At 64.9% G+C, this 43,254-nt stretch carries 35 protein-coding genes; 18 read left to right on the forward strand and 17 right to left on the reverse strand.

What is annotated here, in order from left to right:
- On the reverse strand, positions 1-793 hold a 793-nt coding region (locus H9634_RS10895), incomplete at its 3' end, for a hypothetical protein (RefSeq protein WP_191726680.1).
- A 370-nt stretch (positions 794-1,163) separates the two neighbouring features.
- Between H9634_RS10895 and H9634_RS10900 the strand changes: the two genes are divergently transcribed.
- Both H9634_RS10900 and H9634_RS10905 read left to right on the forward strand, forming a co-directional pair.
- Complete coding sequence (locus H9634_RS10900; protein WP_191726736.1) at positions 1,164-2,489, forward strand: short-chain fatty acid transporter; 1,326 nt, start codon at positions 1,164-1,166, stop codon at positions 2,487-2,489.
- Positions 2,490-2,533: 44 nt separating this feature from the next.
- A complete protein-coding gene (locus tag H9634_RS10905) occupies positions 2,534-2,998 on the forward strand; it encodes an NUDIX hydrolase (RefSeq protein ID WP_191726681.1) in 465 nt (154 codons plus the stop codon).
- Between the two features lie 72 nt (positions 2,999-3,070).
- Here the strand turns inward: H9634_RS10905 and H9634_RS10910 are convergent, their stop codons facing one another.
- The 4 genes from H9634_RS10910 to H9634_RS10925 all read right to left on the reverse strand — a co-directional run bounded on the left by H9634_RS10910 (position 3,071) and on the right by H9634_RS10925 (position 6,989).
- Positions 3,071-4,042, reverse strand: coding sequence for a hypothetical protein (locus H9634_RS10910; RefSeq protein ID WP_191726682.1), 972 nt, complete (start codon positions 4,040-4,042; stop codon positions 3,071-3,073).
- Between the two features lie 33 nt (positions 4,043-4,075).
- Positions 4,076-4,312 carry a hypothetical protein gene (locus H9634_RS10915; RefSeq protein WP_191726683.1) on the reverse strand — a complete coding sequence of 79 codons (237 nt, stop codon included), beginning with the start codon at positions 4,310-4,312 and terminating at the stop codon, positions 4,076-4,078.
- Positions 4,313-4,451: 139 nt separating this feature from the next.
- A complete protein-coding gene (locus H9634_RS10920) occupies positions 4,452-5,882 on the reverse strand; it encodes a hypothetical protein (protein WP_191726684.1) in 1,431 nt (476 codons plus the stop codon).
- 102 nt (positions 5,883-5,984) lie between these two features.
- A complete protein-coding gene (locus tag H9634_RS10925; protein ID WP_191726685.1) occupies positions 5,985-6,989 on the reverse strand; it encodes an aldo/keto reductase family protein in 1,005 nt (334 codons plus the stop codon).
- Between the two features lie 138 nt (positions 6,990-7,127).
- On the opposite strand from H9634_RS10925, the gene H9634_RS10930 reads away from it, so the two are divergent.
- From H9634_RS10930 to H9634_RS10975, 10 genes are all read left to right on the forward strand, one after another.
- Positions 7,128-8,111, forward strand: coding sequence for a hypothetical protein (locus H9634_RS10930; RefSeq protein ID WP_191726686.1), 984 nt, complete (start codon positions 7,128-7,130; stop codon positions 8,109-8,111).
- Between the two features lie 54 nt (positions 8,112-8,165).
- The gene (locus tag H9634_RS10935; RefSeq protein WP_191726687.1) at positions 8,166-9,428 is read left to right on the forward strand and encodes a CDP-glycerol glycerophosphotransferase family protein; all 1,263 of its coding nucleotides are present in this window, start codon (positions 8,166-8,168) and stop codon (positions 9,426-9,428) included.
- A gap of 145 nt (positions 9,429-9,573) precedes the next feature.
- Positions 9,574-9,963 (forward strand): glycerol-3-phosphate cytidylyltransferase, encoded by a 390-nt coding sequence (tagD, locus tag H9634_RS10940; RefSeq protein ID WP_191726688.1) that lies wholly within the window; start codon positions 9,574-9,576, stop codon positions 9,961-9,963.
- 5 nt (positions 9,964-9,968) lie between these two features.
- The gene (locus tag H9634_RS10945) at positions 9,969-12,740 is read left to right on the forward strand and encodes a glycosyltransferase (protein WP_191726689.1); all 2,772 of its coding nucleotides are present in this window, start codon (positions 9,969-9,971) and stop codon (positions 12,738-12,740) included.
- 31 nt (positions 12,741-12,771) lie between these two features.
- Complete coding sequence (galE, locus tag H9634_RS10950) at positions 12,772-13,752, forward strand: UDP-glucose 4-epimerase GalE (RefSeq protein ID WP_191726690.1); 981 nt, start codon at positions 12,772-12,774, stop codon at positions 13,750-13,752.
- A gap of 86 nt (positions 13,753-13,838) precedes the next feature.
- On the forward strand, positions 13,839-14,672 hold the full coding sequence (locus tag H9634_RS10955; protein WP_318245086.1) for a CDP-alcohol phosphatidyltransferase family protein: 834 nt from the start codon (positions 13,839-13,841) through the stop codon (positions 14,670-14,672).
- Positions 14,669-15,748 (forward strand): glycosyltransferase family 2 protein, encoded by a 1,080-nt coding sequence (locus H9634_RS10960; protein WP_191726691.1) that lies wholly within the window; start codon positions 14,669-14,671, stop codon positions 15,746-15,748. The genes H9634_RS10955 and H9634_RS10960 overlap by 4 nt, the downstream gene beginning before the upstream one ends.
- A gap of 116 nt (positions 15,749-15,864) precedes the next feature.
- A complete protein-coding gene (locus tag H9634_RS10965) occupies positions 15,865-19,569 on the forward strand; it encodes a bifunctional glycosyltransferase/CDP-glycerol:glycerophosphate glycerophosphotransferase (RefSeq protein WP_191726692.1) in 3,705 nt (1,234 codons plus the stop codon).
- Positions 19,569-20,744 carry a hypothetical protein gene (locus H9634_RS10970; protein WP_191726693.1) on the forward strand — a complete coding sequence of 392 codons (1,176 nt, stop codon included), beginning with the start codon at positions 19,569-19,571 and terminating at the stop codon, positions 20,742-20,744. Before H9634_RS10965 ends, H9634_RS10970 begins: the two co-directional genes overlap by 1 nt.
- Before the next feature lie 29 nt (positions 20,745-20,773).
- A complete protein-coding gene (locus H9634_RS10975; protein WP_191726694.1) occupies positions 20,774-22,480 on the forward strand; it encodes a formate--tetrahydrofolate ligase in 1,707 nt (568 codons plus the stop codon).
- 124 nt (positions 22,481-22,604) lie between these two features.
- On the opposite strand, the gene H9634_RS10980 is transcribed toward H9634_RS10975, so the two are convergent.
- From H9634_RS10980 to H9634_RS10990, 3 genes are all read right to left on the reverse strand, one after another.
- Positions 22,605-23,447 carry a MetQ/NlpA family ABC transporter substrate-binding protein gene (locus H9634_RS10980; RefSeq protein WP_191726695.1) on the reverse strand — a complete coding sequence of 281 codons (843 nt, stop codon included), beginning with the start codon at positions 23,445-23,447 and terminating at the stop codon, positions 22,605-22,607.
- Between the two features lie 88 nt (positions 23,448-23,535).
- Entirely contained in the window at positions 23,536-24,207 is a 672-nt protein-coding gene (locus H9634_RS10985; protein ID WP_191726696.1) for a methionine ABC transporter permease, read from the reverse strand.
- The gene (locus H9634_RS10990) at positions 24,207-25,163 is read right to left on the reverse strand and encodes a methionine ABC transporter ATP-binding protein (RefSeq protein WP_191726697.1); all 957 of its coding nucleotides are present in this window, start codon (positions 25,161-25,163) and stop codon (positions 24,207-24,209) included. The genes H9634_RS10985 and H9634_RS10990 overlap by 1 nt, the downstream gene beginning before the upstream one ends.
- Before the next feature lie 259 nt (positions 25,164-25,422).
- Here H9634_RS10990 and H9634_RS10995 point away from each other — a divergent pair, with 259 nt between their 5' ends.
- Both H9634_RS10995 and H9634_RS11000 read left to right on the forward strand, forming a co-directional pair.
- Complete coding sequence (locus tag H9634_RS10995) at positions 25,423-26,901, forward strand: hypothetical protein (RefSeq protein WP_191726698.1); 1,479 nt, start codon at positions 25,423-25,425, stop codon at positions 26,899-26,901.
- 69 nt (positions 26,902-26,970) lie between these two features.
- On the forward strand, positions 26,971-27,501 hold the full coding sequence (locus tag H9634_RS11000) for a GtrA family protein (protein ID WP_225210853.1): 531 nt from the start codon (positions 26,971-26,973) through the stop codon (positions 27,499-27,501).
- Here H9634_RS11000 and H9634_RS11005 read toward each other — a convergent pair.
- The gene (locus H9634_RS11005; protein WP_259798650.1) at positions 27,487-28,503 is read right to left on the reverse strand and encodes a glycosyltransferase; all 1,017 of its coding nucleotides are present in this window, start codon (positions 28,501-28,503) and stop codon (positions 27,487-27,489) included. The two genes, H9634_RS11000 and H9634_RS11005, sit on opposite strands and share 15 nt — an antisense overlap.
- 838 nt (positions 28,504-29,341) lie before the next feature.
- On the opposite strand from H9634_RS11005, the gene H9634_RS11010 reads away from it, so the two are divergent.
- On the forward strand, positions 29,342-30,259 hold the full coding sequence (locus H9634_RS11010; RefSeq protein WP_191726699.1) for a hypothetical protein: 918 nt from the start codon (positions 29,342-29,344) through the stop codon (positions 30,257-30,259).
- Here the strand turns inward: H9634_RS11010 and H9634_RS14555 are convergent.
- From H9634_RS14555 to H9634_RS11040, 8 genes are all read right to left on the reverse strand, one after another.
- On the reverse strand, positions 30,244-32,475 hold the full coding sequence (locus H9634_RS14555) for a DUF6716 putative glycosyltransferase (RefSeq protein WP_225210854.1): 2,232 nt from the start codon (positions 32,473-32,475) through the stop codon (positions 30,244-30,246). The genes H9634_RS11010 and H9634_RS14555 overlap by 16 nt on opposite strands.
- A complete protein-coding gene (locus H9634_RS11020) occupies positions 32,472-34,004 on the reverse strand; it encodes a polysialyltransferase family glycosyltransferase (protein WP_191726700.1) in 1,533 nt (510 codons plus the stop codon). Before H9634_RS11020 ends, H9634_RS14555 begins: the two co-directional genes overlap by 4 nt.
- Positions 34,001-35,017, reverse strand: a complete 1,017-nt coding sequence (locus tag H9634_RS11025; protein ID WP_318245087.1) for a glycosyltransferase family 2 protein — start codon at positions 35,015-35,017, stop codon at positions 34,001-34,003. Before H9634_RS11025 ends, H9634_RS11020 begins: the two co-directional genes overlap by 4 nt.
- The gene (locus tag H9634_RS14560) at positions 35,014-36,384 is read right to left on the reverse strand and encodes an alpha-2,8-polysialyltransferase family protein (protein ID WP_225210855.1); all 1,371 of its coding nucleotides are present in this window, start codon (positions 36,382-36,384) and stop codon (positions 35,014-35,016) included. The genes H9634_RS11025 and H9634_RS14560 overlap by 4 nt, the downstream gene beginning before the upstream one ends.
- On the reverse strand, positions 36,381-37,370 hold the full coding sequence (locus H9634_RS11030; protein ID WP_191726702.1) for a glycosyltransferase family 2 protein: 990 nt from the start codon (positions 37,368-37,370) through the stop codon (positions 36,381-36,383). Before H9634_RS11030 ends, H9634_RS14560 begins: the two co-directional genes overlap by 4 nt.
- 124 nt (positions 37,371-37,494) lie before the next feature.
- Entirely contained in the window at positions 37,495-38,412 is a 918-nt protein-coding gene (locus tag H9634_RS14565) for an N-acetylneuraminate synthase family protein (protein ID WP_225210856.1), read from the reverse strand.
- Positions 38,413-38,469: 57 nt separating this feature from the next.
- On the reverse strand, positions 38,470-39,639 hold the full coding sequence (locus H9634_RS14570; protein WP_225210857.1) for an acylneuraminate cytidylyltransferase: 1,170 nt from the start codon (positions 39,637-39,639) through the stop codon (positions 38,470-38,472).
- Between the two features lie 154 nt (positions 39,640-39,793).
- Positions 39,794-41,431: a dolichyl-phosphate-mannose--protein mannosyltransferase gene (locus tag H9634_RS11040; RefSeq protein WP_318245088.1), complete on the reverse strand. Its 1,638-nt coding sequence runs from the start codon at positions 41,429-41,431 to the stop codon at positions 39,794-39,796.
- A gap of 181 nt (positions 41,432-41,612) precedes the next feature.
- Here H9634_RS11040 and H9634_RS11045 point away from each other — a divergent pair, with 181 nt between their 5' ends.
- From H9634_RS11045 to H9634_RS11055, 3 genes are all read left to right on the forward strand, one after another.
- On the forward strand, positions 41,613-41,918 hold the full coding sequence (locus H9634_RS11045) for a hypothetical protein (protein WP_191726703.1): 306 nt from the start codon (positions 41,613-41,615) through the stop codon (positions 41,916-41,918).
- A gap of 146 nt (positions 41,919-42,064) precedes the next feature.
- Positions 42,065-42,412: a DUF4190 domain-containing protein gene (locus H9634_RS11050; protein ID WP_191726704.1), complete on the forward strand. Its 348-nt coding sequence runs from the start codon at positions 42,065-42,067 to the stop codon at positions 42,410-42,412.
- A gap of 273 nt (positions 42,413-42,685) precedes the next feature.
- The gene (locus H9634_RS11055; protein WP_191726705.1) at positions 42,686-43,189 is read left to right on the forward strand and encodes a DUF4190 domain-containing protein; all 504 of its coding nucleotides are present in this window, start codon (positions 42,686-42,688) and stop codon (positions 43,187-43,189) included.
- The last annotated feature ends 65 nt before the right edge of the window (positions 43,190-43,254 follow it).

Consider the following 43,254-nt stretch of genomic DNA (forward strand, 5'->3'; position numbering starts at 1 on the left):
CGTCACCGGCCTGGAGATTCGAGGCCGTGATGGTGATGCCCTTGTCCGGGTTGGTGAGGTCTGCAGCGGTGATCTCACCCGGTGCCGAGCTCACCTGCGGGTCGAAGGCCGGGGCTTCGTCGTCGCCGTCCTCAGCGATGATCGTGACGGTGAAGTCGAAGGTCTTCGACTCTTCACCCTCGCGGCTGACGGTGACGGTGAAGTCGACCTTTTCGCCGACCTCGAAGTCGCTCGGATCGCCTTCGTAGTAGACCCCGGTCGTCAGCTCTTCACCCTCAGCCGTCGTCGACTCGTTGGTGAGGCTATTGGTGACTTCGTCACCGGCCTGGAGATTCGAGGCCGTGATGGTGATGCCCTTGTCCGGGTTGGTGAGGTCTGCAGCGGTGATCTCATCCGGAGCCGAGCTCACCTGCGGGTCGAAGGCCGGGGCATCGTCGCCGTCGCCGTCCTCAGCCGGGTCAGAATCTTCTTGCGTCGACGTGGGTCCGGAATCCGTCGGCTGTGGGGCTCCGGTGCCTGCTGACTCCTCGGTATTCGAGGCGGCAGACTCCTCATCCTTCGTCTCGTCAGCCTGCTTCGTGGTCGAGTCTTTCGGCTTCGTCTCGTCGGCCTGCTCTGAGTCCTCAGACGTCTTACCGGTGTCAGCCGACTGAGCTGCCGACTCGGTGACGGTCTCGGTCTCTTCCGGCGTCGGCTGCGCGAATGCGGCCGAGGAACCGAAGAATGCACCCGCGCTGACGAGTGCGGCGGCCGATGCGCCGGCAGCCAGGCGGCGGAGAGATGTGCGCTTCATGGGGCTGTCCCTTCGAAGGTCAGAGAAATATCAATTCTCTCTGAGAGTAACCTGGGGAACATCGGGTGACAACCAGGTTTCCTGAATATTCGGTGAATTGGCCGGTATCTGCGGCATTTCGTCCGATACTCGGCCGATCTGGCGTGCCAGCGCAGGTCTCCGCTCCGACGCCAGCACGCCGAACCCCGCCTCAGAGGCAGTGCGTCATCGCCCGTAGCATGGTGCGAACACACCTGACCGCGATCAGCGTGCAGCGCAACCGAAACTCAACGACGAGAAAGGCCCACACCCCATGGCTAGTCACACTCCGCCCCCGACCACCCCGGAAACCCAGGAAGCGCAGTCGAACGCGCAGGCTTCACGCGGGCTCATGCGGCCGCTGAACCACTTCCTCGAGCGCTGGGTGCCGTCATCGCTGGTCTTCGCGATCCTGCTCACCCTCATCGTCGCGATCCTCGCGTTCATCCTCACCGACGCCGGCCCCGTCGATGTGCTCACCGGTTGGGGAGAGGGTCTGGCCGGGCTGCTGGAGTTCATGACCCAGATGGCGCTCATCCTGCTGCTCGGCCACATCCTGGCCAACACCGGCCCGGTCCGCAGGGGTCTCTCCGCGCTGGCCGCCGTGCCGCAGAGCCCGCTGATGGCCTACGTCTTCGTCTTCATCGTCGCCAGCTTCGCCTCCCTCATCACCTGGGGACTCGGCCTGGTCGTCGGCGCACTGCTCGCCCGTGAGATCGCCATCCAGGCCCGCGGCAGGCAGATGAAGGTCCACTTCCCGCTGCTGGTGGCCGCCGGCTACTCCGGCATGGTTGTGTGGCACATGGGCTACTCCGCCTCCGGCCCGCTGACCGCAGCCACCCCGGACTCCTTCCTCGCCGAATCCCTCGGCGGGCAGCTCATCCCGGTCTCCCAGACGATCTTCGCCGGCTGGAACATCGCCGCAGCCGCCGCCGTCATCGTCGTCTGCGCCGCCCTGTTCGCCCTCGCCGCCCCACGGAAGAACGACCCCGTCGTCGAACTGCCCGCCCATGTCGAATCCGAGGCCTACGACCCCGCCCGCGAGGACGTCGTGACACCGGCTGACCGGATCGATGCCTCCCGCATCCTCACCCTCATCACCGGACTCGCCCTCGTGGCCTACCTCGCCGTCCACTTCGCACAGGGCGGCTCGCTGACCCTCGACATCGTCAACTGGTCGTTCCTGGCGCTCATCTTCCTGCTCGTGCGCAGCCCCTTCGAACTCATCCACCTGACGAAGGAGGCCGCCGCCAACGTCGGCGAGATCCTGCTGCAGTTCCCGCTCTATGCCGGCATCCTCGGGATGATGAAGGCCACCGGCCTCATCGTCGTCTTCTCCACCGCGCTCGTCTCGATCGCCAACCCGACGACCTTCGGCCTGCTCGCCTTCCTCGCCGCCGGCCTGGTCAACTTCTTCGTCCCGTCCGGCGGCGGCCAATTCGCCGTCCAGGGCCCGATCATGCTCGATGCGGCCGACCAGCTCGGCGTCGACCCGACCGTGGCGATCATGGCGGTGTCCTACGGAGACCAGTGGACGAACATGATCCAGCCGTTCTGGGCGCTGCCGGTGCTCGCGATCGCCGGGCTGAAGATGCGCGACATCATCGGCTACACCACCCTGACCCTGCTCGGTGCCGGCGTCGTGCTCGCTGCGACCCTGCTCATCGTCAGCATGTGACCGCGCCCGAGGCGGTGGCCGGCTCGCGTTGTTAGAGTGCCCTCATGCCTGAGATCCGTGTCGCCGCCCTCGTCGTCCGCCACCCTGAGCGCCGAGCGCTGCTCATGGTCCGCAAGTCAGGCACCCAGGCGTTCATGCTGCCTGGCGGCAAGCCCGAACCCGGTGAGTCCGCCAGGCACGCGATCATCCGCGAAGTCGCCGAGGAGCTGCACCTTGAGCTTGCCGATGACCGGCTCGTCGAGCTCGGCACGTGGACGGCTGCGGCCGCCAATGAGGCCGGGCACTCGGTCACCGGCACGGTCTTCGCCTACCGCGGGCTGCCCGGTGGCCTGAATGTCACCGCACCTGCGGTGTACGAGGAGATCGCCGAGGCCGGCTGGTTCTCCTTCGATGACCTGCCAGCCGATACCGCCGAGCGCCGGTTCGCCTCGCTGACCCGCGAGTGCGTCATCCCCAACCTGCCCGACTGGCTGACCGAGGACACGAGCACACCGGCACAGCAGCGCTGACGTGACCGCGCTGACATGACAGTGCCGCGCAGCCGACCGAAACCGACCCGGCTGCGCGGCACTGCCTGCGGCTCACTTCTTGTTCGACTTCTTAGCAGCCGACTTCTTGGCAGTCGATTTCTTCGCTGTCGTCTTCTTGGCTGCCGTCTTCTTGGCGGTTGACTTCTTCGCCGTTGAGTTCTTGCCGGTGGCCGTCTTGGCAGCGGCCTTCTTCGGCGCAGCCTTCGTGGTGGTGCTCTTCTGCGCTGTCGTCTTCTTCGCCGTGGAGGTAGCGGACTTCGTGCCGGGCGAGGAGTCAGCTGAGGAGGACTTCTGTCCGCTCGTCTTCGCAGCCGTCGTCTTCTGTGCACCCGACCGGGACGATGTGCTCGACTTCGCTGCTGTCGTCGTGTCGGTCTTCGCCTCAGCAGACGTGGTCTGGCCGGGCTCAGTCTTGGCAGGCTGAGTCTCGGCAGGCTTCGTCGTGGCTGAGTCGGTGCCGTCTGCGGTCGCCGCAGTGTCCTCGGCGGCGAGCTCGCCGAGTTCGGCATAGGCGTAGAGGGCGCGGTAGACCTCGTGCAGGCTGACGTTCGCTTCGCTGGCGAGCATCCGCACGACACCCAGGTAGTCCTCATATGGCACGCGGGCGGTGTTCTTCGTCTCCAGCAGTCCGGCATCGAAGAGCACACCGACCGAGCGGGCGTCCATGAGTGCGAAGTCTTTGGGGTAGACCGCGGAGAGGATCGCACTGGCGAAGGGCTTGCCGACTCCGTCGATGATCGACAGGATCGGAATCCGCCAGCGATCTGGTGTGTCCTCCTCCAGCGCCAGGAAGGTCAGGTACTCGATGTCCTTCTGCGTGGTCTTGTCGGAGTAGCTGTTGAGCATCGGCAGCACGGCGACGGCCTTCCACTCCGCAAAGCGCAGCAGCGACTTGTACTTCAGCCGTTCCTTCTTGCGTGCCTTCTTCGCGTCCTTGGTCAGCAGGCGATCTTCGAGCTCGGTGATCTCATAGTGCGGGGCATAGCGGGCGATGAATTCCGAGGTGATGCGCAGAGCCGTCATGACGGCATTATATCTGTCACAGTCGTGACCAGGTCAGACGCCACCGGACAGCACAGCTGCCGCAAGGCTCGAAAGCAGGGCGACTGCGATGACGACACTTATGACGATGACCACCGGGCCTGCACCTCGCGAGCGGCGCAGCCCGGCCGCAGGCGAAAAGCTCATGTTCGACCGGTCAGGAGCTGGGCTCGGGGTGCGGGTGTCCGGGGGAGTGGCCGGCAGGCCGTAGAGGTCTCGGGGGATGTCCCGATGAGGTGGGCGTGAGTACACAGCAGACTCCTGGAATCAGCTCGGCGGTGAAGGACTCACCACCGAGTCAACCCCGGGCCGGTGCATCATGCGTGCTCCAGATGTCGCAGGTCGGTTACATCACCGCAAGCGCATCAGCACAGCAGCCGAGGCGGACCGGTCAGCTGCGCCGGCCGAAGCGCAGCAGGATTCCCCGCCAGTTGCGAGCCAGCAGCACGAGGACGGTGAGAGTGACAGCCAGCGCAGGCCAGTAGCTGTACCGATAATCCTGTGCGGGGACGACGGGAATGTAGCTCATGAGATAGATCCAGGCCGAGGCCACGAGGCTGAGTTCGGCGATGTGCCGGCGCCAGCGCCTGATGAGCGCCAGCCCGAGCAGAGTCGATCCGGCCAACCAGAACCACGCATGGTACAGCCACGGCAGCTGGGTGACGCCGAAGTCCACGACGTAGTAGTGCATCGCCTGATGCAGGCGCGGGGAGTCCCATTCGACCCCGTGTTCTCGACCCTCATCGGAGATCCCAGGGAACTGGAGTTTGCTGGTGAACAGGAAGCGGGCGAAGGTCTCGGCTCGGTAGTCGACGTAGCGCGGCAGATAGTGCGGCAGCGTCTCCTTCCACAAGACGATGACCTCTTCCTTGTCAGCGATCTCGGTGAAATGGCCGTTGGCCCCGGCACCCCAGCACGCCCAGTACACGTCCCACACGGCGCCCTTGTCCGTGCAGATCTGGCGGGCATCGCGGATCTTGTCCTTCAGATGCTGCGGGGCCGAACTGCTATCGATCGCCGACTGCGGAACTGCGAAGACGAGGTCATCGAGCATGACCTGAGTGAACTGGGAGTTGTGGGCAGGTTTCGTCGCGGCATCGACCGCCGCGCCTCCGCCGAGCAGCAGACCGGCGAACAGCCCGAAGACCGCGAGCGTGCAGGAGGCAGCGCGCAGGATGCGACGGCGGATCCAGCCGCGCACGCGGGCATCCTGGAACAGGATGATCGACAGCCAGATGAGCAGCGGGACAAGGGCGACGACGGCGTTCTTGCGCACGAGTGTGCCATAGACGAAGAACGGGATCGCGGCCAGCCCCCACACCCAGGCGGAGCGGCTGTGCCGACTGGCGATGAGCAGCAGCACTGCACCGGCATAGTACGTCAGCCCCATCTGCGTGTCCTTCCAGATCACGCCGATGAGGTTGGCGGTGTGCGGCGCGGCGAGGACAGTCAGCCCCAGCAGCCCGATCCGGAAGCTCGTCGACCGGTCGTAGAGATACCAGCAGGTCAGCCACGCGCAGACGGTCGCAAAGCCGATCTGCGCGGTGACAAGGGTGCCATAGTCTCCGGTGGCCTGGATGAGCAGCCGCCAGCCTGCGCTCATGATGACCGGATGCCAGTCGTCGTAGCCGATGCGCCCCTCAGCCTGGGCGAGCTGATGGAAGGAATCGTGCGTCAACGCACCGGGCGACATCGCCCGGTTGACGACATAACCGAGCAGGGCAGCGATGACTGCATAGGCGATGAGTGCCGTGCGCCGGCTGCCGAGAATCTGCTGGGCCCGGTCCCGGACATGCGGGGAGAAGAGGTGGGAGGACGTCACAGGGTCGATTTAACCACGCCTACCCTGCTTTCCCGGACACAGGTGGGCCCGGACGGGAAGCCCACGTCCGGGCCCACCTGCGGTGGGGGAGAGTCAGCCGCCTCAGCAGGGGCGGGTCTCCGGGGAGACGGTGAGCGTCGGGTCGTTCTTGACGACACCTGCGAGGGCATCGTCGATCTTCGCGAGCACATCTGCCTCGAGCTTGGCCCCGGCGGCCTCAGCGTTCGAGGTGATCTGCTCCGGGCGTGAGGCGCCGACGAGTGCGGCAGCGACGTTGTCGTTGGCGAGCACCCAGGCGATCGCCAGCTGCGCCATCGTCAGGTTCAGCTCCTGGGCGATCGGCTCGAGCTTGGCAACGGCTTCAAGGGTCTCGTCCTCGAGCAGTCCGGCCACGGCCTTCGCGCCACCGGACTCATCGGTGGCACGCGAACCCTCGGGCAGCGGCTGGCCGGGCTTGTACTTGCCGGTCAGCACACCCTGGGCGATCGGCGACCACACGATCTGGGAGATGCCCAGCTCCTGGCAGGTCGGCACCACCTCGGGTTCGATGACCCGCCAGAGCATGTTGTACTGCGGCTGTGAGGAGATGAGCTGGATCCCGAGATCCTTGGCCATCCCGTGGGCGGTGCGGATCTGCTCGGCGGTCCATTCGCTCACGCCGATGTAGAGGGCCTTGCCGGCGCGGACGACGTCGGCAAAGGCCTGCATCGTCTCTTCCAGCGGGGTCTCGTAGTCGTAGCGGTGCGCCTGGTACAGGTCGACGTAGTCGGTCTGCAGGCGGGAGAGCGAACCGTTGATCGATTCCATGATGTGCTTGCGCGACAGGCCGCAGTCGTTGTGCCCGCGCGGGCCAGTGGGCCAGTAGACCTTGGTGAAGATCTCCAGCGATTCGCGGCGCTGGCCCTTGAGGGCCTCGCCGAGGACCGATTCGGCCTTGGTGTTGGCGTAGACGTCTGCGGTGTCGAAGCTAGTGATACCGGCGTCGAGTGCGGCGTGCACGCACTTGGTGGCGATCTCGTTCTCCACCTGGGAGCCGTGGGTGAGCCAGTTGCCGTAGGTGATCTCGGAGATCTTGAGTCCGGAGTTGCCGAGGTAACGGAATTCCATCAGGTAGTCCTCTCTTGCAGATCAACGGCCGGCGCCTGCCTGGCGCAGCCTCACCTCCTCACACTACCGTCGGCTCAGGCTCTTGCGGGTTGTCGTAGCCACTGTGTTCCCTGAACCGGTCATGGTTGAATGGTGTTTATGAGTGCCGAGTGGTCTGAGGTGCGGGGTGCCGTGTCGAACGCGCAGTGGGATGAGGCCATCGCACATCTGACCGGCATGCGGCGGATCCCGCAGGACATCGCCTACGTGCTCGCCCGGGAGTCCCACGACCACCCGGAGTTCCGCCAGATCCTGCTGACCCTTGATTCCGTGCAGGACTGCGTCATCAACGCCGTCGATCCTGAGCGCACCGGGCGCTGGAACTCGATGTCGATCATCCGCCACTTCGATTCGCCGTTCGCTGACTGGATCGACAAGCCCGCCTACGCGCTGCGCTCCCTGATCGCCACCCGTCGGCAGAAGCGCGCCTGCGGGATCCGCGAGTCGATCGTCCTGGACAAAGAGAAGGCCGGCGAGCCGACGCCCACCGACACCGTCGGCGAGGTGTGGGAGAGGATCCTGCGCGAAGAGGGGTTCCTCAATGTGCCGCGCAGCCAGTTCCACGAATGGCACTACGGCGATGTCATCCGACGTTTCCCGGAGAAGTCGAGCCACGGTGCCGACGATCCGGCCAAACCCGGGCTGGCGAAGGAGGCCGCACGCGTCATCTGCGGGTGGGGTCCTGACGAACTGCGTACCCAGCTGGCCGCCAGCCCAGACCTCCCGCCTGACGTGCTGCTGACCCTCATCGACGACCCGGTCGGGGCGGTCGCCCGGGCGTGTGCGAACAACCCACAGTGCACCGGCGACCTGGCCAACCGCCTCGAAGCCCGGTTCCCCGATATGGGTGCCATCCTCGACCAGCACCCGAACGCCGACATCGACCGCCAGCTGCGCGTGCCCGCCGCCGATCTGAATGAAGACATCCTCCGCTCCTTCCTCAAAGCCACCATGGCCACCCCCGAGGAGGCCGAGCAACTGCGCTCGCAGTTCAACGCCGGGTCCACCGCAGATGCGACGTTGGGTTCAGTGTGGCTTGACATTGCGTGGCGGGCAGCCGACGACCGCATAGCACTGAGCTGAACTGGCCCGCCGACATCCGGCTGGCGCGCAGGCAGAGAAGCTAGGGTTGAATGCATGGATTTCCCGACGCGAGCCGCGCAGCTGCGCCGCACAGGAGTGCAGACCTTGAGCCGGGGCCGCTCCCTGGCGCGCAAGGGTCTCCACGTGGTCAAAGACCGGCTGACCGAGCGCAACGTCGCTCAGCGATTCACGCCCGCCGCCCATGACTCCTTCACCGCAGCGCTGTACTTCGCCGGAGACGGCGCCAGCGTTTACCAGTTGAGCGAATGGCTGTGGTCGTGTGAGCAGCTTGCTGCGCGCTTGACTGCCGAAAACTTCGGTGAAGCGCCGGTCGCTGTCTTCTGCCGGCATGCTGGACACGCCGAGCAGATCAGTCGCCTGACGACGCTGCCGGTGCGGTTCGGGCGTTTGGCACGCGACTTGGACGCTTTCATGACCCAGCCGAGCCTGCGCATCGTCTTCTACGTCAACCAGTCGCCGCTGAACTTCCAGGCGCTGCGCTATCCGCAGCCGGCCCATGTCCACCTCAGCCACGGTGAGAGCGAGAAGATCTCGATGATCTCGAATCAGCTCAAAGCCTATGACTACGTCTTCACTGCAGGTGCGGCAGCGCGTGAGCGCATCCTGGCAGCGCTGCCGGACTACGCCGCGCACGGCGGAGAGCAGCGCATGCGCGACGTCGGCCGCCCGCAGCTCGACGCACCCCGGCAGATGCCGCAGGCATGGCAGGAGATGCAGACCGATGACCGTCTCACCGTCTACTACGCGCCTACTTGGGAGGGCGATTCCCCGTCCATGGCTTACGGCACCATCCACCTCAACGGTCCGGCAACCGTGCAGAGGCTCCTCGACGAGGGCTGCCGCGTCATCGTCCGGCCGCATCCGCGCACCGGCTACCTCGACCTCGCTGCAGCGCAGGCGCTGGCAGAGCTGCGCCGCATCACCGAAGATCACCCGCGCGGCTATTTCGACGATGACCCGCGCATCGGCTGGCAGCTCGACGCAGCTGACGTGTGTCTGACAGAGATGTCGGCGCTGGCCTTCGACTGGCTCTCCACCGGCAAACCTCTCGTGCTCATCAAACCTGGCACCGTCGGGGCCGAGGTGATGCCAGGAGGGCTGTTCGACCGGGTGCCGCACACCTGCCCGCGCGATCCGGCCGCGATCAGCGCCGCCGTCATCACCGCAGCTCACGCCTCAGCGGATCCGCGCCTGGCCGACGCTCAACTGCATTACCTGGGCGACACCAGCCCCGGAGCCCAGCAGCGGCGCTTCGAAGACGCTGTCCTGCAGGTCATCGCCAGCCGCGCGAGCTGACCGCGAATCCTTTCGCCCCACCAGGCGTCGCAGACTGGGCGCGGAACTTTGCCGCAGTGTTACGAAACCGCTAACATGAGGCAGACTCTCGGTTTCCCGAAGGCGCTCACAGTCTTTGCAACAGTCCCCGACGATCGGTGAATTCATGCGTCGTGTCATCACCTACGGCACCTTCGACCTGCTCCACTACGGCCACATCCGGCTGCTGCAGCGCTGCAAGGAGCAGGGCGACTATCTCGTCGTCGCGCTGTCGACCGATGAGTTCAACGCAGGCAAGGGGAAGAAGTCCTACTTCAGCTATGACGATCGCAAGCGGATGCTTGAAGCGATCCGCTATGTCGATCTCGTCATCCCGGAGGAGAACTGGGAGCAGAAAGCCGACGATGTCGACAGGTACCACATTGACGTGTTCGTCATGGGCGATGACTGGGAGGGCAAGTTCGACGAACTGAGCGAGCACTGCGAAGTCGTCTACCTGCCGCGCACTCCGGAGATCTCGACCACGCAGATCAAGACCGACCTGTCGACGAAGTAGGAGACATGGCACTCGGGAAGATTAAGCGGGCAGTCATGCGCCGGCTGCCGACCACTGCAGCGGCCAGCCTGCGCGCCGCCCGGCCCCGCCTGCGCGAACAGGCCGGCAGCGCCAAGGCCACGATCTCAGAGATGCGCCGCTGGGTCGGCCGCGAACGCCGGGCCCGAGCATTTCGCACAGCCCTCGCCCAACCGGTCGATCCGCAGCTCGTGCTGTGGGAGTCGTTCGGCGGCAACGGCGCCCTGTGCAATCCCGAAGCGCTCTTTCGCCACGTGATCGCCGCAGCAGACCTCTCCCATCTCACACACGTGTGGGCGCTGCGGCCGCAGGCGCGTGCCGACGCCGAGGTGGTGGCTGAGTTTGCTGATCATCCGCGTGTGCGCATCGTCGACTACCGCAGCCCGGAGTACTTCGCGCTGCTCGAACGCGCCGGCTACCTCGTCAACAACGCCACCTTCCCCCGGGAGTTCATCAAACGCCCCGAACAGGTCTACCTCAACACCTGGCACGGCACACCGATGAAGACGATGGGCTACGACGAGCCGGACGGCCCGCTCGCATCAGTCAACGTGCTGCGCAACCTGCTTGCAGCTGACGTGCTTCTCTCATCCGGGCCGTACATGACGGAGACGATGTACTGCGGTGCCTACCGGCTCGCTCCGATCTTCAGCGGCACGATCGTTGAGGACGGTTTCCCCCGCATCGATGCGCAGCTGCAGGCAAGCAGCGCGGCGACAGCGCAGCCGCACCGCCAGAAGACGGTGCTCTACGCCCCGACCTGGCGCGGGGAGTCCTTCCAGTCACCGCGCGTCGAGACACAGCAGCTGGCAGCAGTGCTTGATGCCCTCGACGCCGTTCCAGCGCTCGCCGGCTGGAGCATCAAGCTCAAAGTCCACCAGGCAGTCTACGCACAGGCACAGCGCGACCCCCGGCTGGCCGGCCGGCTCGTCGCCAACAGCACCCCGACCAACACGCTGCTGGCACAGACCGATCTGCTCATCACCGACTTCTCCAGCATCTGGATGGATGCGCTGGCCTCGGAGATCCCGATCGTCTACTTCGCCGGCGACTACCAGGAATATCTCGCCGAGCGCGGCAGCTACCTCGCACCCGAAGAGCTGCCCGGCCCCATCGCACAGACGCTGCCGGACCTGACGGCAGCAGTGACCGACTGCGTGAGCGGTGCCCCCGACCCGTTATTGGCTGAACGCTACGCTGCATGCCGCCGCCGCTTCGTCCCCCACGATGACGGTCGTGCCGCCGCACGCCTGGCCGATGTCGTCTTCCTGCACCGGCCGGAGGCGGCAGCAGCAACCCGCCGCCTGAGCACGGAAGCCGCCCGCAGCGCAGGCGAGCCACCACAGGCCAGCGGCGTCATGCCGAGTTCCACCGAGCAGGCGCCGGCTGATCCGGCGAAGACCCGCATCGTCATGTATCCCGGCGGGCTCAAACCCAACGGCATCTCCAGCTCCGCACTCAACCTGCTCGCCACCCTCGACCGCAGCCGCTTCGACCTCACCGTCGTCGTCACGGAGATGTACGCCCCCGAACGCACTGCCGTGCGCGCGTGCATCCCGCATGACGTCCGGATCATCACGCTGCCGAAGGGCCTCATCGATGCGCCGCTGGCCGGCAGCTATACGCAGATGCTCGAAGGCGAGATGCCCCCGGCCGGCAGCGATGCCCGTGGTGAAGATGACGCACTCTGGGCACACGAATGGCGCCGTTTCGTCGGAGACGCCGTCTTCGACGTCGCCATCGACTTTTCCGGCTACAGCGGCAAGTGGACGCGACTCATCGCGGTCTCCGGGGCCCCCCGCAGGCTGGTCTGGCAGCACAACGACCTCGCTGCCGATGCCCGCCGTGAGATCGACGGAGTCCGGCCCTACCAGCGCACGCTGTCCTCGGTGTTCGCGCTGTACCCCGACTTCGACGCCCTCGTCTCCGTCTCACCGGCCCTGCAGCAGATCAACGAAGCCAACCTTGCCCGCTTTGCAGCTCCTGCCGACGGCACTGCGCCGCCGGCGTTCCTCTCGGTGCGCAACACCATCGATGCCGCCGCGATCCTCACCGCCGCCCGCGGCGATGTCATCGAACCCAGCGCTGCGCCTGCGGCCCCTGACGGTTGCGGTCTCTCAGTGGAACTCACCCAGCTGCGCGAACGCTACGGCGGCCCTGCTGTGGCTGCGGAGCTCGAGCGCATCGACATTCGCGAACGCCTCGGCCTCAGCGGCCGCGCCCGAGGCGGTGGCGCGGTCACGACGTTCGTCACGATGGGCCGGATGTCACCGGAGAAGAACCACCGCCGGCTCATCGAGGCTTTCAATCAGACTCTCGCATCCGGCTGCGACGCCCGTCTCATCCTGCTCGGCTCCGGCCCGCTCGAAGCACAGCTGCGCGAGCAGGCGGCCACCACCGTCGATCCCAGCCGCATCGTCTTCGCCGGTCACCACAGCAACCCCCACCCGGTCCTCGATGCCGCTGACTGCTTCGTGCTCTCGTCGGACTACGAGGGGCAGCCGATGGTCATCCTCGAAGCGCTGACACTCGGCAAGCCGGTCATCACCACAGCCTTCGGGTCGGTCGACTCTGCCTTCCCCGATGAGCACACGGACCGCTGGGGCGCGATCGTCGACTGCGATGCAGACGATCTCGCTGCCGCGATGACGGCCTTCGCCCGCGACCACGCGGCGCTGCCGCAGCCCGACTTCGACCCCGTCGCCTACAACGCAGCAGCCCTTGACGAATTCGCGGCAGCCGTGACAGGTGACCGATAATCAGGGTGAACCCTGCAGACAGAGGAGAGACATGACCGTACTCGTCACCGGCGGTGCCGGATACATCGGATCCCACGTCGTCCGGATGCTCCAGCAGCGAGGCGACGAGGTCGTTGTCGTCGACGACCTCTCTACCGGCTTCGCCTCCCGCGTCGGTGACTCACCGCTGGAGCGGATCGACATCGCCGCACCGGACGCCGAAGAGCGTCTCGGCCGGATCATGGCAGACTACGATGTCGACTCCGTCATCCACTTCGCCGCCAAGAAGCAGGTGGGCGAGTCCGTGGAGAAGCCCGTCTGGTACTACCGGCAGAACGTCGGGGGACTGGCGAACCTGCTCGCGGCGATGGAGGCGAACCGCGTGGGCACGATGGTGTTCTCCTCCTCAGCCGCAACCTACGGCATGCCCGATGTGCCGACCGTTCGTGAGGACATCGACTGCAAGCCCATCAACCCGTATGGTCAGACGAAGCTCATCGGCGAATGGATGATCGACAACGCGATGACCGCCACCGGCCTGAAGGCCGCAAAGCTGCGCTACTTCAATGTCGCCGGCACTGCCTGGGACGATCTGGCCGACACTGCGGTCATGAACCTTGTGCCGATCGTGCTCGACCGGCTCGACAAGGGCCAGGCGCCGGTCATCTTCGGTGACGACTACGACACTCCCGACGGCACCTGCATCCGTGACTACGTGCATGTCGCTGATCTGGCCGAAGCGCACATCTACGCTCTCGACTATCTCGCTGCAGCCGACGGTCCGGCAGCCGAGTCCGTGTTCAACGTCGGCACCGGTTCCGGGGCGTCCGTCTCCGAGGTCATCGACACGATCGCCCGGGTGCTCCAGCGCCCGATCACCCCGGAGATGGGGTCGCGCCGCGCCGGGGATCCGCCACAGCTCATCGCCGACGTCGAACGGATCGGACGCGAATTCGCGTGGAAGGCGCAGTACGACCTCACCGACATCATCACCTCCGCTGTCGAGGCGAAGGGCAGCCGGGCACAGGGCTGAACGGCACCTGCATGTCCTTGAAGTGAATTGACGGTAAACTGAACGGTCAGACCGATCTGGACAGCCGCAATCAGCTTGGAGGGAATGTGCTCAGTCCTGCCCGGCCGCAGCGGCCGACGCTCGAAGAGCTGCGCGCAGTGGCACAGCCGCCGGAAGTGCGCAGCCGTAAGAACGCTGAGCACTGGACCGCGCAGCTGTACCTGCGGCACATCTCCATCTACACCACGGTGCTGCTCGTCCGCACACCGATCACCGCCAATGGCGTCACCGGACTCATGATCCTCTCCGGCTGGCTCATCGCCGCATCCCTGCTCATCCCGGGACTGCTCGGAGCGCTGCTGGCCCTGTTCTTCTCCCAGCTGCAGATGTACCTCGACTGCTGCGACGGTGAGGTCGCCCGGTGGCGCGGCACCAAAGGAGCGAAGGGCGTCTTCCTCGACAAGGTCGGCCACTATACGACCGAAGGGCTCGTTGCGATCGCCCTCGGCGTCCGGGCTGTCGGTGAGTACTCCAACCTCAGCGACGACCCGGCAGGCATGTACCCGTACCTGCTCGCCGGGGTGATCCTCGGCTTCCTCGTGGTGCTGAACAAGGCGCTCAACGACATGGTGCATGTGGCGCGCGCCTTCAACGGCCTCGACAAGCTTCCCGACACGGCACAAGCCACCGCGATCCCCTCCGGTCTGCTCGCCACACTCAAGCGGATCGCCCGGTTTGTGCCCTTCCACCGCCTGTACCACTCCGTTGAGATGTCGATCCTCGCCGTCGCCGCAGCGATCGTCACGCTCATCGCTGCGGCGCTCGGTGGCCCAGAGCTCATCGGCGAGCGCTGGCTCATCACCATCCTGGTGCCGCTGTGCGCCCTATCTGTGATCGGCCATTTCCTGTCGATCATGGCCTCAAGGAGGTTGTCAGCATGACTCCGGAGAACATCCACACTCACCGCGATGCGACGCAGCCGATCCCAGCTGACGCCTTCGACGAACCGCAGTACACGGCGCTGCGCGAGACTGCTCGCGAACGACGCAAACTCGAGCGTGCGGTGCGTGCCAAACACGGCAACCTGCCCGGCACCTCGGCAGCGTCGACACCGGTGCAGCCGGCATCCCGAGGATCCCAGAAGTACTCCTTCGGCGTCGTCGTGCTCACCCAGGGCAAGCGGGTGGACGACCTGCGCCGCGGCATCGACTCGCTGCTGAGCCAGCGCGGCGTCGACCTCGACGTCATCTGCGTGGGCAACGGCTGGGAGCCCACCGGCCTGCCTGAGCAGGTCAAGACGCTGGCGCTGCCGACGAACATCGGCATTCCCGCCGGGCGCAACGAGGGGGTCCCGCACGTCAGCGGCGAGTTCCTCTTCTTCCTCGACGACGATGCCTGGCTGCCCGACGACTCGACGCTCATGCGGATGGCCCAGCTCATGCGCACGAAGCCGAGCATCGGGCTCATCCAACCGCGCGTCAAGGATCCTTCCGGCACGCCGGCACCCAAGCGCTGGATCCCCCGGCTGAAGAAGGGCGACGCCGAGCACTCATCGAATGTCTTCTCCGTGTGGGAGGGCGCAGTGTGCCTGCAGCGCAAGGCCTTCGACGCCTGCGGCGGCTGGCCGGCACCGTTCTGGTACGCGCACGAGGGCATCGAGCTCGCCTGGCGGATCTGGGATGCCGGTTACCAGGTCTGGTACATGGGGGACGTGTCCGTCGCACACCCGGTCATCGACCAGCGCCGCCACGAAGAGTACTTCTACATGAACGCCCGCAACCGGGTGTGGCTGGCCCGGCGCAACCTGCCGCTGCCGTTCAGCCTCGCCTATGTGGGCTCCTGGACGCTCATGCAGACCGCCAAATGGGCGACGAAGCCCGAGCAGCTGCGCCCCTGGTTCCAAGGCTGGCGCGACGGCTGGCGCGACGACCCCTGGGGGCCAGGCGAGGAGCACGGCAAGCTCTCAGCCCGCGGGGTGCTCCGAATGGCCCGATACGGCCGGCCGCCGGTGGTGTGAGACCTGCCGGAAACGCAGGTGACAGCTGTCAGAAGAGCTGTCAGTGCCAGTCGCCGTGAAGGGCGTCGGTCAATCATGACAGGAACCGAGAGCGCCTAACAGGCGTAAGGAGGAACATGCTGCAGCGGCAGAAACTCATCGACCAGGCACGCAGAGCAGTGACTACTACGTTCACCAAAGTGCTGACCGCAACGGGGGGTCACGTCGACGAGAACTTCGGGTCAGCTGTGCTTCGGCCGATCCGGAATCGCCGGATCGATACGTCCTCTCCACTCGTGAGTATCATCGTGCCTGTCTACGACGTTGAGGAGTACCTCTCTGGCACGCTTGCCTCGCTGGTTGATCAGACCTATGGCAACCTCGAGATCCTGCTCATCGACGACGGGTCCCCAGACAAGTCGGCAGCGATTGGTCGGCAGTGGGCCCTGTTCGATCGCCGCATCCGAGTCATTTCTCAGGAGAATCAGGGGCTTGGTGCTGCCCGAAACACCGGAGTGCGGAATGCGCGGGGGAAGTACATCACGTTCGCTGACTCCGACGATGCACTTTACCCCGATGCGATCGCAACGATGGTTGCGTCGTTGGAGAGCTCGGGATCAGATCTTGCAATCGGCGCAATTGTGCGACGTAAGAACGGTCGCATCTGGATGCCGCAATGGGTGAGCCGCGTTCATGCCGCCGACCGAGTCGGAGTCACACTTGCGGACGCTCCGGACATTCTGCCGGACGTCTTTGCCTGCAACAAACTCTGGCGTCGCGACTTCTTCAGAGCGGTTGTGGGGGCGTTCCCGGTTGGGATCCTGTATGAAGATCAGGAACCGTCTCTTGCGGCGTACCTGGGTGCAAAGACATTCGACATCCTCTCTGCACCGGTGTACATCTGGGAAATCCGGTCCGATGGGACTTCCCTTTCGCAGCAGAAGACGCGCATGCGCGACCTCACCGACCGCCTTGCTGTCATCCGGAGGATGACGCAGATGCTTCCTCCGGATACACCCGAGCATGTGCGGGATGCGTTTTACCGCAAGATCTTCCAACTCGACCTGTGGCAGTACATCGAGCAGGTTCCACGGGTTGGTGACGAGTATTTTTCGGTGCTGTGCGACGCGGTCGATGAATTCGTTGCGCTCAGCGGAGGCGGATTCTGGACGCAGATTCCCATCTATCACCGAATGCTCACGCGTGCCGCCGCTGAGCACGACTACGACACGATCATGACGGTGCTCAGCAGCCGAATAGAGGATGGTGCCGGCGGCCATCTTGTACAGCACGACGCGACCACTCTGCTGGAGATTCCGGTCTACTACGACGCACTTGAAACCCCGCCTGAAGCGGAGTTCTTCACCGTTGATCCCGACATGCTCGAAGTAACAGGCAGCATCATCGGGGTGCGGTGGCTCGACTCAAGCCGTGTGCTCATCAGCTGTCAAGCCGCCGTAGCGAGCGGATTCTCCGAATCTCACCAGACTGCCGCCTTCACACTCAAAGACACGCAGAGCGGGCGTACGATTCCGCTGAAGGCACGGCAGATCTCGGACCCCTATTTTGCTGAAACAGTGCGATCTTCAGTTGTCGACGCTACCGAGACTGGGTACACGATCGAGGTGGACACGGCAGAGATTCCGTTCTCCGGAAACGAAGACTGGCAGCTGACTGCCCACGTTGGTCTAGGTGAGTACACCGTGTCTGGTCCACTCATGGGAATCCAATCCGACCGTGCTGCGGCCAACCTCGGGTTCTCTGCCTGGGATGGAGACCGAAAGGTCGTACTCGCACACAGCCGCTACTTCGGGCTCGTCTTCCGACCTGCGTCGCCGCAGTGTCTGCTGCGGCAAGTGGCTTTGAACGAGCGGCAGCTCCGGCTAGTGGTGCGGGCGCTCAACGGAAAGCGCATCACCAGCCTCGAGGTCTTCACCGGCGCCGGACAGAGAACATCTGCGCGTCCAACTGGGTTCAATCGAAACGGCGAGGCGGAGTTTTGCGTTGAGGTGCCAGTTCCGCACTACGATGACGATCGTCATCCGTCGGCCTTGCACTGGAATGTCAAAGTGCGGTTCGCGGACCGTCGCACCGCTCAATTGCTCCTGGCGGAAGGGCGCCGGGACTTCGACAGCCGCGACAGTGAGCTGCGGCCCCTTCTGCTCGACTGTAACGCCTTCGGCTACCTGCGGCTGCAAGAAGCGGCGCACCGGATCGTCTGCACCTCTGTCACCGCAGATACCGAGAACGGAACCTTGGTTCTGCGCGGTGAGGCCAATGTGTCTCGCCCAGCGGCACCGACAGACTTAGTCTTCCGCGGTCGCGCTGGAGACATCGTCGCGGCTGAAACTAACTGGAGCGACACCGGAGACACGTTCGAAGCGGCCTTCGATCTGACAGCTCTTGATTGGCACGGACGTGTCGTCAGCGTTCCGCACGGCGGATACGGTCTGCACTGTCGTATTCCCGATCCCGGTGGCACAGACCTTGTGACGCTTGTACCAGTGAGAATCCGAGACAGTTCCGTGCACGATCTTCCGTGGCGAGCTCTGACCCGGCTGGCACGAGTAACGATCACGCGCACACGGAAACAGAAGGTTCTGTGGCTCACCGTTGCGAATCCGCTGTCGCCGGAAGAACTGGGCACGTTCAATCGCTATCGAATGCGCGAGGAAGCGATCATGCAGGCTCGTGCGGACGGGCTGACTGACACCGTCATCTTCGAGTCCTATCACGGCAAGAGCGTCTCGGACAGCCCACGCGAACTCTTCGAACTTCTGCGGCGTGAACATCCAGAGCTTACCCTGGGATGGTCAATCGCTTCGACTGCAGTATCCGCACCGGAAGGGGCCGTCCCGCTGCTGCGATGGTCAGCCGAGTGGTATGCGGCCGTCCATCGCGCTCGCTTCCTCATCAACAACAGCAACTTCCCGGTGGAGTTCCGAAAGCAGCCTGGTCAGAGGTACCTGCAGACCTGGCACGGAACTCCTATGAAGCGAATTGCTGAAGATATGCCGCCGGGGAATCTGTCCCTCGGATACCGATTGACGATGCGCCGGGAAGCGAAAATGTGGGATCTGCTGCTGGCACAGAACGATTTCGCGGCCGAGGTGTTGCCGCGCGCTTTCTGGTATCAGGGCGAGACACTGAATCTCGGCTATCCCCGTAATGACCTCCTTGTCTCCGAGGACCCGGGCCGAGTATCACGTATCCGCGAACAGTTGGGGATCGCGTCAGCCGAAAGAGTCGTACTCTACGCGCCGACCTTTCGTGACAGTAGAAAGTCTGCTGGCGGTTACGACCTCGACATCGAACTCGACTTCACTGAGTTACTTGACCGTCTCCCCAAGGAGACGAGAATTCTTGTCCGGGGACACAGCAATACGACTGGTGCCCAGCCAGGAACGCTGCCGCCGAACGTCGTAGATGTGACAACCTACGGTGAGATCAGCGAACTGTTCCTTGTCGCGGATGTTCTCGTCACAGACTATTCTTCGATGCTGTTTGACTTCGCGGTGACGCAAAAGCCGATGCTGTTCTTTGTGCCAGATCTTGAAGAATACGAGTCATCGACCCGCGGCTTCTATCTGAAGTTTCGTGAAATCTGCCCCGGAGAACTCTTCCGAACTACTCACGAGCTTGCTGACGCTCTTACTCGAGCTTTCAATAATCCGAGAGAATTCGTCACCGAGTCTACCGAGGCATTCGCTTCTCGCTTCGCTCCGCGAGACGACGGAAGAGCCGGTAACCGACTCCTGCAGGCACTTGAAGAACGCGGCTGGTTCGCTCAGTTAGAACTACAAGAGTCGGCATTGAACCCCGAACGAGAGGACGCACACTGATGATCACAGTCGCCGAGGTGAGCTCAGCGGTACTGAGCAAAGATTCACCCGTCGTGCGTGCGATGCCGCGCCCTGTCGAACATCGCATGCCAGGTTATGAGGAAGCATTTGATGATCGCACGCTCATCTGCGATGCTTTCGCCCACGGCCGCGACATCGTCCTGTCCGGGCCGCCGCTGCTCAATCTGCTCGACGCAGTCCGGTTGAGCAAGTTCCGCCTCAACGGCGTACTGCCGCTGAGGGCATCGCTGTCCGATCTGTGGAAGACTCAGCGATCCAGACTGACACTGCCAGGTAAAAGTGCACCCTCGTTGGCCGCACGCAAGGCTCTGCTGAGGGTTGTGAAACCGAAAGTCACGTTCCGGTTTGCGGGCCGGCGTTATTCGCTTCCCATCCAGCCGAATGAACACGAGCGCTTCGCAGGCAAGCGTATTCTCTACACCCTTCAGAAGGACAACCGCCTCGAGTGGATTCAGGACTGGATCCGCTATTACGTCGCTGTACACGGAATCGACGGCGTCATCATCTACGACAATAACTCAAGCGGATACTCGATCGAAGAGCTCCGTGCTGCTGTTGCCGCTGTCGACGGCATCGACGAAGGTGTAGTTCTATCTTGGCCGTTCCCTTATGGTCCCGGGGCTGCACGCGATGATATGTGGGATTCGGACTTCTGCCAATACACAGCGCTCGAGCACATGCGCTGGCGCTTTGCGGCGGACGCCGCCGCTGTTATCAATGCTGATGTCGATGAGCTCATCGTGTGCGATGACAGGCGGAGTGTGTTCGACCATCTGTCTGAGCGGACCGACGGGGCGCTGTTCTATCGGAGCTTCTGGATCGAATCCGTCTCCTCACGGGACATCGAAGACGACCGCCGTTTCGATGATTTCATCTATCGCTCTCGCAACCGCCAAGTCGGGACACCGAAGTGGACCGTCGTTCCGGGCCGTTTGCCCAAGGAATCGCAACTCTGTGTGCACAGCATCAAGAACGGGCCGAAGCGTGTCTTCGCTGAAGGAGTTCAACACCGGCATTTCTTCCCGATGAATACCGATTGGAAGCGCAAGCGCGCTGAGGTTACCGCTATCGACCCAGACGTCCATTTCATTGACGAACCGCTTGTTGTAGCAATGCGAGATGCATTCGGCGGTGTTCGAGAACCGCACCCCTGAACAGGCCGAACCTCTGCCATACTGAACGCATGTCCATCGATCTTGAAATCGCATCCCAGGCGCAGCTCAAAGCGATCGGAGACATCGCCGCCTCCGTCGGACTGCGCACTGACGACATCATCCCCTTCGGCCATGACAAGGCAAAGATCCCCCTCAGCGTGCTTGACGCAGCTGATGCCGACCGTGGTCGGCTCATCCTTGTCACCGCTATGAGCCCCACTCCAGCCGGGGAGGGCAAGACCACAACGAGCATCGGTCTGGCCGATGCGATCAACGAAGTCGCCCGTCTCGACTCCTGGCCGGAGGTCGGGGGCAAGCGCCCTGCGGTTCTCGCCCTGCGTGAACCGAGTCTTGGCCCGGTCTTCGGCATGAAGGGCGGCGCGGCTGGCGGCGGTCACGCGCAGGTGCTGCCGATGGAGGACATCAACCTCCACTTCACCGGTGACTTCGCCGCCATCGCCCTGGCCAACAACCTCGCCGCTGCGATGCTCGACAATCACATGCATCACGGCAACGAACTCGACATCGACCCGCGGCGCATCACCATTCGTCGCGTCGTCGACCTCAATGACCGGGCGCTGCGTGCCGCAGCCATCGGGCTCGGCGGCTACAACGGCGGCGTCCCCCGTGAAGACGCTTTCGACATCGTCGTCGCCAGCGAGGTCATGGCCGTCTTCTGCCTGGCGACGAGCCTCGATGACCTCAAGGAGCGCCTTGGCCGGATCGTGCTCGCCCGCACCCGGGCCAAGGAACCCGTCACGGTCGCCGACATCGGCGCCGCAGGTGCGATGGCCGCGCTGCTGCGCAATGCGCTGGCACCGAACCTTGTGCAGACCATCGAGCACACCCCGGCCTTCGTCCACGGCGGTCCGTTCGCCAACATCGCCCACGGCTGCAACTCCGTCCTCGCCACCACCGCGGCTATGACCTACGGCCAGTGGGCAGTCACCGAAGCTGGATTCGGAGCCGATCTGGGCGCTGAGAAGTTCCTTGACATCAAGGCCCGCGCCGCCGGCATCTGGCCGTCTGCGACCGTCATCGTCGCCACCGTCCGCGCCCTGAAGTATCACGGGGGAGTGGCGAAGGACGAGCTGCAGGAGGAGAACGTCGAGGCGCTGCGCGCCGGTCTGCCGAACCTGCGGCGGCACCTGGAGAACCTCCAGCAGGTCTTCGGAATTCCTGCGGTTGTCAGCATCAACCGCTTCCCCTCCGACACCGATGCCGAAGTCGCCGCACTCATCGACGCTCTCGCCGCAGACGGCGTCACCGCCGTCGAGGCTCGGCATTGGGCAGAGGGTGGCGCCGGTGCCGTCGACCTCGCCCGTGCAGTTCTCGCCGCAGCTGAGGAGGCCGCTGATCCGGCGCCGCAGTACACCTACCCGCTCGAAGCGAGCCTGGCAGAGAAGATCGAAGCCGTCGCCACGCGCATCTACCGCGCCGGCGGCGTCGAGTTCAGCCCGGCTGTGCAGCGCAAGCTGGCGCAGTTCACCGACGAAGGCTACGGCGAGCTGCCGGTGTGCATCGCCAAGACGCAGTACTCGTTCAGCACCGACGGGACGCTGCGCGGAGCACCGGAGGGCCACACACTGGCGGTCCGCGACGTGCGGCTCTCCGCCGGTGCAGGCTTCGTCGTCGCGATCTGCGGAGACATCATGACGATGCCCGGTCTGCCGAAGAAGCCGGCAGCACTGACGATCGACGTCGACGACGACGGTCGCATCACCGGCCTGTTCTGACGCCGCGGCGGTGCCGCCGAACGGCCGGCACTGCACCCGCTTCGGCGGACTCGCCGCTGAATGGACGCCATAGGGCCGGACCCGAGTTCGACCTCGGGTCCGGCCCTATCGCTGGGACTCCACCTCAGCTGGCGGGGATGACCTCGCCCTTCGGCCAGGTCTTCTCGATGAAGTCCTTGACCTCTTGCGACTGCGTCAGCTCGTGCAGCTTCTGGATCTCCGGATCGTCCTGGGTGCCCTCACGGACGACGAGGATGTTGGCATAGGGGTTGTCCTCGGGGCTTTCGACGAGCACGCCGTCCTCCTTCGACGACAGCCCGGCGTTCAGTGCATTGTTGCCGTTGATGACCGAGGCGTCGGTGTCGTCGAGGGTGCGTGCCAGAGACGCGGCTTCAGCTTCGATGAATTCGAGGTTCTTCGGGTTCTCAGCGACGTCGTGGATCGTCGCGGTGATCGGGTCGGCGTCGCCGAGGCTGATGATGCCGTTGTCGGCCAGCAGCTTGAGCGCCCGCCCCTGGTTGGCCGGATCGTTGTTGATGCCGATCGTTGCGCCGTCGGGCAGATCGGCGATGTCGTCGATCTTCTTCGAGTACAGCGCGAACGGCTCAAGGTGCACGCCCGGAGTGAAGTGGTGGAGCTTGTATCCCTGGCCCTTGATCTCCGACTCAAGGTACGGCAGGTGCTGGAAGTAGTTCGCATCGAGCTCGCCGTCGCTCAGCGCCCGGTTGGGCAGTGAATAGTCGGTGAACTCCTTGACCTCGATCTTCAGTCCCGCGTCAGCGGCGAGATTCTCGTCGATGAACCGGAACAGATCGCCGTGCGGGGTGACCGAGGTGCCGACGGTCAGGGTCGTGACGTCGCCGTCCTTCTGGCCGACCTCTCCGCTGTCCTGGGCCAGGCCGCAGCCGGACAGAGTGAGGCTGAGGGCGGCTGCGGCCGCGAGTGCGAGGATGGATATGCGCTTCATGGTTCTCCTTGGGTGAGCAGATATGCGAGTGGGCAGATGTGGTGATCGGACGTGGACAGGGTGACGGAGCACATGGGGCAAGGGTGGCTCAGCGATGGTCGACGAGCCGGGCGAGCCGGTCGCCAATGAGCTGGATGAGCCCGACGACGAGCACGAGCAGCACGATGCAGACGATCATGACGTCGCCCTGGTAGCGGTGGTAGCCGTAGGTGATCGCGAGATCGCCGAGCCCGCCGGCCCCCACTGCGCCGGCCATCGCGGTGTAGTTCACCAGCGCAACCGCAGTGACGGTCGCTGCGCCGATGAGCCCGGGCAGTGCCTCGGGGATGAGCACCTGGCGGATGATCTGAGAGCGAGTCGCCCCCATCATCTGCGCTGCCTCGACCTTGCCGGCAGAGACCTCGTGCAGCGCGTTCTCCACCAGCCGGGCATAGAACGGGATCGCGCTGAGCGTCAGGGCGACGACGGCGGCCTTCCAACCGAGTGCCGTGCCGACGAGCAGCCGGGTGAACGGGATGATCGCGACGATGAGGACGATGAATGGAATCGACCGGCCGATGTCGACGATCGTCGACACGACCTGGTGGATGCCGCGGTTCGGCGCCAGGGAGTGCGGGGTGGTGGTGAACAGCCACACCCCCAGGGGCAGACCGAGGGCGATCGAGATCGCAGTCGCCCACCCGGTCATTGCGAGCGTCTCACCGAGTGCGGGCAGAAGTTCGGAGCTGATGGCGGGATTGTCGAGCCAGGTGCGGTCCATCACGCCACCTCCGCATGGATGTCGCGGGCGGCCAGGGAGGTGATGAGGGTCTGGGCTCCGGCTGCATCGGCAACCGTGAACTGCAGCCGGCCGACGACCGTGCCGGCGATGGTCTCAACCGTGCCGGCGTCGAGATGGGCGTCCGCGCCCGAGGAGCGGACCGCCTCGAGTGCGGTGTCGAGGCTGATGCCGGTGGTGAGGGTCTCGACGACGGTGCCGGATGGACGGCCGCTGGGCGGCAGCGGCAGCAGTGCGCGGCTCAGCGGTGAGTCGGCCTGGCTGAGGGCGTCGATGATCGAACCGGTGTTCTCGATCTGCCCGTCGGCGAGCAGGGTGACGGAGTCGCAGACCTCGCGCACGACCGACATCTCATGGGTGATGATGAGCACCGTGATGCCGAGCCGGTCGCGCAGTGAGCGGATGAGGTCGAGGATCTGCCGGGTGGTGCGCGAGTCGAGGGCGGAAGTCGGCTCATCGCACAGCAGGATCTGGGGCTCGGCGGCGAGTGCGCGGGCGATTCCGACGCGCTGCTGCTGGCCGCCGGAAAGTTGCGCTGGATAGCTGCCGCCGCGGTCGGCGAGTCCGACGAGTTCGAGCAGCTCCGCAGCCCGGGCACGCCGCTTGCTGCGTGGGACGCCCGCGATCTCGAGCGGATGTTCGACGTTGCGCAGCGCGGTGCGCGAATCGAGCAGGTTCGCGTGCTGGAACACCATGCCGATGGTCCGGCGGGCCGTGCGCAGGGCGGCGCCGCGAGCGCTGGTGATCTCGACCTCGCCGATGCGCACCGTGCCCGAGGTGGGCCGTTCGAGGCCGGTGAGACAGCGGATGAGGGTCGATTTGCCGGCGCCTGAGCGGCCGACGATGCCGTGGATCTCACCGGCCGGGACGGACAGGGTGATGCCGTCGAGGGCGGTGACACCGGCGAACTCCTTGCGCAGATCACGCAGTTCGATCACAGTGGTTCCTTTGCTTGCAGGGATTCAGCTGCGCCAGCGTAGGCACAGGGCCGCCGCGCAGACCGGTAGGCCTGTCATCTACCGACACACAGGTGAAGTGCGTCACGAGTGGTTCTGCCGTATGCCAGTTGAACCACGTCTGTGGCCAGCCCGCTGCTGAGCCTGGTTCAGGTAAAGTTCAACTGCGAGGTTTCCGTTCGATGAACGGCAGAAGTCCTGGTGATGGACTGATGATTGAGTGCGACAGAAGGAACAAGTGATGTCACGAGCCGCGTCGGCGGATTCCGCGCGTCCTGACTACCGCGTGCGTGGGACATGGCTGCATCTTGGGCTGCTGGCGGTCGCGGCTATCGTTCTCTCGATCGGCACGTCGATCGCATTCGCCCCCGGCGGGATGAATCCCGACACGCGCTGGCAGTTGCACCAGGTTCTTGGCAATGAGCCGCTGTCAGATTGGCATCCGGCAATTATGACGATCACATGGATGTGGCTGCACGAGCTCACCGGTCATGCATCTGCCGTTCTCTACGCACAGGTTCTCGTGATGTTCGGCGCCGGATTCGGTTTCGCCGTCTACCTTTTCGATGTGACGCGTTCACGCGCATGGTCATACGCTGGCCTCTTCATGTTGCTGGCGCCCCACCTCTTCACCTTCATCGGCGTCCTGTGGAAGGACACGCAGATGGCCGAGGCATTCTTTCTCGCCGTCGTCTGCGCGCTTCTGGCCAGCCGCTTCACGACGATGCGCTGGCTGTTTCTCGCGGTGGGACTTCTTGCTCTGACGTACGGCACCGCAGTGCGGAAGAACGCATTCTTCGCCGTTCTGCCGCTCGTCTATCTGATGGCGGCGCTCGTCTACTCGGGTTCGATGCGGCGCGCCGGTCAGTCTCTGCTCCGTCGTCTGACAGATGTGCGGTTCCTTGGTCTCACGGCAGCTCTCCTTGCACTCGTCATCGGGTCTGGTGCGGTGCTCAACGCGATCTATCAACCCCTGAAGACTCACCAGGTATCGCAGGTAATGCTCGACGACGTGATCTTCAGTGTGCCGAGAGAGGAACTGAAGCAGGCAGATATCGATGCGGCTCTGAAGGAGAAGCTGTTGGAGGCGCAGCGAATCTGTGCCCAACAGGGTGATTATGAAGATGCCTATTGGCGCTGTTACGGACGCGGTGCAGACGGGATCTACACCGCTATCGAGCACGTCGACGAGTTGAAGGAAGCCTGGGTCCGGACAGTACTCACCCGCCCAGATCGTTATCTTCTCTACCGCACCCAGACGTTCGCGCATCTGCTGTTCGACAATTACACGGACTGGGACGGGCAGACGGAGGAGAACTCCGTGGGCTGGGAGACGAAGTACAAGCAGGCGAACGACGCTGCCCAGACCTACGTCGAGAAGTTCGGCGTACGCGATATGCCGTGGTTGTTCACCGGCTGGTTCTGGCTGGCCAGCCCGATCATTCTGCTCTGCGCCCACCGCCATGTGCGGCGGCTCGGCAGAGCCTCCGGGTGGCCAGAACTGTCGACGGCAGTGTCGTCGTTGAGTATCTCGGCGGCTGTGTACATCGTCGGCTACTTCCCGATCGTGCCGGCTAACCACTTCCGCTATGTCTACTGGCCCGCGTTGGCGGGGACGATGTGCTTCGTGATGCTTGGTGCAGCAGGGGCCCGGGCGTGGCGGAGTCGGCGCTGTGAGCGTCGAGAGCCTGAAGCGGCCGTGGCCTCCACTTCGCAATGAAGTGAATCCCGGAACAAGCTCTGCTGTATGGCGTCCTGATGAGTTGGCATGGTGCGGAAGAGTCGTAAGATGGTGCGCATGCCGGTTAACGCCACTTCTGTGCCTGTCTCCCGTTGGCGTACCCTCATCGTCGAGGTGTTCCGGTTTCTGTCGGTTGGCGGAGTGGCCTACATCGTCGACGTCGGGGTCTCGAATCTGCTCGTCTACGGCTTCTTCGGCATTCCAGCTCTCATGCCGGGAAGCCCGCTCAAAGCGAAGATCATCTCTACAGTTCTCTCGATCATCGTTGCATGGCTCGGCAACAAGCTCTGGACCTATGGTGACAGGGATTCCGGTTCGAACGTCCGTGGCTTTGTCATGTTCGTCGTCGTCAATGCCATTGGTATGGTCATCGCTGTCGCCCCGCTGGGCTTCACCTGGTATGTGCTCGGATTGCGCGACCCCGTCAGCTATAACCTGTCGACCAATGTCATCGGTATCGGTCTGGCGATGGTCTTCCGGTTCTATGCCTACCGCACGTGGGTGTTCAAGGAGATCTCCGAAACCGAGGTCGTCGTGCCGATGGAAGATGATGACGTAGCGGCGTCACGCAAGCGGTAACTGCTGCTCCGCGTCGCTCGGTCCACGAACCGTCCGATTCTGTCCGATCGCCTCTGGGCGAACCGGAACGACTGCTTCCAAAGCGAGGTAATGCAGGCGAGCGGTCTCGCGGCGACCGCGGCGGATTCCGTCGATGACGAGTCCGATGCTGCCGAGCAGGAACGCAATGACCATGAGGATGGCAGCGAGGAACGCTGTCGGGAAGCGGGGGACGAGACCTGTGCTGAGGAACTCGACGATCACGGGGATGCCGAGGACGAGCGAGAGCAGACCGAAGACCAGCGTGAGAGTGCCGTAGTACAGACGCGGGCGCTCATGCTGCACAAGCTGCGCGATCAGGCCCAGGATGCGGAACCCATCCCCGAAGGTCGAGAGCTTCGACTCGCTGCCGTCCGGCCGATCACGGAATCCGACGGGGTGCTCAGCGCAGGGCAGGCGCAGCGCCATCATGTGCACCGTGAGCTCCGTCTCGATTTCAAAGCGCTTGCTGATGGCCGGGAACGACTTGACGAAGCGACGTGAGAACACACGGTAGCCCGAGAGCATGTCGGTGACATGTGACTTGAACAGCCGGCTCGTCAGCCGATTGAACATCTTGTTGCCCGATTCGTGCCCAGGGCGGTACGACGAAGTCTCCTGCGTGTCCTGTCGGACGCCGAGCACGTGGTCATAGGGACCGTCGAGCAGCAGCTCGATCATGGCCGGCAGGTCGGCCGCCTCATACGTGTCATCGCCGTCGATCGTGACGTAGATGTCAGCTTCGATATCGGAGAACGCACGGCGGATGACATTGCCCTTGCCTTTGAAGTACTCATGCCGGACGACTGCGCCAGCGCTCAGCGCCTCCTCGACCGTGCGATCCGTGCTGTTGTTGTCGTAGACGTAGACGGTCATCCCCGGCACCGCCGCCTGGAGGTCTCGCACCACTGTGGCGATGGTGATCTCCTCGTTGTGGCACGGCACGATCGCAGCAATGCGGAGATGATCGGGGATGGCGGGCACGCAGTTCTCCAGTCGTCACAATTCTCACACGTCGGTTTCTTCCACCCGCCAGTGTACTGCCGTTCAGCAGCGCATTCGGCGCATGACCGGGCCGGAAGCTCCGCAACTCTGCGCCATGTGAACAGTTGCGGAATGACCGATCACAATTGCGTGAACGCAATGGTGTGAGTGTGACGGCCGCCCATCGCAGGCATACAGTCGATACGTTCCCTCTACAGTCAATGTCGTCGCAACTGGAGGCTGCGCGTGCGCCGTTCGTGGCTCATCTCGGGTGTGTGTTTGATGGCATCGGCGGCATTCACAGCATTCCTGCTCATCTGTTTCTATCCGGGAGACGCGAACATCGACATCGTGTTCCAGGCCCGGCAGGCAATCGGTGAGGTTCCCTATCAGAACTGGCATCCGCCGGTTGTCACATTCTTCTGGGAGATGCTCTACCGGCTCACCGGCACTCTCGGTGCGCTGTTCGTCTTCCAAGCCGTTCTCTACGGTCTCAGCGCCTGGCTGCTGTGCCTGCTCATCCAGCATGCCACGGGTTCGGCGTGGCTCGGACTCCTCGGTCTGCTGGTGCCTGCGGCACCGTGGACACTGAGCCAGTCCACCATCCTGTGGAAGGACACCCAGTCGGCACTGGCACTGCTGTGCAGCGTGCTCATCGTCTTCTTCATCCGGCCGCACCAGCCGCAGTCGTGGTGGCTGATGGCTCCTGCCGGGCTGCTCCTCATCTACGGGATCACGGCACGCAAGAACGCGATCTCCGCGCTGCTGGATCGCGATCTACCTTGCCTGGCTGTTCATCCGCACGCTGCAGAAGCGACACGCCACCGCGATCTCTGCCGTGGCGCCAGACACCGCAGCCAGAGCGAAGAGGTCCGGGACCGAGGCGGTCGGCTCGGGTCTCACCGGCGTTCGCGGACTGCTGCGTCTGGCACGGGTGACGCTGGTGTTCATCCTCGTGCTCGGCGGCAGCGTCGTCGTCACCGAGCGGTTCGTCGATTCCGTACGCGATGTCGAAGACGTCGGGCAGGTCTCGCAGATCATGCTCGACGACGTCATGTTCGTGCTGCCGGACGACGAATTGCGCGCCTCCGGAGCTCCGACCCAGCTCATCGAGCGGATCTCCGCCGCACGGCCGGCGTGCCTTGCACGCGAGGAGCCCTTCGACGCGTACTGGAACTGCTACGGCAGAGGGGAGACAGGCGAGGCTTTCTCACCGATCGCGCACCGCGAGGAGCTCCGGGACCTGTGGCTGAGAACGCTCACCGCGCATCCGGTCGAGTATCTGCAGTACCGGGCAGAGCTGTTCGGCCGCTACCTGACATTCTCCAGGCTGCTGTACTGGCCGGCAGAATGGCGGACTGAAGCCGAAAGCGTTGGTCTCGGTGTCCCGCAGGGGAGCGCCGAGTCGCTGCTGGGCCTGTATGTGCGCGGCACGAACGACGTCGTGCCTATCGTCTACCTGCCGGTGTTCTGGGCTGCTGTCGGTGCGCTCGTGTGTGTCTGGGCCGGCGTCGCCCGGCGCATCACCGGACGCTGGCTATCCCGCGGTGACGGTCGGAGCGGCGTCCGTGTTCCCCTGCGCGCAGAAGCGGCGACGCTGGCGTCCTCAGCGCTGCTGTACATGCTCGCCTACTTTCCGACGATTCCGGAGTTCCATTTCCGCTACACCTACTGGCCGGCAGTTGCGCTCAGCACCGCTGTCGTCCTCGCTGCAGCTGGGCAGTTCGCGGCCTGGCGTGATCAGCGCAGCCGTTGACGGATCCGGCGCGAGAGCCCGATCGCGGCACGGTAGCCGTCGACCACCGGCTGGGGAGCGGCAGTGCGCAGCTCAGCGCGGATGCGACGCCACGTGTTGACCTGTGCAACCCAGGCGCGGGAGGACAGCTGCCGCTGCTGGGAGCGGCGCGCCAGCACTGCCAGCGCTCGCTGCATGTCCGCAGACGGCGGGTGGAAGTAGTTCTCCTGCAGCCACGCCTCACGAGGAAACCCGACCCGTCCAGCGCGGAGATCGGCGAGTGTGCCGAGGATCCCTGAGCCTTCGAAGACGCCGTTGAGCAGCTCGTCAGAGACCCCGAAATCCGAGACGATGAGAGTCTGAAGACCACGGTCGATCGCCTCGAGCGCGGCAGTTGAGGACACCGTCACGACGGCTGCTCCTGGGGTGAGGAACTCGCTCATCGGCCCGACGGCCACCGACAGCTCCCCGGGCACGATCTCGCCGCTTCGCAGCAGCTCGTCGATGAGGGAGAGATAGGTGTGCTCCTCGTGGTGCGTCTCCTGCTCTCCGGGCAGCGAGCGCACCTTGACGATCGCCTCAGCCGCGGGATGGGCACGCCGGAAGTCGGCGAGCGCCTGCAGGATGGCGATGCGTTCTTCGCGGTGCTCGGGGACCTTCGCCTGAGTGGCGAAGACGAGCCGCTCCGGCACCGGTGGTGTTTCGCCGGCCAGTATGTCGAATGCCGCCCGCGGCAGGCCGGGGCTGCTCAGCAGCGGTAACCGGGTGACGGTGAGCTCCAGAGGAACGCCGACCTTGGTGCAGGCGTCGAGGTAGGCGGCCCGCTCGTGATGGGAGTGGGTGATGAACAGGTCGCAGTCGCGACGGTACCGCACACCTTTGGCACGTGCCGGCAGACCGATACCCGGCAGCCCGGATGCGACACCGGGCCGCCGGCTCAGGCGGTGCGCACTGGCAGCGATCTGCTGAACGACCGGTCCGGTGGCGGCTGCCAGCACGATATCGGGGGCTGCGGATTCGAGTCGCGCGCGCAGTTCACTGCGATTGAGCATCGGAACGGTCGCACCTGCGCGGCTGGATCCGGCCAGCGCGTGGGCGATCTGCGCGGCGGTCGGGGCGATGGGCGTATCGAGAAGCCACAGCTGTGAGTCGACATCGGGTCCGAGCGAATCGAGCATCCGACTGGCCCATTTGAGATACGACTCGCTGTCAGCGATCGCGACAACCCGGTAATCCGCGCCAGAGTGCAAGGTCGCAGCGGCCGCCGCATTGAGTTCGTGGCGCAGCGCCTGCGGCGCGCTTCCGGTCCACCACGCAGCCGGCACCTCGGTCACGTGGATCTGAGGACTGCGCATCGTCGTCGGCAGGTTCGCCACTGCCGAGGTGGGAAGACTATGCACCTGCGCGCACTTCGGTGCGCGCGCAAGACGCAGCTCGACGGGCAGTTCAGCAGGAAAGACGGTGACGCCTGGACGAGCCGCGACCCGGTTGAGCAGTTCCGGTGTCTCCCGCCGGTGCGCGAAGTACGCCAACGGCCGCTCACTGTGAGCCCCGGTGCGTTCGACGACGCTGTCAAGCCAGGCGAAGTACGGTTCGACGTCGATGAGATCGTCAGCGACCATCGCAGAGCCGAGCACAATGGTGCCGGGCAGGGGGTCGGCGGCTGCGCGGATGGAGCGGACATAGTCGAAGGCGTGCCGGGTGAAGGTGCCGCCGGCAGCGGTGAAGGACGCGATGAGGTCGTCGGGGACGGGCAGAGCTGTCGTCCACGACAGCTGGCGCCGGCGCAGAGCCGAACGCAGCATGAGGGCAACCGCCAGCGCAGCCGCCCGCCGGGAGCAGGAGGGGTGCTGCCGGGCACGCACGAGAGGACGCGGACGCTTGGCCGTCACCAGTCTGACGGCGTGCAGCGTGGCGAAGCCGTCGTCGAGAATGACGATGCTACGGCGCAGCTGCGGTCCGGCGGCGAGCATGGCCCGCTGGAGCCGACCGGAGCAGATATCCCCGATGAGCAACTCATGCCCGCGCGAGGAGAAGATCTGCGGATCGATCTCGACCGTGCGCACAACCGAGATGTTGGCCGGCAGCCATTCGGCTTGGAACTGGTCGAGGAAGCTCGCCATGCCGTCGGCGTCGATGCGGGCGTGGATCTCCAGCGACTGCCCGTCCCGGCAGGCTTCGATGGCAGACACGAACTGGAGCGGGGATTCGACCCAGGCGTGTGAGATCGTGTTCATCGCTGTCTCCTCTTCTGCCTCTCAGCTGCACGGCGTGTGCGGCTGCGCCGGATGGCCCGCCGCGCCCGGTAGAGCAGATAGTCGCTGCCCAGCCGACCGGCACGACGCGCGGTTGTCCGAGGGTGGGAGCGGCGCGGCAGACGGCCGGGCAGGTCGAGTGCGCTGAGTGTGCCGCGGGTGAAGTACAGGCCGCGGGTGTCGTCATCGAGGCGTGCGAGCAGGTCACTCGTACGCTGCCGGAAGGCTGGTAGCAGCCGTGGCTGCATGCAGTAGCTGACAGCGTCGACGAGATCCTGCAGATTCATGCTCTCATCACCGTGAGCTTGAGGATCGATGTCGGCGTGACCACGGTGGGCGAACTGATCGATGATCGTCAGCGGAATCCGATTCGAGTTCTCGTATGGGCGCAGACGCTGGAGCAGAAGCCGGGAGCCGACCGCAGCGGTCTGGCAGCCGTAGAGCTGTGCGACGAGCATCAGGCTGGTGGAGAACGCGCTCACGACGATGGCAGGGCCGATCGCTGTGATGAGGGCCTCGGCGATGACGGGAGTGTCGATGACGACGAATCGACCGCCGTGGGCGGTGACGTGTGCGGCCAGTGCTGCGGTTGACGCCGTCGGTGCCGCTGGGTGCGGTTTGAACGCAACTGTCTTGCAGCCGGCTGATAGCACAGCTTCTGCCATCTGACAGTGCAGCTCGCTCTCCTCGGACTCGGTGATGAGGCCGAGTGCGGCGCAGTACTGCCCGAGGATGATGCCGGTGCGCTCACCGGTGAGACGGGCGGCTGCGGCATCGATCATGTCTGCGGCGTTCTCTCGGACCTCTGCGATGACGTCGCTCACCGCCTCCAGCGGGACGGGAACCGGTACGATCCCGGTTTCATGCAGCAGGCGCGGCTGCAGGTCAGGCGCGAGCGGGGCGTAATGCAGCGTCGTCATCCTCTGCTGCATCCCCAACGGCAGACGCGAGCGGGTCGGTCCGTAGCTCATGAGACCGTCGGCGCTCACACGGATGAGCGACTCGGAGAAGATGCGAGCCAGTGCGATGGCCGGGTTCACCTGTGGTGATTCGACGATCAGTTCGACGTCTGAGGTCCCGAGTTCCCAATGGCTGCGCAGCAGACGCTGGAGCATCGGCAGGTCAGCCTCTGCCGGAGCCCACGTGTTGGGGTGGTGCGGGGTGATCGACTCGTTGAGCGTGAGCACCCGGTCGAAGCGCGCCATCAGCGATGACAGCCCAAGCGCACTGTGCAGGGGCGTCGCCTGTTCGAGCACAGCGGCGTTGTCCGACAGCAGCAGGATCCGTTCCCGCGCACGCGCAGCCGGCCGGGGCTGCGCGGTGGTGCGGATGACGGCCGGCGCCACAGCGGAGTCATAGCAGCCGGCGTCGATTCCCGCTGCCAGGAACACCACCTCGAGAGCAGTGGAGGCGAGAAAGACCTGCACTGTGTCGGCAGCACCGGACGCTGGTCCTGCCGCACTGCTGTACGGTGCAGAGGGTAGGTGCGGCGTGGTCTGCTGCGCGGTCATCGGATCAGCTCCTGGATCAGCTCGGCGCGGTGCGGCATCATCTGCAGGACAGCGGTGCGCCGGTCCCTGGAGGACTCCAGCAGGACCGTCTTGAGCACCTCCCACGGCAGTGAGTCTGAGATGGCCTGGGCCTCTGTGCTGAACTGCCGACGCAGTTGCCACGGCGCGGTGTCGAAGCGCTTGGCCTGATGTTCGAGGATGGCCAGCCAGTTTCGGATGGCCTTCAACAGGAAGAGGTCCCGGTCAGCATCACGGCGGACGACGTCGAAGATCTTCCCGAATGCGGGGATGAAGTACAGCTGACGCTCATCGAGCACCTGGCTGAGCGAATCTGAGAGTCCACGGCGATAGCACACGCCGGGGGAGTCGATGACGGCGCAGGTGCCGCCGTTGAGGTGGAGGTCCCAGATCCACGGCCGGTCCTCGGCTGTCATGAAGCCCGACGGAAACCGCAGCAGCCCGGTGTCGGCGAGCCGGCGGTGGAACATGCCGGCCCAGGCGAAGGGATAGTCGACGAGCGTGGTCTGATCGACCGGCAGGATCCCGGCCCTGGCCGGAATCGGGACGTTGCGAACTGCCATGGGCGCGCGACGCAGCTCGCGCCGCTTGCCGGTGACCCTGATGTGGTCGCAGCGGACGAAGTCAGTGCCGAGGCTCCGGATGGCTTCCAGAAGCACGGCCAAATGGCCAGGGGCTAACCAGTCGTCGCCGTCGAGGAAGGCGATGTGCTCTCCACGAGCGGCGTCGAGGCCCAAGTTGCGGCCGTCAGCCAAGCCGACTGCTGTCCCATTCGAGATGATCTCGACATGATCGAAGCGCGTTGCCCACTCATCGAGGAGTTCGGCGGTGTCGTCGGTCGATCCGTCGTTGACGAAGATGAACTGCGTCCGTCCCAGGTCGAGGTCCTGATCCAGCAGCGAGGTCAGTGCAGTGGGCAGGTATGGAGCGCAGTTCTTCGACGGAACGATGACTGACAGGTCGAATGCAGCCGAACCGGCTCCGGGGTCCGTCACTTCTTCGACCTCTCGGAGGCACTGCTGCGAGCGGCTTTCAGCTGTGTCAGAGCCGAGGCACCGAACCGCCGGCCTTCTGAGACGATGACCGATCCTGCTCGGACAGCCCGCACCCCGAGCTGACGGGCCCGGCTTGCCGGTCGTCGGGGAGGCAGGCGCCCGGGCAGGTCGAGCTTCGTGAGACGGCGGCGCTTGAAGTAGCGGGAGTACTCCGCGTAATGGGCGGAGAGGAACGCGACAGCGTGCTGCCGCAGACGGCTCATCTGCTTGGCCTGCATGCAGTATCCGACGGCGTCGATGACGGCGCTGAGGGGAACCGTGTGAGATGCCCCGGGAGCGAAGAGGTAGTCGCAGATGGTCACCGGTATGCGGTTGGAGTTCTCGTACGGGCGGAACTCCTCGAGGGCTTCGAGGGTCCCGAACGCTGTAGCGGGAATGCCGAAGAGCCGCCATGCCGTCACCATGCCGGTGGAGAAGCAGCTGTACACCGAGCGGGGTTTGAGTGCCAGTGCACTGATCTCGACAGGCAGGTGCGCTGGAACGACATCGAACGAGATGCCGCGCTGCGCTGCCCGGTGTTCGAGCGCACTCTGCACCGACTGTGACGCAGATGGGTGCGGCTTGAGGTAGATGTGTTCGTGACCGGTCGCGATCGCATGATCGATCATCTGCTCATAGACCGCCGTCTCCTGCTCCAGCGTGAAGAGGGCCACATCGGCGAGGTACTGGCCGATGATCATGCAGGTGTTGTCGCTTACCGACAGACCGGATGTGTCGACGTGGGCAGCGACGCGTTCGATCTCTGCGCGCAGCTCATCAGCGGTGATCGCTGTGCGTTCGATTCCCTGCTCTTCGGACAGCAGCAGCGGTTCGACATCGGGGACAAGATCCATGTAGACGAGCCCGCCCAGCCGCTGCCAGACCTGAGGCGGCAGGGTGCTGCGCGTCGGGCCGTAGGTCATGAGTCCATCGGCATGAGCGAACACCTCGGCGTCGGGGAACAGGCTGCACAGGGCCTGCGCAGGGTTGCCCTGAAGCGATTCGACGAAGAGCTGCACGTGGCAGTCCGCGAGGTCCCATGCATGGAGCAAGGACTTCCGCCACATGGGCTGCTCATTGATCCGCGGCGTCCACTGTGCCGGATGGTGTGGCCAGATCCAGGCGTTGTAGTCGACGATGCGGTCGAAGACATCGAGCAGCGGCTCGGAGATCTCCTCCTCTGCGAACGAGGTGCCGACTTCGCAGACTGCGCGCGTATCGCTGACGAAGAGCACACGTTCTTCGGCGCTGTCGATCCGGTTGTTGCGGATCGCTGCACTGATGTTGAGCAGCTGCAGCCAGGAGGAGACGACGAAGACCTGTTTCATGCTGATTCCCTCTTTCGATCCAGCTGTCGCAGGACAGGCTTGAGGCGTTGCATCCGGTCCCGGCGGAATGAGCCGATGACTTCATTGAGCTCAGCCTGAGACGCAGACGATGCCGCTTCGGCAACACCGTGGATGAGCCGATGGTAGATCTGCCGGGTCATCTCATCTCTTCGACGAAGGTGCGCATCGGCCAAAGCGAAGAGATTGTGCAGCGCCTTGACGGAGAAGGCCTCCTGCCCTGGACGCTTGCGAGTCTCAGCGATCGACAGCGCGCAGCTGCGAATGAACTCCAGCTGCGTCTCGTTGTACACAGCCGTGATCGAGGTGGGAACCTCCCGCCGGTAGTAGGCACCAGGGGCGTCGACGACGGCGAAGCTGTCGGTGTAGAGGAACAGCCGCCAGTTCCACTCCCGGTCCTCGGCGCTGCGCAGCGATTCGTTGAACAGCAGCGTTCCGTCGTCCAAGAGTTCGCGGGCGAAGATGCCGGAGAAGGCATTGGGGAAATCGACCATTGTCAATCCCCAGCCGTGGACGATGTGGTCCTTGGTCCGGAGCGGAACACCGCGCCGGAAGACCGGAGCCTGGCGCAGTTCCCGGCGCTTGCCGATGGCGTGGATGACATCGGAGCGCACGGACTGAACCCCGAGACGCTCGATGGCGTCGAGCATGACGCGCAGATGTCCGTTGGCGAACCAGTCATCCGAATCGATGAAGGCGATATAGCGTCCCGTCGACGCGAGCATTCCTGCATTGCGTGCGGCAGGCAGGCCGGTCGGAGCATCATTGGTGACGATGCGGAACTGCTCGAAAGTCTGCGCGTAGCGTTCGGCGATTTCGCCGGTGGCGTCCGTCGAGCCGTCGTTGACGACGACGACTTCGTATTCATCGGGCCGCAGACCCTGATGCTTCAACGAGGTCAGGGTTTCGGCGATATACGGTTCCACGTCTTTGGCGGGGATGATGACGCTGAGTGAAGGCTGGTCCATTGGCTGCTTTCGTCGGAGTCCGTCGGAGGCGTCGGCTGCGGTTTCAACCGGCTGTGGGGAGGCCCTCTGACTGAGCCTCCCCACAGAAGTCACGCGCGCGGATGAGAGTCCGCGCGAACGGGAATCACTTGCGCAGCGAGGAGATCTTCGACTCTTCGCCGGGCATGATCCGCTTGACGCCGTCGCCCATCGCCTCTTCCAGGATACGGATGTCGCGCACGAGGGTGGTGAACCCGTGCGGTTCGAGCGAGGCGGCCTGGTCCGAACCCCACATCGCGCGGTCCATGGTGATGTGGCGCTCGACGGTCACCGCACCGAGAGCCACGGCGGCCAGCGAGATCTGCAGACCGGTCTCATGACCGGAGTAGCCGACCGGCACGCCGTAGCGTTCGGCCATCGCCGGGATCGCCAGCAGGTTGGTCTCCTCCGGCGGCAGCGGGTAGGTGGAGGTGGCGTGCATGAGGACGAGCTTGTCGCGGTCGAAGCACTCGACGGCTGCATCGAGGATCTTCCAGTCGGACATGCCCGATGAGCACAGCACCGGCTTGCCGGTCGCGGCGATCGCCTTGAGCAGGTCGAAGTCGGTCAGCGAGGCCGAGGCGACTTTGTAGGTCACCGAGTCGAATTCGTTCTCGAGGAAGTCGACCGAGTCGGTGTCCCACGGTGAGGCGAACCACTGCAGGCCCTTCTCCTTGGCGTAGCGGTCGATCTCGGTGTACTCGTCCTTCTCGAACTCGACCTTGTACTTGTAGTCGATGTAGGTCATCGTGCCCCACGGGGTCTCACGCATCTTCGACTTCTGTGCCTCCGGCACGGCGACATCGGGGTTGCGCTTCTGAAACTTCACGGCCTGGGCGCCTGCCTCGGCTGCGACATCCATGAGCTGCTTGGCGATCTCGACATCGCCGTTGTGGTTGATGCCGATCTCCCCGATGACGTACACCGGCTGGCCGGGCCCGACGAGGTGCTCGCCGATCGCCACCGGCGCGGCGGTCTGGCGGAAGGGGCAGGGCTGTGCTGCGTTATCAGCGTTCTGAGTCATGCTGGGAACTCCAATCGTTTCGGTGCGAGGTGTTGCACGGGGTGGCGTGAGTGGATGTCACGCAGCTGATCTGGTCTTTTCGGGATCGATGAGGTCGCAGACCTCGCGCACGGCGCCCTGCCCACCGCAGCGGGTGAGGATCGAGCGGGCGGCCGCGAGCACCTGCGGGTGGGCATCGGCGACGGCGATCGGCCAGCCGACGACGCTGAAGGCCTCCAAATCGTTGATGTCGTTGCCGACATAGGCGACGCGGGCTGGGTCGAGGCCGTTGGCGGTGATCCATTCGCTGAGCACTTCGGCCTTGTTGTCGATGCCCTGGGCGATGTCGACGCGCAGTTTCTCAGCCCGGCGTGAGACGACCGGATTCTGCTCCTTCGACAGGATGAGGAAGGGGAAGCCGGCCTTGACGAGCCGGCCGATGCCCAGCCCGTCGCCGCGATGGACCCGGACGGTCTCCTCGCCGTTCTCATTGACGTAGCAGGCGTCGTCGGTGTGGACACCGTCGAAGTCGGTGACCAGGGCGTCGACGTCGAGGACGTTGATCGCCTCATGCTGGGAGGCGACAGCGCGGGCCAGCGACAGATCGGACATCGTATCGATCTCGCGGGCGTGCTCGGCGGGCACTTCCTCGATCTCGATACGGCCGAAGAAGCGGTGCTTGTACTTCTGCAGCCCGGAGGTGCGCATGATGTAGAAGGCGCCGGTCTCGTTGTAGTGGGCGGCACGGTCCTGGCGGCGCGGGCGGAAAGCCGCATCGTGGCCGACAGCCACGGCGTTGTCTTTGTCATCCAGCGTCCACAGAAAGCTGAAGTCCTCAACAGCGGAGAAGACGACGTCGGCCTGGTCGCGGGCGACGCGCTCGATGGCGTGGTCGAGGTTCTCCGGGTGAATGAACGGCGAGGTGCACTGCAGAAAGGCTGTGATGTCGAAGCTCTCATCGAGCTGCCCGAGCGTGTAGAGCAGCGCCGACTCGCTTGTCGCCTGGTCACCGGAGATGTCTGCAGGACGGTGGACCACCTCGGCGCCGGCGCGCCGGGCCTCCTCAGCAATGCCGTCATGGTCGGTGGAGACGATGACGGTGTCGATGCGGCTGGCCGCCTTGGCGCTCTCGACGGCGCGTGCGAGAAGGGTCTTGCCGGCCACCTTCTGCAGGTTCTTCAGCGGGATGCCCTTCGAGCCGCCGCGAGCGGGGATGATGGCGACAGTGCGCTTGGTCTGGTTGTTCATGGTCACAGGCAACCACCATGACCATCGCGGATGACCGAGCGGCGACCCGCATGTGACGTGCAGGTGAACGAGGCATCAACTTACGGCAAGCGTGCTCTGGTTGGGGAGGGCGTGCCAGAGGATTCAGCGCGCCAGCCGATTCAGGCCGCGGGGATCAGATCCAGCTGGGGTTCCACATCCGCAGGCGCCACGAGTCGTAAGGGATGACCTCACCGGTGTAGACCGGCCAGAAGAACGCGAACACGAGGATCGCCGCCGCCCCGATCGCAGCGACAGCCAGACGGCGGGCGAGCAGAGACTGCCCGCGCTCGGCGGCGTCCTTCGCGTTGCCCCAGAGCAGGCCGAGGCAGTAGGCGATCGCCAGGCACACAAACGGAACCATGACGATGGTGTAGAAGGTGAAGATCGTGCGGTCCTGGTAGCGGAACCACGGCAGCCAGGTGGCGGCGAAGCCGGCGAGGATGATGCCGGCCCGCGAGTCGCGGCGGACGATCCAGGCGAGAATGAGGACGATGAGCGCCACCGGGGCCAGGCCCCAGATGACCGGGTTGCCGACCGAGGTGATCGCAGACGAGCACTTCTCGACCATGCAGCCGTGCTCGCCGGCGGCGTAGGACTCGTAGTAGAACGAGGTCGGGCGCCACTGCACGATCCAGCCCCACGGGTTGGACATATAGGTGTGCTCACTGGAGAGCCCGACATGGAACCGGTATGCCGAGGCGTGGTAGTGGGCGAGCCCGGGAATCCAGTCGGGCAGAACATCCCACCAGCCGGGATTCTCCGCCGCCCACTGCCGGTCCCAGCCGCCGGAGGTGAAGATCCAGCCCGACCAGGTCGCGACATAGGTGACGAAGGCGACCGGGACCATGAGCAGGAACGCGGGAACCGAGTCGCGGATGAGCATCCCGGTGACCGGGCGGCGCACACCGGCGCGGTAGCGGGAGGTGATGTCCCAGGCGACGACGGCGATGCCGAAGACGGCCAGGGCATACAGGCCCGACCACTTCACGCCCATCGCGCAGCCCAGCGTGATGCCGGCGGCCAGCCGCCAACCCCGGAATCCCAGCGCCGGGCCGTAGGTCCACGGGTCGGGTGCCGAGGCCGCTGCGCGTCTGTCCTGCCGCGTGAGGGCGAGGCGGTCGCGCAGCCGGCGGTTGGTCTGCTCCCGGTCGAGGACGAGGAAGCCGAAGGCCAGCAGCACGAAGAACATGAGGAACAGGTCGAGCAGGCCGGTGCGCGAATGCACGAAGTGCTCACCGTCGACGGTCATGAGCAGCCCGGCCAGCCCGCCGATCCACACCGAGCGGAAGAGGCGGATGGCGAAGTAGGTGAGCACGGCGACGGAGAGCGCGCCGACGAGCGCGGCGGAGAACCGCCAGCCGAAGGAGGAGTCCGCCCCGAACATGTCGATGCCGAGGCTGAGGATCCACTTGCCCAAGGGCGGATGGACGACATAGGACGGCTCGTCGAGCACGATGCTCGTATTGCCGGCCTCGAACTGCGGGTTCGGCTCATCGGGCCAGGCCTTCTCATAGCCGGCCTTGCTGAGCGTATAGGCGTCCTTGACGTAATAGGTCTCATCGAAGATCAGCCGGCCAGGAAAGCCGAGGCGGTAGAAGCGCATGAGCGCTGCGATGACGCCGAGCAGCAGCGGCACACCCCACATCCAGACGCGCGGGTCGAGAGCGGCCAGCCGGCTTGGCAGCCGCACGGCGGCACCTGACTGCCCGGCTGCGGGGTCGGCAGCGGTGCTGCCCGCAGCAGCAGCGGAGGTGGTCGTCGGGTGGCTCACAGCGCCCAGTGTAGGCGAGGCAGCCTGGCAGGCTCGGGCGGCAGGCCGACCTGTGCCCAGGCGGGCACCGCCTGTTCCCAGACGGTGACACGGGAAAGGGCAGCGCCGCTTGGGTGCGGTCTACGGTAGAGAGCAGGCGGCAGGGCGCCCGGCCATGCCAGAGACGGGAGGTGGAACCCCGATGCTTCTCGATGTCCTCGACATCTTCGACGACCTCCCGGCCTTCGGCAGCTCACCGCGACATCGCGGCGAGCGCCGCAACCTCATGGCCAGATGGACGCTCGGCCTGGCGCTGGCCGGCATCATCACCGCGGGGCTGACGTCGTTCATCGCGCTCATCACCGCGATCATCGCCTTCATCCAGATCGCGGCGAGCGGTCAGCGCGGCCTCGGGACAGCGATCACCGGGTTCGTCCTCGGGCTCATCATCACCGGTGGGTGGTCCGCCTTCATCATCGCCGTCATCCTCAGCGCACTCGGCTCATAAGCGGCGTGCGCCGATGCGGTGACAACGGCCGACCCCGGCTGTCACCGCGGCAGACTGCGAGGCAGTGCGACGCTGAGATCAGGCGCACGGACTCCGCGCCGGCCAGCCGCACCCCGCTCCCAGCGGCAGAAGGAGGCGAGACCGCGATGTCGCACCCGTACCAGCCCCGCAGTTCCGACGGCAGCCCAGGCCACGGCGCACCGCAGTCCTACGCCTACCCCTATGCCGAGGTCCCGCAGCAGAACAACCTGGCGCTGCTCTCGCTTATCCTGTCGATCGTCGGCCTGGCCACCGGCGGCCTGACCGCGATCGGCGGGATCATCCTCGGCCACATGGTCAAGAAGCAGATCAAGCGCACCGGTGAGACCGGCGTCCACCTGGCCACCTGGGGTCTGGTCGTCGGCTACGTCATCGTCGGCTTGATTGTTCTTGCCTTCGTGTCCTGGTTTCTCGTCCTCTTCGTCCTCTTCGGCGGCCTCGCGCTGGGCTGCTGACCGTTCAGCCTGCTGACCGTCCGGGCTGCTGATCGTCTGGCCTGCTGACCGCGGCTCATGCGCCAGCCGGCCGGCGCGCACGGCATCCGGGCCGAGTGCGTCAGAGGTGGGAATCGTGACAGGTGTGTGCCGATTCGGTGACAACTGCCGATCTGCGTTGTCGGCCCATCAGCACGCGGGGTACCGTGGCTGGTACAGGCAGTCGCACGCACCCGGTGCACCGGCTGGCTGGCACCACCCACCCCCGATGACAGAAGGCCAGGCGAGAGCACGATGTCGCATCAGTACCAGCCCAACGGCTCCGGCAGCAGCGATCCCTACGGTTACGGATCCCCAGAAGCCGGCGGCTACAGCGGCGCCCCCACCCCGTACAGCAGCCCGGCTGCCGGCGACCCCTACGCCCACCAGCCGGCAGGCGCCGGCTACGACAGCACCGGCTACGGCAGCGACAGCTACGGAAGCACCGGCTACGGCACGCCGCAGTCATACGGCCAGCCCGGCTACGTGCAGACCCCGCCGCAGAACACCCTGGCGCTGCTCTCGCTCATCATGTCGCTCGTCGGCCTGGCCACCAGCGGCCTGACCGCCATCGTCGGCATCATCCTCGGCCACATCGCCAAGAGCCAGATCAAGCGCACCGGTGAGACCGGCGACAACCTGGCCACCTGGGGTCTCATCGTCGGCTACGTCATCGTCGGGCTCGCCGTGCTGTTCTGGGTGGCCTACTTCGTCTTCATCTTCCTCATCATCGGCGCCGGCGTGATGAGCAGCTCCTGACCGGTGAGCGAACCCAGCCACCGCGCCGCTGACACCGGCAGCCGGGCCCCCCCCCCCCCCCCCCC

This window comes from Brevibacterium gallinarum, from assembly GCF_014836885.1.
GTDB lineage: Bacteria > Actinomycetota > Actinomycetes > Actinomycetales > Brevibacteriaceae > Brevibacterium > Brevibacterium gallinarum.

Coding starts and splice junctions, on each gene's coding strand:
- tagD (WP_191726688.1), top strand. CDS start 9,574: ATGCGTCGTGTCATCACCTACGGCACCTTCGACCTGCTCCACTACGGC.
- H9634_RS10980 (WP_191726695.1), bottom strand. CDS start 23,447: ATGAAGCGCATATCCATCCTCGCACTCGCGGCCGCAGCCGCCCTCAGC.
- H9634_RS10995 (WP_191726698.1), top strand. CDS start 25,423: ATGTCACGAGCCGCGTCGGCGGATTCCGCGCGTCCTGACTACCGCGTG.
- H9634_RS10905 (WP_191726681.1), top strand. CDS start 2,534: ATGCCTGAGATCCGTGTCGCCGCCCTCGTCGTCCGCCACCCTGAGCGC.
- H9634_RS10935 (WP_191726687.1), top strand. CDS start 8,166: ATGGATTTCCCGACGCGAGCCGCGCAGCTGCGCCGCACAGGAGTGCAG.
- H9634_RS10970 (WP_191726693.1), top strand. CDS start 19,569: ATGATCACAGTCGCCGAGGTGAGCTCAGCGGTACTGAGCAAAGATTCA.
- H9634_RS11045 (WP_191726703.1), top strand. CDS start 41,613: ATGCTTCTCGATGTCCTCGACATCTTCGACGACCTCCCGGCCTTCGGC.
- H9634_RS14560 (WP_225210855.1), bottom strand. CDS start 36,384: ATGAAACAGGTCTTCGTCGTCTCCTCCTGGCTGCAGCTGCTCAACATC.
- H9634_RS14565 (WP_225210856.1), bottom strand. CDS start 38,412: ATGACTCAGAACGCTGATAACGCAGCACAGCCCTGCCCCTTCCGCCAG.
- H9634_RS10975 (WP_191726694.1), top strand. CDS start 20,774: ATGTCCATCGATCTTGAAATCGCATCCCAGGCGCAGCTCAAAGCGATC.
- H9634_RS11000 (WP_225210853.1), top strand. CDS start 26,971: ATGGTGCGCATGCCGGTTAACGCCACTTCTGTGCCTGTCTCCCGTTGG.
- H9634_RS10960 (WP_191726691.1), top strand. CDS start 14,669: ATGACTCCGGAGAACATCCACACTCACCGCGATGCGACGCAGCCGATC.
- galE (WP_191726690.1), top strand. CDS start 12,772: ATGACCGTACTCGTCACCGGCGGTGCCGGATACATCGGATCCCACGTC.
- H9634_RS10985 (WP_191726696.1), bottom strand. CDS start 24,207: ATGGACCGCACCTGGCTCGACAATCCCGCCATCAGCTCCGAACTTCTG.
- H9634_RS11050 (WP_191726704.1), top strand. CDS start 42,065: ATGTCGCACCCGTACCAGCCCCGCAGTTCCGACGGCAGCCCAGGCCAC.
- H9634_RS11030 (WP_191726702.1), bottom strand. CDS start 37,370: ATGGACCAGCCTTCACTCAGCGTCATCATCCCCGCCAAAGACGTGGAA.
- H9634_RS11020 (WP_191726700.1), bottom strand. CDS start 34,004: ATGACCGCGCAGCAGACCACGCCGCACCTACCCTCTGCACCGTACAGC.
- H9634_RS10945 (WP_191726689.1), top strand. CDS start 9,969: ATGGCACTCGGGAAGATTAAGCGGGCAGTCATGCGCCGGCTGCCGACC.
- H9634_RS10910 (WP_191726682.1), bottom strand. CDS start 4,042: ATGACGGCTCTGCGCATCACCTCGGAATTCATCGCCCGCTATGCCCCG.
- H9634_RS10900 (WP_191726736.1), top strand. CDS start 1,164: ATGCGGCCGCTGAACCACTTCCTCGAGCGCTGGGTGCCGTCATCGCTG.
- H9634_RS10925 (WP_191726685.1), bottom strand. CDS start 6,989: ATGGAATTCCGTTACCTCGGCAACTCCGGACTCAAGATCTCCGAGATC.
- H9634_RS14555 (WP_225210854.1), bottom strand. CDS start 32,475: ATGAACACGATCTCACACGCCTGGGTCGAATCCCCGCTCCAGTTCGTG.
- H9634_RS10930 (WP_191726686.1), top strand. CDS start 7,128: ATGAGTGCCGAGTGGTCTGAGGTGCGGGGTGCCGTGTCGAACGCGCAG.
- H9634_RS14570 (WP_225210857.1), bottom strand. CDS start 39,639: ATGAACAACCAGACCAAGCGCACTGTCGCCATCATCCCCGCTCGCGGC.
- H9634_RS11055 (WP_191726705.1), top strand. CDS start 42,686: ATGTCGCATCAGTACCAGCCCAACGGCTCCGGCAGCAGCGATCCCTAC.
- H9634_RS10965 (WP_191726692.1), top strand. CDS start 15,865: ATGCTGCAGCGGCAGAAACTCATCGACCAGGCACGCAGAGCAGTGACT.